This is a genomic window from Parasedimentitalea huanghaiensis (assembly GCF_009753675.1).
Taxonomy (GTDB): Bacteria; Pseudomonadota; Alphaproteobacteria; order Rhodobacterales; family Rhodobacteraceae; genus Parasedimentitalea; species Parasedimentitalea huanghaiensis.
This window is the reverse complement of sequence record NZ_WQLV01000013.1, coordinates 54,353-108,423: the sequence shown is the minus strand read 5'-3', so window position 1 is coordinate 108,423 and position 54,071 is coordinate 54,353. Positions and strand designations below refer to the sequence as shown.

Annotated in this window: 67 protein-coding genes (2 of these 67 running past the window's edge); 31 read left to right on the top strand and 36 right to left on the bottom strand. The window is 55.2% G+C overall.

Features of this window, described 5'->3' with window-relative positions:
* A protein-coding gene (locus tag GO984_RS18295; protein ID WP_157024033.1) for an arylsulfatase crosses the window boundary here: on the top strand, positions 1-446 show its 3' end. The gene continues 1,294 nt to the left of window position 1, outside the view; the window shows 446 of its 1,740 coding nt (coding positions 1,295-1,740); its start codon lies off the left edge, out of view; the stop codon is at positions 444-446.
* A gap of 134 nt (positions 447-580) precedes the next feature.
* Here the strand turns inward: GO984_RS18295 and GO984_RS18290 are convergent, their stop codons facing one another.
* A complete protein-coding gene (locus tag GO984_RS18290; protein WP_157024032.1) occupies positions 581-1,033 on the bottom strand; it encodes an Lrp/AsnC family transcriptional regulator in 453 nt (150 codons plus the stop codon).
* A gap of 102 nt (positions 1,034-1,135) precedes the next feature.
* Here GO984_RS18290 and GO984_RS18285 point away from each other — a divergent pair, with 102 nt between their 5' ends.
* The 8 genes from GO984_RS18285 (at position 1,136) to GO984_RS18250 (ending at position 8,502) form a co-directional block, all read left to right on the top strand.
* The gene (locus tag GO984_RS18285; RefSeq protein WP_157024031.1) at positions 1,136-1,816 is read left to right on the top strand and encodes an AzlC family ABC transporter permease; all 681 of its coding nucleotides are present in this window, start codon (positions 1,136-1,138) and stop codon (positions 1,814-1,816) included.
* Positions 1,813-2,109 carry an AzlD domain-containing protein gene (locus GO984_RS18280; protein ID WP_157024030.1) on the top strand — a complete coding sequence of 99 codons (297 nt, stop codon included), beginning with the start codon at positions 1,813-1,815 and terminating at the stop codon, positions 2,107-2,109. Before GO984_RS18285 ends, GO984_RS18280 begins: the two co-directional genes overlap by 4 nt.
* A 261-nt stretch (positions 2,110-2,370) precedes the next feature.
* Positions 2,371-2,619 (top strand): helix-turn-helix domain-containing protein, encoded by a 249-nt coding sequence (locus GO984_RS18275; RefSeq protein WP_157024029.1) that lies wholly within the window; start codon positions 2,371-2,373, stop codon positions 2,617-2,619.
* An 85-nt stretch (positions 2,620-2,704) separates the two neighbouring features.
* A complete protein-coding gene (gene mtoX / locus GO984_RS18270) occupies positions 2,705-4,015 on the top strand; it encodes a methanethiol oxidase (protein ID WP_157024028.1) in 1,311 nt (436 codons plus the stop codon).
* A gap of 66 nt (positions 4,016-4,081) precedes the next feature.
* A complete protein-coding gene (locus GO984_RS18265; protein ID WP_157024027.1) occupies positions 4,082-4,786 on the top strand; it encodes an SCO family protein in 705 nt (234 codons plus the stop codon).
* A 3-nt stretch (positions 4,787-4,789) separates the two neighbouring features.
* On the top strand, positions 4,790-6,004 hold the full coding sequence (locus GO984_RS18260; protein ID WP_157024026.1) for a cytochrome-c peroxidase: 1,215 nt from the start codon (positions 4,790-4,792) through the stop codon (positions 6,002-6,004).
* Between the two features lie 109 nt (positions 6,005-6,113).
* Entirely contained in the window at positions 6,114-7,226 is a 1,113-nt protein-coding gene (locus GO984_RS18255; RefSeq protein ID WP_157024025.1) for an S-(hydroxymethyl)glutathione dehydrogenase/class III alcohol dehydrogenase, read from the top strand.
* Positions 7,227-7,293: 67 nt separating this feature from the next.
* On the top strand, positions 7,294-8,502 hold the full coding sequence (locus GO984_RS18250) for an FAD-dependent oxidoreductase (protein ID WP_157024024.1): 1,209 nt from the start codon (positions 7,294-7,296) through the stop codon (positions 8,500-8,502).
* Between the two features lie 41 nt (positions 8,503-8,543).
* On the opposite strand, the gene GO984_RS18245 is transcribed toward GO984_RS18250, so the two are convergent.
* The gene (locus tag GO984_RS18245; protein WP_157024023.1) at positions 8,544-9,440 is read right to left on the bottom strand and encodes a LysR family transcriptional regulator; all 897 of its coding nucleotides are present in this window, start codon (positions 9,438-9,440) and stop codon (positions 8,544-8,546) included.
* 132 nt (positions 9,441-9,572) lie between these two features.
* On the opposite strand from GO984_RS18245, the gene GO984_RS18240 reads away from it, so the two are divergent.
* The 4 genes from GO984_RS18240 to egtD all read left to right on the top strand — a co-directional run bounded on the left by GO984_RS18240 (position 9,573) and on the right by egtD (position 14,025).
* On the top strand, positions 9,573-10,610 hold the full coding sequence (locus GO984_RS18240) for a zinc-binding dehydrogenase (RefSeq protein ID WP_157024022.1): 1,038 nt from the start codon (positions 9,573-9,575) through the stop codon (positions 10,608-10,610).
* Positions 10,611-10,645: 35 nt separating this feature from the next.
* Positions 10,646-11,674 carry a haloalkane dehalogenase gene (locus GO984_RS18235; RefSeq protein ID WP_245231167.1) on the top strand — a complete coding sequence of 343 codons (1,029 nt, stop codon included), beginning with the start codon at positions 10,646-10,648 and terminating at the stop codon, positions 11,672-11,674.
* 92 nt (positions 11,675-11,766) lie between these two features.
* On the top strand, positions 11,767-13,050 hold the full coding sequence (gene egtB / locus GO984_RS18230) for an ergothioneine biosynthesis protein EgtB (protein WP_342448108.1): 1,284 nt from the start codon (positions 11,767-11,769) through the stop codon (positions 13,048-13,050).
* Between the two features lie 15 nt (positions 13,051-13,065).
* Positions 13,066-14,025, top strand: coding sequence for an L-histidine N(alpha)-methyltransferase (egtD, locus tag GO984_RS18225; RefSeq protein ID WP_157024021.1), 960 nt, complete (start codon positions 13,066-13,068; stop codon positions 14,023-14,025).
* Between the two features lie 51 nt (positions 14,026-14,076).
* Here egtD and maiA read toward each other — a convergent pair whose 3' ends face one another.
* The 8 genes from maiA to hmgA all read right to left on the bottom strand — a co-directional run bounded on the left by maiA (position 14,077) and on the right by hmgA (position 21,331).
* A complete protein-coding gene (maiA, locus tag GO984_RS18220) occupies positions 14,077-14,712 on the bottom strand; it encodes a maleylacetoacetate isomerase (protein ID WP_157024020.1) in 636 nt (211 codons plus the stop codon).
* Positions 14,713-14,802: 90 nt separating this feature from the next.
* Positions 14,803-15,345 (bottom strand): VOC family protein, encoded by a 543-nt coding sequence (locus GO984_RS18215; RefSeq protein ID WP_157024019.1) that lies wholly within the window; start codon positions 15,343-15,345, stop codon positions 14,803-14,805.
* 4 nt (positions 15,346-15,349) lie between these two features.
* Positions 15,350-15,553 (bottom strand): DUF2783 domain-containing protein, encoded by a 204-nt coding sequence (locus GO984_RS18210; RefSeq protein WP_157024018.1) that lies wholly within the window; start codon positions 15,551-15,553, stop codon positions 15,350-15,352.
* 4 nt (positions 15,554-15,557) lie between these two features.
* Positions 15,558-17,168, bottom strand: coding sequence for an FAD-dependent oxidoreductase (locus tag GO984_RS18205; protein WP_157024017.1), 1,611 nt, complete (start codon positions 17,166-17,168; stop codon positions 15,558-15,560).
* A gap of 140 nt (positions 17,169-17,308) precedes the next feature.
* A complete protein-coding gene (locus tag GO984_RS18200; RefSeq protein WP_157024016.1) occupies positions 17,309-18,259 on the bottom strand; it encodes an MBL fold metallo-hydrolase in 951 nt (316 codons plus the stop codon).
* Positions 18,260-18,263: 4 nt separating this feature from the next.
* Positions 18,264-18,623 carry a VOC family protein gene (locus tag GO984_RS18195; RefSeq protein WP_157024015.1) on the bottom strand — a complete coding sequence of 120 codons (360 nt, stop codon included), beginning with the start codon at positions 18,621-18,623 and terminating at the stop codon, positions 18,264-18,266.
* 4 nt (positions 18,624-18,627) lie between these two features.
* A complete protein-coding gene (fahA, locus tag GO984_RS18190) occupies positions 18,628-19,881 on the bottom strand; it encodes a fumarylacetoacetase (protein ID WP_138163796.1) in 1,254 nt (417 codons plus the stop codon).
* Between the two features lie 88 nt (positions 19,882-19,969).
* Positions 19,970-21,331 (bottom strand): homogentisate 1,2-dioxygenase, encoded by a 1,362-nt coding sequence (hmgA, locus tag GO984_RS18185; protein ID WP_157024014.1) that lies wholly within the window; start codon positions 21,329-21,331, stop codon positions 19,970-19,972.
* A 72-nt stretch (positions 21,332-21,403) separates the two neighbouring features.
* Between hmgA and GO984_RS18180 the strand changes: the two genes are divergently transcribed.
* Positions 21,404-21,844: a MarR family winged helix-turn-helix transcriptional regulator gene (locus GO984_RS18180; RefSeq protein ID WP_157024013.1), complete on the top strand. Its 441-nt coding sequence runs from the start codon at positions 21,404-21,406 to the stop codon at positions 21,842-21,844.
* A gap of 50 nt (positions 21,845-21,894) precedes the next feature.
* The gene (locus GO984_RS18175; protein WP_157024012.1) at positions 21,895-23,115 is read left to right on the top strand and encodes an adenylate/guanylate cyclase domain-containing protein; all 1,221 of its coding nucleotides are present in this window, start codon (positions 21,895-21,897) and stop codon (positions 23,113-23,115) included.
* 25 nt (positions 23,116-23,140) lie between these two features.
* On the opposite strand, the gene GO984_RS18170 is transcribed toward GO984_RS18175, so the two are convergent.
* From GO984_RS18170 to rplS, 3 genes are all read right to left on the bottom strand, one after another.
* A complete protein-coding gene (locus GO984_RS18170) occupies positions 23,141-23,950 on the bottom strand; it encodes a division plane positioning ATPase MipZ (RefSeq protein WP_138163800.1) in 810 nt (269 codons plus the stop codon).
* 192 nt (positions 23,951-24,142) lie between these two features.
* Complete coding sequence (rpmE, locus tag GO984_RS18165) at positions 24,143-24,364, bottom strand: 50S ribosomal protein L31 (RefSeq protein WP_138163801.1); 222 nt, start codon at positions 24,362-24,364, stop codon at positions 24,143-24,145.
* Positions 24,365-24,375: 11 nt separating this feature from the next.
* Positions 24,376-24,750: a 50S ribosomal protein L19 gene (gene rplS / locus GO984_RS18160; protein WP_138163802.1), complete on the bottom strand. Its 375-nt coding sequence runs from the start codon at positions 24,748-24,750 to the stop codon at positions 24,376-24,378.
* 364 nt (positions 24,751-25,114) lie between these two features.
* On the opposite strand from rplS, the gene GO984_RS18155 reads away from it, so the two are divergent.
* On the top strand, positions 25,115-25,444 hold the full coding sequence (locus GO984_RS18155; protein ID WP_157024011.1) for a hypothetical protein: 330 nt from the start codon (positions 25,115-25,117) through the stop codon (positions 25,442-25,444).
* A gap of 86 nt (positions 25,445-25,530) precedes the next feature.
* Here the strand turns inward: GO984_RS18155 and GO984_RS18150 are convergent, their stop codons facing one another.
* Entirely contained in the window at positions 25,531-25,944 is a 414-nt protein-coding gene (locus tag GO984_RS18150) for a RidA family protein (protein ID WP_157024010.1), read from the bottom strand.
* A gap of 105 nt (positions 25,945-26,049) precedes the next feature.
* Between GO984_RS18150 and GO984_RS18145 the strand changes: the two genes are divergently transcribed.
* Positions 26,050-26,478, top strand: coding sequence for a nuclear transport factor 2 family protein (locus GO984_RS18145; RefSeq protein ID WP_138163804.1), 429 nt, complete (start codon positions 26,050-26,052; stop codon positions 26,476-26,478).
* Here GO984_RS18145 and trmD read toward each other — a convergent pair.
* From trmD to GO984_RS18085, 13 genes are all read right to left on the bottom strand, one after another.
* On the bottom strand, positions 26,475-27,284 hold the full coding sequence (trmD, locus tag GO984_RS18140) for a tRNA (guanosine(37)-N1)-methyltransferase TrmD (RefSeq protein ID WP_157024009.1): 810 nt from the start codon (positions 27,282-27,284) through the stop codon (positions 26,475-26,477). The genes GO984_RS18145 and trmD overlap by 4 nt on opposite strands.
* A 109-nt stretch (positions 27,285-27,393) precedes the next feature.
* Positions 27,394-27,933, bottom strand: a complete 540-nt coding sequence (locus GO984_RS18135) for a hypothetical protein (protein ID WP_157024008.1) — start codon at positions 27,931-27,933, stop codon at positions 27,394-27,396.
* Between the two features lie 46 nt (positions 27,934-27,979).
* Complete coding sequence (rimM, locus tag GO984_RS18130; RefSeq protein WP_157024007.1) at positions 27,980-28,483, bottom strand: ribosome maturation factor RimM; 504 nt, start codon at positions 28,481-28,483, stop codon at positions 27,980-27,982.
* Positions 28,476-28,631: a hypothetical protein gene (locus GO984_RS23415; protein WP_158980155.1), complete on the bottom strand. Its 156-nt coding sequence runs from the start codon at positions 28,629-28,631 to the stop codon at positions 28,476-28,478. Before GO984_RS23415 ends, rimM begins: the two co-directional genes overlap by 8 nt.
* Complete coding sequence (gene bluB, locus GO984_RS18125; protein ID WP_157024006.1) at positions 28,628-29,269, bottom strand: 5,6-dimethylbenzimidazole synthase; 642 nt, start codon at positions 29,267-29,269, stop codon at positions 28,628-28,630. Before bluB ends, GO984_RS23415 begins: the two co-directional genes overlap by 4 nt.
* A 4-nt stretch (positions 29,270-29,273) precedes the next feature.
* On the bottom strand, positions 29,274-29,630 hold the full coding sequence (gene rpsP, locus GO984_RS18120) for a 30S ribosomal protein S16 (RefSeq protein WP_157024005.1): 357 nt from the start codon (positions 29,628-29,630) through the stop codon (positions 29,274-29,276).
* 95 nt (positions 29,631-29,725) lie between these two features.
* Complete coding sequence (locus GO984_RS18115; RefSeq protein ID WP_138163811.1) at positions 29,726-30,022, bottom strand: chorismate mutase; 297 nt, start codon at positions 30,020-30,022, stop codon at positions 29,726-29,728.
* The gene (locus GO984_RS18110) at positions 30,015-30,620 is read right to left on the bottom strand and encodes a GNAT family N-acetyltransferase (RefSeq protein ID WP_157024004.1); all 606 of its coding nucleotides are present in this window, start codon (positions 30,618-30,620) and stop codon (positions 30,015-30,017) included. Before GO984_RS18110 ends, GO984_RS18115 begins: the two co-directional genes overlap by 8 nt.
* Positions 30,620-31,156, bottom strand: coding sequence for a GNAT family N-acetyltransferase (locus GO984_RS18105; protein WP_157024003.1), 537 nt, complete (start codon positions 31,154-31,156; stop codon positions 30,620-30,622). The genes GO984_RS18110 and GO984_RS18105 overlap by 1 nt, the downstream gene beginning before the upstream one ends.
* Positions 31,153-31,692 (bottom strand): GNAT family N-acetyltransferase, encoded by a 540-nt coding sequence (locus tag GO984_RS18100; protein ID WP_167740409.1) that lies wholly within the window; start codon positions 31,690-31,692, stop codon positions 31,153-31,155. Before GO984_RS18100 ends, GO984_RS18105 begins: the two co-directional genes overlap by 4 nt.
* Positions 31,692-32,030 carry an NIPSNAP family protein gene (locus GO984_RS18095; protein WP_157024001.1) on the bottom strand — a complete coding sequence of 113 codons (339 nt, stop codon included), beginning with the start codon at positions 32,028-32,030 and terminating at the stop codon, positions 31,692-31,694. Before GO984_RS18095 ends, GO984_RS18100 begins: the two co-directional genes overlap by 1 nt.
* Positions 32,027-33,526 (bottom strand): signal recognition particle protein, encoded by a 1,500-nt coding sequence (gene ffh, locus GO984_RS18090; RefSeq protein WP_157024000.1) that lies wholly within the window; start codon positions 33,524-33,526, stop codon positions 32,027-32,029. The genes GO984_RS18095 and ffh overlap by 4 nt, the downstream gene beginning before the upstream one ends.
* Positions 33,527-33,690: 164 nt before the next feature.
* The gene (locus tag GO984_RS18085; RefSeq protein ID WP_157023999.1) at positions 33,691-34,191 is read right to left on the bottom strand and encodes a hypothetical protein; all 501 of its coding nucleotides are present in this window, start codon (positions 34,189-34,191) and stop codon (positions 33,691-33,693) included.
* 1,000 nt (positions 34,192-35,191) lie between these two features.
* On the opposite strand from GO984_RS18085, the gene GO984_RS18080 reads away from it, so the two are divergent.
* Positions 35,192-35,452 (top strand): hypothetical protein, encoded by a 261-nt coding sequence (locus tag GO984_RS18080; RefSeq protein ID WP_157023998.1) that lies wholly within the window; start codon positions 35,192-35,194, stop codon positions 35,450-35,452.
* Positions 35,453-35,594: 142 nt separating this feature from the next.
* On the opposite strand, the gene GO984_RS18075 is transcribed toward GO984_RS18080, so the two are convergent.
* The 4 genes from GO984_RS18075 to GO984_RS18060 all read right to left on the bottom strand — a co-directional run bounded on the left by GO984_RS18075 (position 35,595) and on the right by GO984_RS18060 (position 38,996).
* On the bottom strand, positions 35,595-36,638 hold the full coding sequence (locus tag GO984_RS18075; RefSeq protein WP_157023997.1) for a hypothetical protein: 1,044 nt from the start codon (positions 36,636-36,638) through the stop codon (positions 35,595-35,597).
* A 199-nt stretch (positions 36,639-36,837) separates the two neighbouring features.
* Positions 36,838-37,677 (bottom strand): DUF2189 domain-containing protein, encoded by an 840-nt coding sequence (locus GO984_RS18070; RefSeq protein ID WP_157023996.1) that lies wholly within the window; start codon positions 37,675-37,677, stop codon positions 36,838-36,840.
* Positions 37,678-38,145: 468 nt separating this feature from the next.
* Positions 38,146-38,709, bottom strand: a complete 564-nt coding sequence (locus GO984_RS18065; protein ID WP_157023995.1) for a hypothetical protein — start codon at positions 38,707-38,709, stop codon at positions 38,146-38,148.
* A 5-nt stretch (positions 38,710-38,714) separates the two neighbouring features.
* Positions 38,715-38,996, bottom strand: a complete 282-nt coding sequence (locus GO984_RS18060; RefSeq protein ID WP_157023994.1) for a hypothetical protein — start codon at positions 38,994-38,996, stop codon at positions 38,715-38,717.
* A 614-nt stretch (positions 38,997-39,610) separates the two neighbouring features.
* On the opposite strand from GO984_RS18060, the gene GO984_RS18055 reads away from it, so the two are divergent.
* From GO984_RS18055 to GO984_RS18045, 3 genes are all read left to right on the top strand, one after another.
* Positions 39,611-41,533, top strand: coding sequence for an elongation factor G (locus GO984_RS18055; RefSeq protein ID WP_157023993.1), 1,923 nt, complete (start codon positions 39,611-39,613; stop codon positions 41,531-41,533).
* Positions 41,534-41,882: 349 nt separating this feature from the next.
* Positions 41,883-42,410: a prolyl-tRNA synthetase associated domain-containing protein gene (locus GO984_RS18050; RefSeq protein WP_157023992.1), complete on the top strand. Its 528-nt coding sequence runs from the start codon at positions 41,883-41,885 to the stop codon at positions 42,408-42,410.
* Between the two features lie 114 nt (positions 42,411-42,524).
* On the top strand, positions 42,525-43,085 hold the full coding sequence (locus tag GO984_RS18045; RefSeq protein WP_157023991.1) for a hypothetical protein: 561 nt from the start codon (positions 42,525-42,527) through the stop codon (positions 43,083-43,085).
* Positions 43,086-44,089: 1,004 nt separating this feature from the next.
* Here GO984_RS18045 and GO984_RS18040 read toward each other — a convergent pair.
* Positions 44,090-44,875, bottom strand: coding sequence for an aspartate/glutamate racemase family protein (locus GO984_RS18040; protein WP_157023990.1), 786 nt, complete (start codon positions 44,873-44,875; stop codon positions 44,090-44,092).
* A gap of 107 nt (positions 44,876-44,982) precedes the next feature.
* Positions 44,983-45,564, bottom strand: coding sequence for an FMN-dependent NADH-azoreductase (locus GO984_RS18035; protein WP_157023989.1), 582 nt, complete (start codon positions 45,562-45,564; stop codon positions 44,983-44,985).
* Between the two features lie 125 nt (positions 45,565-45,689).
* Here GO984_RS18035 and GO984_RS18030 point away from each other — a divergent pair, with 125 nt between their 5' ends.
* Together GO984_RS18030 and GO984_RS18025 are read left to right on the top strand one after the other, a co-directional pair.
* The gene (locus tag GO984_RS18030; protein WP_157023988.1) at positions 45,690-46,568 is read left to right on the top strand and encodes a LysR family transcriptional regulator; all 879 of its coding nucleotides are present in this window, start codon (positions 45,690-45,692) and stop codon (positions 46,566-46,568) included.
* Positions 46,565-47,467 (top strand): DMT family transporter, encoded by a 903-nt coding sequence (locus GO984_RS18025; RefSeq protein WP_138163828.1) that lies wholly within the window; start codon positions 46,565-46,567, stop codon positions 47,465-47,467. Before GO984_RS18030 ends, GO984_RS18025 begins: the two co-directional genes overlap by 4 nt.
* Before the next feature lie 2 nt (positions 47,468-47,469).
* Here GO984_RS18025 and GO984_RS18020 read toward each other — a convergent pair whose 3' ends face one another.
* Positions 47,470-47,805 (bottom strand): ArsR/SmtB family transcription factor, encoded by a 336-nt coding sequence (locus GO984_RS18020; protein WP_157023987.1) that lies wholly within the window; start codon positions 47,803-47,805, stop codon positions 47,470-47,472.
* 85 nt (positions 47,806-47,890) lie between these two features.
* Between GO984_RS18020 and GO984_RS18015 the strand changes: the two genes are divergently transcribed.
* From GO984_RS18015 to GO984_RS17980, 8 genes are all read left to right on the top strand, one after another.
* On the top strand, positions 47,891-48,805 hold the full coding sequence (locus GO984_RS18015) for a DMT family transporter (protein ID WP_157023986.1): 915 nt from the start codon (positions 47,891-47,893) through the stop codon (positions 48,803-48,805).
* A 184-nt stretch (positions 48,806-48,989) separates the two neighbouring features.
* Complete coding sequence (locus GO984_RS18010; protein WP_167740408.1) at positions 48,990-49,352, top strand: AtpZ/AtpI family protein; 363 nt, start codon at positions 48,990-48,992, stop codon at positions 49,350-49,352.
* Positions 49,352-50,155, top strand: a complete 804-nt coding sequence (locus tag GO984_RS18005) for a F0F1 ATP synthase subunit A (protein ID WP_157023985.1) — start codon at positions 49,352-49,354, stop codon at positions 50,153-50,155. The genes GO984_RS18010 and GO984_RS18005 overlap by 1 nt, the downstream gene beginning before the upstream one ends.
* Positions 50,156-50,237: 82 nt before the next feature.
* Positions 50,238-50,474 carry a F0F1 ATP synthase subunit C gene (locus tag GO984_RS18000; protein WP_138163833.1) on the top strand — a complete coding sequence of 79 codons (237 nt, stop codon included), beginning with the start codon at positions 50,238-50,240 and terminating at the stop codon, positions 50,472-50,474.
* 85 nt (positions 50,475-50,559) lie between these two features.
* Entirely contained in the window at positions 50,560-51,108 is a 549-nt protein-coding gene (locus tag GO984_RS17995; RefSeq protein ID WP_157023984.1) for a F0F1 ATP synthase subunit B', read from the top strand.
* Positions 51,109-51,112: 4 nt separating this feature from the next.
* Positions 51,113-51,673 (top strand): F0F1 ATP synthase subunit B, encoded by a 561-nt coding sequence (locus tag GO984_RS17990; RefSeq protein ID WP_157023983.1) that lies wholly within the window; start codon positions 51,113-51,115, stop codon positions 51,671-51,673.
* A 132-nt stretch (positions 51,674-51,805) separates the two neighbouring features.
* Positions 51,806-52,219, top strand: coding sequence for an ACT domain-containing protein (locus GO984_RS17985; protein WP_157023982.1), 414 nt, complete (start codon positions 51,806-51,808; stop codon positions 52,217-52,219).
* 58 nt (positions 52,220-52,277) lie between these two features.
* The gene (locus tag GO984_RS17980) at positions 52,278-52,823 is read left to right on the top strand and encodes a hypothetical protein (protein WP_167740407.1); all 546 of its coding nucleotides are present in this window, start codon (positions 52,278-52,280) and stop codon (positions 52,821-52,823) included.
* A 46-nt stretch (positions 52,824-52,869) separates the two neighbouring features.
* On the opposite strand, the gene GO984_RS17975 is transcribed toward GO984_RS17980, so the two are convergent.
* Together GO984_RS17975 and GO984_RS17970 are read right to left on the bottom strand one after the other, a co-directional pair.
* On the bottom strand, positions 52,870-53,775 hold the full coding sequence (locus GO984_RS17975) for an alpha/beta fold hydrolase (RefSeq protein ID WP_157023980.1): 906 nt from the start codon (positions 53,773-53,775) through the stop codon (positions 52,870-52,872).
* Positions 53,776-53,905: 130 nt separating this feature from the next.
* A protein-coding gene (locus tag GO984_RS17970) for a FadR/GntR family transcriptional regulator (RefSeq protein WP_157023979.1) crosses the window boundary here: on the bottom strand, positions 53,906-54,071 show its 3' end. The gene runs 605 nt beyond the window's last position; only the last 166 of its 771 coding nucleotides appear in the window; the start codon falls outside the window, past its right edge; it ends in the stop codon at positions 53,906-53,908.

Sequence of the window (54,071 nt, the reverse complement as noted above, 5' to 3'; positions counted from 1 at the left end):
ACAGCTTTTCCTATGTACGAGATATCATGCCAACTCTGCTCGAACTTGCCGGGGTCGATATGCCGGGGCCCGTTTACGATGGCCGTGACATCAATGTGCCCGACGGGATCAGCATGCTGCCTGTCTTGAAAAGCGAAACAGATACTGTTCGCGGCGATGATAATCCGGTCGGATATGAACTTGCTGGGTCAAGCGCAGTGTTTCAAGGGCGTTACAAGTTGATGCAGAACCTTGAGCCAAAGGGCACAGGTGACTGGGAACTCTATGACATCGAGGCAGATCCGTCCGAGCTTACCAATATCGCGGATCAAATGCCGGACCTCGTAGAGGAGCTTATAGCCTTCTATGCCTCCTATTCCGAACGGGTGAACCTTGTGCCCGTTCCAGAAGGGTACAACCCGCTTGAACAGACCGTGATTAACGCCAAACGCGGTAGCACTCATTGACATCGCAAGGACTTGCACCATCCCATGCTGGGGTGGTGCACAAGGCGTTGTGGCCAACCCCCTGCTGTCAAATGTAACCAGCCGCCATTCATGACCGCTGGGCAAGTTGAACCGGCCTACGCCACTGATAATTATCAAATAGGAAGCTCAAGTGTTGCTTTCTCGGTTGAGATGACAATCGACGTTCGGAACTTTCGGACATTTTTGTCAGCAAAGAAGAAGCGGTGCGTGAATGCCTCGTAGTCCGCAATATCCTTGGCGACAACAACCATCATGAAATCCGCATCTCCCGCTATACAATAGAAGTTCGTGACGTGCCGGTCATGCCGGGCCTTCCGCTTAAACGCATCAATCTGGTCCAGGCGATCGCGTTCCAGCTCTACCGCCACAACCGCTGTTATTCCAAATCCAAGCTTTTGTTGATCCAGGACCGCAATCTCTTTTTGGATCACCCCTGATTCACGCAGCGCTTTCAAGCGTCTTTGAACGGAAGCTGTCGAGGCGCCAATTTGTTCAGCCATGTCTTGGATGGTTGTTTTGGAGTTTCGTTGCAAAATGGCGAGAAGTTTGTGGTCGTTGGCGTCCATGATGTGATCCCCTCAACTACTTGATGATTCTGACATGATGCGGTCAGGATATGGCGATATCAACAATGTAATTGATCAATGGTTCTCGATACCTTGTCCTCTATGAAACATGGTATTATCGCAATTCTTCCGCTCGCCGCTGGTGCAGCCGTTTACGGCTTTGCATTTGGTCTCTTGGCAGCTCAGGTCGGCTTCCCTTGGTGGGGCGTCGCCCTTATGAGCAGTTTTGTTCACGCGGGGTCGTCCCAGATAGTTGCAGTTGAACAATTTGCCGGCAGCTCTGCGGTGATCGGCGCAGCCTTGGCCGGAGCCGCATTGAATCTCCGCTATATCGGTATCGTTGCTTCCCTTTCTGATGTGTTGAGCGGCCTGTCTTTGCGGGCAAAGCTTATCGTGATCCATATCACTGGCGACGAAAACTGGGCGCTGACCATGTCAGAAAGAGCAAAGAACCCAGAAGTTGGAGCCGCGTTTCTGATTGGTTCCGGGCTGGTCATGATTTCCGTCTGGACAGCCTCAACCACGTTTGGAGCCGTGGTGGGGGCGGCGCTTCCAAACCTTGAGAAATTTGGCCTTGGCTTCGCATTCACAGCAGCCTTCATTGCCATGGCAAGGGGGCTCTGGCGTGGGCCTTCGAATTCAGGTCCCTGGCTTGTCAGCTTTGTCGTTACGGTCGCAATTGTTCTGCTGGGAATGCCAAAAGCCTACGCAATTGTTGCGGGATCAGTCTGCGGCCTCGCAGCATCTTACCTTATGAAAACCCAAAGAAAGCTACCCGCATGACCTTCCCATTCTGGATGCTGATCGCTGTTCTTGCTGTTGCTGCCTTTTCGATCCGGGTACTTGGTCTCCTTGCAGGGGAGAGCATCAAGTCATCGCGCCATTCCTGGATGCTCGACGATTTGCCGGGACTTATTGTCGTATCTTTGGTGGCATCTTCACTTGCTGGTCAGCCCGTCGGAACTTGGCTGGCCGCCGGTGTTGCGTTCTTTATCGCCTATGTAACCAACCATGTTATCTGGACCATGTGTGCCGGCGTCGCCGCATATGCGGGGCTGGTCTGGTTTGGATTCTAAGTTTCTCAAATTTAGATATTTCGGAATGTTCGCAGTGCGTGACCTGACGTTCTTCTGAATTTCCAATTGCAGGTTTGCGAGGCTCTCTCGCTGTTCGGCACCCTTCAGTAGGAAAATAATTCCAAGTAAAATCAAACTGATGGCTCCGTTTTCGAGCCATCTAATTTACTTTCGCGAGTTCAGAAATGGCGTAGTTAGAATTTTGTTGCAAAATTGGATTGTCTCATAATACGGTAAAGAGGTCCAATTTTTGAGAAGACAATGCAAGAGCGGCCTATACATCTTTTGGAAGCAATAGCTGGCGCGCCGTCGCCAATAGGAATTGCTGCGCTGTTGGATGCAACCCGGATGCCCAAAGCGACGATTTATCAAAACGTCGCCGCCTTTCTGGCGCGCTACCGCGGTGGGCGCTTTGAACTGATCCATGTCGAACCCCCAAGCGACCCCAAGGTTTCCAATAGCTATCCGGGCCTCGGCAGCGATCCAGCATTGTTCCGTCATAGAAGCTGAAACAACAAACGCCAGCGCGATGACAACGGCCCAGGAGGAACCGTTGCAGACGCACTAAAAACAAAAAATTTCCAGGGAGGAAAATATGAAGAGAAGACAATTTGGAGCGCTCGCCACCGCCGCGCTTGTTATGGGTGGACCACTGCGTGCACTGGCGGATGAAACCTGCCAATCCCCCTATATGCCTAAGATTACCGGGCATGAAGAGTATGTTTATATCTGGACGCTGGGCGTCGAAGGTATGGGCGACGGTCAGGATAAGATGGTCACGGTTGACCTGCGTCCGGGATCCGAAACCCGCGGTCAGGTGATCAACAGCCTTTCGATTGGCGGCCGCAACGAGGCGCACCACGCTGGTTTCTCCGCCGACCGCCGATATCTTTGGGCTGGTGGTCTCGATACCAACCGCATCTTTATTTTTGACGTCCATTCCGATCCTGCAAACCCAGTTCTGCACAAGACAATTGATACTTTTGTCAAAGATGCCGATGGCCCGGTTGGCCCGCATACATTCTTTGCCTTGCCGGGGCGGATGATGATTACGGCTCTGTCTAATGACGATGACCACGGTGGTCGCACGGCGTTGGTCGAATATACAGACGAGGGCGACTTCGTTGAGACCCACTGGATGCCGACCGCTGAAAATATGCGCGGCGCCGAGGCCGTGGACGGCGCGGTTGCGGATGGTTTTGGCTATGATGTGCGGGCGCTGATCCGCAAGAATGTCATGCTGACATCGTCCTTTACCGGGTGGTCGAATTACATGATGGACTTTGGTCAGATGCTGGGTGACAGCGAAGCCATGAAGCGGTTTGGCAGCACCATTGTTCAGTGGGACCTGCACACACGCCAACCCAAGAAAGTGTTCAACGTACCCGGTGCCCCATTGGAAATCCGGTTCCCATGGGGCCCCAATGCAAACTACGCGTTCTCGACCACGGCGCTGACCTCACAATTGTGGCTGATCCACGAAGACGACGCAGGCGAATGGCAGGCCAAGGCTGTAGCCGACATTGGTGATCCTACCAAGATCCCTCTGCCGGTTGATATTTCGCTGGCTGCGGATGATCAGACATTGTGGATCAACACCTTCCTTGATGGCATGACCCGCCTGTTTGACGTGTCCGACCCGCACCACCCAAAGCAGATCTATGAAAAGAAAATTGCCAGCCAAGTGAACATGGTGTCGCAAAGCTGGGATGGCAATCGGATCTACTTCACCAGCTCACTGCTGGCCAACTGGGACAAAAAGGGTGCCGACGATCAGCAGTATCTCAAGGCCTTTACCTGGAACGGGTCCGAACTGGTGCCAGATTTTGAACTCGATTTCTATGAGTTGCAGTTGGGCCGCGCACATTTGATGCGGTTCGGCAGTTCAGAGCTTTACAGCGCTTAAAAGCAGAGTGTTGGGCAGGCCCAGAGCCTGCCCAATGTGCGATCGCCAACCGGACAGGAAAGCAATATGAAACAACGCATTGTCACGACTTTAGGTGCTATTCTTCTGGCCTCTGGAGGCTTCGCTGGGCAGAACTCAACCCCAACCACGCCGGATGGCTCCATTGCCGCCTTGTTTCCGATGGGGGAAGAATTTGAGTTCACGCCTCCCATCCCGGGCAGCTACAGGCTCTCAAACATTAAACCAGCTCCAGATGGCGCTGTACTGACGCCGACGGGGACCAAACGGGACTTGTCGGATTTGCTGGACGGCAAAGTGTCATTGGTCAGCTTTGTCTACTTGATGTGTGGCGATGTGAATGGCTGCCCCTTGGCGGTTTCCACCCTGTTTGACATCTATGACAGCAGTCAATCGGCCCCGGATCTCGCTGACAACGTGCAACTTGTCACCATCAGTTTTGATCCTGACCGTGACACGGTTGAAGCCATCGACTCCTTTGCCTATCCGATCACCAATGATGCTACGGCGGATAAGAAAATTGGTTGGCACATCCTGACAACCGAAGATCAGGCGGCACTGAAACCAATTCTGGACGGCTTTGGGCAAGTGGTTGATCGCTCAGACGATCCGGACAAACTGAACCATCTGCTACGTATGTTTCTCGTCGACCGGGACGGTAAAATCCGCAACATCTATGGGCTTGGTCTGATTGATCCGCGTCTGATGATGACCGATGTGGAAACCTTATTGATCGAAGACGGAACTTTGTAATTGATGTCCGTGTTTTCCAGACTGAAAACCCCAACACTGGCCCTGATCATGGTCACCGTGTGGTCGCCCGGCCTTCTCGCAGAACAAAGTGATCCCTCGGTTTGTCCAACATCGGATGGCAGTTGGTCCGAACGCGCATTGGAACGAAGCCTTTCTACACAGTTGGGCCTGCCAACGGTTCCTCACCCGGTGGACAACCCGCCAACTGCTGAAAAAATTACGCTAGGGCGAAAGCTGTTCTTTGACCGGCGTATGTCAATAAACGGCACCATGTCCTGCGCCATGTGTCACGTCCCCGAGCAGGGGTTTGCCAATTGGGAATTGCAGACCTCGGTTGGGGTAGAAGGGCGCAGCGTCAAACGCAACGCTCCAACGATCATCAACACTGGCTTTCTGGATGTGCTGTTTCATGACGGGCGCGACATGTCGTTGGAAACGCAGTTCATCATGCCGCTGATTTCACGCAATGAAATGGCCAACCCCTCGGTCGGGCGAGTGGTGGCGTACCTTCAGGGCCAACCCGAATACCAACCGCTGTTCGACGCCGCTTTTGGGGCACCTCCGTCCCTGGATCGCATGGGCAAAGCACTGGGGGCGTATCAACGCACGCTCACGACCGGCGGTTCGGCTTTTGACCGCTGGTATTATGGCGGGGACAAAACCGCGTTGAGCGACAGCCAGACACGCGGTTTTGAACTGTTTCAAGTCAAGGCTGACTGCGCTTCGTGTCACGTTATTAGCGATCAATCAGCCCTGTTTACTGATCAAGAGTTTCACAACACTGGGTATGGGTGGCAGCGCGAACAGATCCGTCAAAACCCATCACCAACAACCCGCGTTCAGGTTGCCCCCAATGTCTTCCACGAAATAGATCGCGCTGTTGTGGCTTCGGTTAGCGCCCCGCCTCAGGCCGATCTGGGCCGGTATGAGGTCACCGAAGACCCAGATGATCGTTGGATGTTCCGCACACCAGCGCTGCGGAATGTGGCGATGACGCCGCCCTATATGCATGATGGGGCCTTGCCTGATCTGCGTTCCGTTATTGAGTTCTATAATCAGGGCGGCCCGGACCACGTCTTCAAAGACCCGCGCATTCGACCTCTGGACCTCAAAGGTCAGGAAATCGACGATCTGGAGGCCTTCCTGCAGGCCCTGACCTCTCCCGGACTTGATTGCCTCGCTGCCGAGGCGCGTATCAACGCACCTGACAATTTCTAGCATTGTAAAAAGCTGGACAAGATGACAATAGTCCCGAAATTCGAGACGTAGTCTCGTTTAATGATAATGTCTCGATAGTGAGATCAGACCAAGACCGAAGGGAATTCAGATGCGTACCAGAGCGGCCGTTGCGATTGAGGCAGGTAAACCACTCGAAATCATGGAGGTGAACCTCGAAGGCCCAAAGGCTGGCGAAGTTCTGGTCGAGATCAAGGCCACCGGGCTTTGCCATACCGACGCGTTTACCCTGTCTGGTGCAGATCCCGAGGGGATGTTCCCAGCCATCTTGGGGCATGAAGGCGCCGGTGTGGTGCTAGAGGTCGGTGCAGGCGTCACCAGCCTGAAACCGGGCGATCATGTGATCCCGCTCTATACTCCTGAATGCCGGACCTGCGATTACTGCCTGAACCCAAAAACCAATCTGTGTCAGTCGATCCGCGAGACCCAGGGCGCAGGTGTGATGCCTGATGGGACCAGCCGGTTTTCCATGCTCGATGGCACACCAATTCTGCACTACATGGGCTGTTCAACCTTTGCCAACCACACGGTTCTGCCGGAAATTGCCTTGGCAAAAGTCCGCAAGGACGCCCCATTCGACAAGATCTGTTACATCGGTTGTGGTGTGACCACGGGCATCGGCGCGGTGATCAACACCGCCAAAGTCGAGATCGGCAGCAAGGCGATTGTCTTTGGGTTAGGTGGCATTGGTCTGAACGTCCTGCAGGGATTGCGGATGGCAGGCGCGGATCAGATCATTGGCGTGGACTTGAACGACAGTAAAGTCGAAATGGCCAACCGTTTTGGCATGACCGACTTTGTGAACCCCGCCAACGTGACAGGCGATCTGGTCGCGCATCTTGTCGAACTCACCGGTGGCGGTGCGGACTATACCTTTGACGCTACAGGAAATGTTGGTGTCATGCGCACCGCGCTGGAGGCCTCGCACAAAGGGTGGGGAGAGTCGATCATCATCGGTGTGGCCCCTGCAGGCGCCGAAATATCCACGCGTCCGTTCCAATTGGTCACTGGGCGCAGCTGGCGTGGGACAGCCTTCGGTGGCGCACGCGGACGTACCGATGTTCCCAAGATTGTTGATTGGTACATGGACGGAAAAATCGAGATTGACCCGATGATTACCCATGTCCTGTCGCTCGACGACATCAACAAGGGCTTTGACCTCATGCATGCCGGAGAAAGCATTCGGGCCGTTGTAGAATTCTAACGGCCCACCAGCCGCAAAGATAAAGATACCAGCCGCCAACCATCGCGCGACATTTAGGGAGTAGAACATGGCCGTAGTGCATCAAATTCTGATTGTTGGCGGCGGTGCGGCCGGTATTGCAACAGCGAGTAGTCTGTTGAAACGAAACAGCGCGCTGGACATTGCGATCATCGAACCATCTGACACGCATTACTATCAGCCCGGCTGGACAATGGTTGGCGGCGGGGTTTTCAAGAAAGAGGAAACCGCGCGGCCCATGACCGCGGTTTGGCCAAAGGCGGTCAAACGTATCAAAGCAGCGGTTGCAAGCTTTGCTCCAGACAGAGATCAGGTGATCCTGGCTGACGGGTCACCTGTCGGCTACAAAATGCTGATCGTCGCGCCCGGTCTGAAACTGGACTGGGACGCGGTTGAAGGCCTGACCGATGCGCTCGGTCGCAACGGTGTCACCTCGAACTATCGCTATGATCTTGCTCCATATACTTGGGAGTTGGTTCAGGATATGCGTGGCAAGAAAGTCATTTTCACCCAGCCGGGAATGCCGATCAAATGCGCAGGTGCCCCGCAAAAGGCGATGTATCTGTCCTGTGACCACTGGATGCAGTCCGGGCAGTTGAAGGACATGGAGGTTTCGTTCTGCAACGCTGGTCCGGTTCTGTTTGGTTGCGCCCCCTATGTGCCTCCTCTGATGGAATACATCGGTAAATACGGGATCAATCTGGACTTCGGTCACAACCTGATCAAGATCGATGGGGATGCAAAAAAGGCCTGGTTCAAAGTCACCAAGGAAGGGGCAGAACCTGAAATTGTCGAACGTGGGTTTGATATGATCCACGTATGCCCGCCCCAATCTCCGCCAGATTTCATCAAGGAAAGCCCGCTCGCCGGGGCAGGTGGCTGGGTTGATGTGGATCAGGAAACACTACGCCACAGCCGGTTCGACAATATCTTCAGTTTGGGGGATGTGACCTCAACGCCAAATGCCAAAACCGTCGCGGCGGCCCGCAAACAGGCCCCGATTGTCGCCAATAATGTGATTGCGTCGCTGAACGGACAAGACCCTAAACCACTGTATGATGGCTACGGTTCCTGTCCGCTCACGGTGGAAAAGGGAAAGATCATTCTGGCTGAATTTGGCTATGGTGGAAAAGTCATGCCAACCTTCCCTTGGGATTCAACCAAACCTCGACGCGCAGCATGGTTCTTGAAAAAGTCAGTGTTGCCGACAGTTTACTGGAAACTCATGCTCAAAGGCAGGGAGTGGCTTGCGCAATAACTGCCCGGTGCAATGCAAAGAAATATTGCGACGCCTACACCCTAACCTGGTGCAAAAGGGCACTTCCCTTCCAGCAGGTCTTTTTGGCCAAGGATCTCTTTTACTATGTAATCCGTAAAGTGGCGGACACGGGCTGTATGGCGCAGGTCTTCGTGGGTCAGGACCCAGACATCGCGACTGGGATTGACCGTGGCATGTGGCACCCGGCGTAGGGTCGGTTCCGTATCCGCCATAAAGCAAGGCAGCATGGCCAGCCCCATGCCCGCCTTGACAGCGGCCAATTGGGTCAGCGGATGGCAGATGCTGTTGCGTGCCAATACATCAGGGTACTGACTGTCGCGAATCCACTGCGGATCGGGCACCGGGTCGTACCAGCCGATCCAGCTCAGGGCTTTGCGGTCTTCCAGATTACCTGTCCGCTCCAGATAGTCTAACGAGGCATAGGTCGACGTTGCGTAGCGAACCACACGCCGCCCTACCAGGTTGTCAGGTGGGTCGTTAGAGATCCGAATGGCAACATCTGCCTCACGTTTGCTGAGATTGGCCATCGAATGGGTGATGTCAAAGGCCAGCTCGATCTCCGGATAGTCGCGCTGAAAGGCGACAAACATTGGCATCAGCAGCTTATCTGCCAGTGAATTGTGCAGCGTAACCTTCAGAACGCCATCCAGCTGGGTATCCCGGCCAACAACCTGTCGCCCGATGGAATTGACCTCGGCTTCGATCTTGGCCGCGGACTGGCTCATGTCTTCACCTGCCTGGGTCATAAAATACCCTGATGGCAGACGCTCAAACAGGCGTGTCCCAAGTTTCTTCTCAAAGGCATCGATGCGGCGTGACACGGTTGAATGGTTCACACCCAACACAGCCGCCGCCCCCCTTATGGATCCCTTACGAGACACAGCAAGAAAATAGCGAAGATCATCCCAATCATTCATTGGTGCAAAATAGCACCGAAGATTTGCAAAACTCAACAGTTATATCGCGAAATTGCACCCATAGATAGCAGTCCACAACTTCACAAGCCGATGGGCCTAGCAAATCGGCGGTAACAGGAATGGACGATCCGGATGACAACTCATGCAGATCCATCGGAATTTTCAACGCAAACCGACGTCGAGAACACGGTTGTCACCTTCGACAAATACGGAGGCCCGGAGGTTCTGAGCACCGGCACAGAGGCTATTAATGATCTCGCAAGCGGCCAGGTTCGCGTGCGCATGAAAGCCCTGGCACTAAACCGGGCCAACGCCCTGTTTCGCGAAGGCACCTACCTGTACGAAGCTTCGTTCCCTGCGCGTATCGGGACCGAAGGCGTGGGTGTCATTGATGCAATTGCCCCGGATGTCACCGGGTTAAAACTTGGCCAGCGGGTCAACCTTTTGCCGCCAGATGATGAAAGCACCAGCGGCTATGCTGCAGAGTTCAACACTGTTCCCGCATCCAAGGTTCTACCCGCGCCAGAGGGGTTGAGCGATCGTGACGCTGCCACCGCATGGGTTCCGTTTCTGACCCTGTACCATCATTTTGTTGAGCAACAACAGGCAGCCCCGGGGCGCTGGATTGTTCTGCCTGCCGCCAGCAGCAGCGTATCATTGGCCGCCAATAGCCTAGCCCATCATCTTGGGGCCAAAACAATTGGCATTACCCGCACCGCGCAAAAGAAGGCCGCGCTGGAAGTACAGGGGTTTGATGCTGTGATTGTGGCGCAGGACGAAGATATCACAGCGCGTATTATTGAGGTCAGTGATGGCGGTGCAGATTTTGTGTTTGACCCAGTTGGTGGCGCACAGCTGGAGAAACTTGTTTCGGCAGTAAAGTCCGGCTCTGAAATCAACGTTTACGGTGGGCTTGATGTGGCCAACACCGCCTTGCCTGTCTTTGCAATGATGGGTAGCGGCGCCCGGATCAGTTGCTACGTGCTTTATGAACTGTTTGGCGACCCCACGCGTCTGAAGGCTGCGGTGGACTACTATCTGCCGCTGTTTGAAAGCGGCGCGATTGCCCCGGTCGCGGACGGCCAGACCTTTGATCTGGCCAATATCACAGCCGCTTTTCAGCACATGGAATCCAACACCCAGCTTGGCAAGGTCGTTGTGACTTGCTGATCCCCCAACCAAATTTCCAAAGATTGGAGAACCCAATGTTCAAGAAGAACTCGCACAAGAAACCCGCAGGCCTAAGTCGTCGATCATTGATGAAATCTGCAGCAGCCTTGCCAACACTGGCGGTCGCAGGTGCCGCCGGAACCGCTGCCATGGCTGAAGAAACCACACCTTATGGCTTAGCAATTTCGTCCGAATTTCCCTTTACCAAAAAGTCCGTCACCGTTGAGGGTTCAGAGATGGTCTATGTTGACGAAGGCGAAGGTCAGCCGGTGTTGTTTTTGCACGGCAATCCAACATCCTCCTATCTGTGGCGGAATGTTATTCCCTATGTCACCGAAGGATATCGGGCAATTGCTCCGGACCTGATTGGCATGGGCGACAGTGCCAAGCCCAACATCGGCTACACCTTTGATGAGCATGCGAAGTATCTTGATGGGTTCATTAAGGCGCTGGATCTGAAAGATATTATTCTGGTGATCCACGATTGGGGATCTGCGCTGGGGATGCGCTATGCGCGACTTAACTCTGACAATGTCACCGCAATGGCCTTTATGGAGGCAATTGTTCCACCCGGATTGCCAGCCCCCAGCTACGAGGCAATGGGGCCGCTTGCGGGAGAGCTGTTCAAAACCCTGCGCACGCCGGGTGTGGGCGAGGAGATGGTGCTGAAAGGCAATTTCTTTGTCGAGAAAGTTCTGGCTGAAATGGGCGTTGTTCGTGGCCTCAGCGAGGCAGAGATGGAGGCCTATCGCGCCCCATACGCAACTGAGCAAAGCCGCCTGCCAACATTGCAGTGGCCGCGTGAAATTCCAATTGCTGGCAAGCCAGAGGCCGCAACAGATGCAGTAACCAAAAACGGCGCTTGGTTGATGTCGAGCGAGATCCCAAAACTGCTGTTCTACGCCGAGCCGGGCGCGCTGATGCCGCAGCCGGTGGTCGACTATCTGACAGCCCACCTGACAAACCTCGAAACCCGGTTTGTCGGCCCCGGCACCCATTTCCTGCAGGAAGATCACCCGCATTTGATCGGCCGTGGGTTGGCGGATTGGCTGCGACGTATTTGATCTAAGCCAGACGCCGTCACAATTCTGGTATCCCGGTTGGCTAGATCTAGGCCAGCCGGGAGACCCAATTTATAGCCGAAGGAACAGTTTTTGTGCAGACACAAGATGTTTTGATACACCCAATAGATGCCGCCAAACCGGGATCAGAAACTGCGGCAATGTATTTGGCCGTTCGTGCGCGCTCACTTTCCCTTGTCGAAGGTCTAACTCCCGAAGATATGGGCCTGCAATCGATGGAGGACGCCAGCCCTGCAAAGTGGCATCTGGCCCATACCAGTTGGTTTTTTGAGCAGTTCATCTTGAAAGAGCATGTCACGGATTATGCAAGTCCAGATGATCGTTTCGCCTTTTTGTTCAATTCCTACTACGTGCAGATGGGGCCGCGCCATACCCGATCAAACCGGGGGCTGATATCGCGACCGGATGTTGACGCGGTGCTGGCTTACCGGTCGCATGTGGATGCGGCGATGTTGAAACTGTTGGCCGAGGGTGGACCAGAGGCGCAGATCATTCAGGAACTGGCGACCCTGGGCTGCCATCATGAAATGCAACATCAGGAATTGCTGGTGACTGATCTGCTCCATGCCTTGTCCTACAATCCGCTACTGCCTGCCTACCGTGAACCAAGCCCTAGGAATGTGACTGAAGCTGCGCCGCTGGGTTGGATCGATCACGACGGCGGGCTGGTCGAAATTGGTTACGATGGAGATGGCTTTGCCTACGACTGCGAAGGCCCCCGACATAAAACTTATCTACGCCCGTTCCGGCTGGCGTCCCGACTGGTAACCAACGGCGATTGGATCCACTTTATGGAAGCAGGCGGCTACGAGACAGCCGAACACTGGCTGTCGGATGGCTGGGCCCGGCGCGAGCGGGAAGGCTGGGATGCGCCGCTGTATTGGTGGCAACAGGATGGCCAATGGTGGAGCTATACGCTGCGTGGTCCACGGCCGGTTGACCTGAACGCCCCTGTCGTCCACGTCAGCTATTACGAGGCAGAGGCCTTTGCCCGCTGGTCTGGTAAACGCCTGCCAACTGAGGCTGAGTGGGAAGTGGTCGCCCGCGATTATCCGATCAAAGGCAACTTCCTGAACTCAGGAAACTATCACCCAACCACGCCGCAAGATCCCGATGATACGCAGCTCTGGGGTGATGTTTGGGAATGGACCCAAAGCCCGTTCACCCCCTATCCGGGGTTCCGCGCGCCCAAAGGTGCAGTGGGCGAATACAACGGCAAATTCATGTGTAATCAATTTGTCCTGCGCGGCGGTTCTTGTGCGACGCCAAGTGACCAGATGCGCCCGACCTATCGCACCTTCTTTTATCCGCACCAGCGTTGGCAAATGCTTGGCCTTCGGCTTGCAGATGATGTTTGAGACAAAGGACCTCCCATGACCATTTTCCCTGTTCCAACCTCCTTTCTGACCGAAGCGGAGTCTGCCTTTGCACAGTCCATACTGCAGGGCCTGCGCGCGCCGAAAAAAACCATCGAGAGCAAGTGGCTCTACGATGAGCGCGGATCGCAACTGTTTGATACCATTACTGAACTACATGAGTATTATCCCACCAGAACCGAACTGAGCATCCTGCGTCGCCATGCGCCGGAACTGGCGGGGTTTGTCACGGATGACACTGCGCTGATTGAACTGGGCAGTGGCTCCAGCACCAAAACACGGGCGCTCTTGAATGCGCTTCCCGGGCTGCGTAGCTATGTGCCAATCGATATCTCCGAGGTGCATCTTATCGCAGCGGCTGACCATGTGGCTGATGAATACAGCACTTTGGATGTGATCCCGGTTGTTGGTGATTTCACAACCGATATTTCGTTGCCTCCAGGTCTGGACGGCACCTCTAAGATCTTGTTCTTTCCCGGATCAACGATTGGGAACTTTGAAATCGAGGACGCAGGCGCACTGTTGGGGCGTATGGGTGATATCCCCGGGGTGGTGGCTTTTGTGGTTGGCGTCGATCTGGTCAAAGACACGGACACTTTGATCCGGGCCTATGATGACGCAAGCGGTGTGACAGCGGCGTTCAACATGAACCTTCTGACCCGGATCAATCGTGAACTTGGCGCTGACTTTGATCTGACAGGGTTCAAGCACGAGGCGCGGTGGAACACGGACAAAAGTCGGATCGAAATGCATCTTGTGAGTTTACGGGCGCAAAGTGTCGAAATTCTGGGGGAGACAGTTGGCTTCGAAAATGGGGAGAGCATTCACACTGAAAACTCACATAAGTATTCTCCGGGACAATTGGCAAAACTCGCGGCGCAACAGGGCTGGCAGGCCGACCAAATTTGGTCAGATACTGCCGGGTTATTTGGGGTCGTGGTGCTGACCCCCAAATAAGCTCCCTTGAAATTGGCCATATTTCACTTCCAGTCGATCAAAGTGGGGCGATCAGGGTTTGACTTGATCAGGATGCGCCGCGCTAAAGGCCGGGTGCTCTGCGCAGGCGGCCTCAACCTGCAAAATGCGCGGGAGATCAGCAATTTCCACACCCCAACGACGCGCGTTGTAAATCTGCGGGATCAGGCAGATATCAGCCAATCCTGGGGTGCTTCCGGTGCAAAATGGAACCTGCTGGTAGGCGCCAAGCAGCTCTTCGAAGGCTTGCAGTCCAGGGCGGATAAACCGGCGCATCCAATCTTCACGGGCGCTATCCGGGGTGGCGGCAATTTTGGCAGCGTAGCCCACAACCTGAAGGTTGCACACTGGGTGGATGTCGACAGCAATGGAATGGGCCAGCGCCTGTTCTTGTACGCGGGCAGCAGGCTCCTGAGACAACAGGCCCAAATTGCGGGTCTGATCCAGATACTCAAGAATGGCCAGCGATTGGGTCATCTGCAATCCGTCGATCTGCAGGACCGGCACAAGACCCTGCGGATTGCGGGCCAGATGGGCGGGGGACTTCTGCTCTCCGGTGACCAGATCAACCGAAACTGCGCGATATGGGATCGCTGCAAGGTTCAGTGCAATGCGCAGCCGGTAACTGGCTGAAGACCGCCAATAGTCAAAAAGAACAGTTTCGCTCATCTCAATTCCTTTGGTTTGGCCAGCCGGGGTGTGACCGGTTGATCCGTGATGTTGGGGTAGGGTGCGTGCTTGCACGCACCGCTGTCCAGCTTAAACGTCGCTGAGTTCCTTGGAGTGCATCCACTCCGCGTGTTTTGGGGCCTTTTTGGTCTTCGACCACTCTTCCAGCATGTCCCATTTGACAGCATCCAGCTTGGCCAGCATCGCCTCTTCCTTAGGGTCTGGGCAAGCCAGTTCAACACGGTGGCCATTGGGATCAAAGAAATAGATCGAGTGGAAGATCGAGTGATCGGTAACACCCAGAACTTCGACACCATTGGCTTCCAGATGGTCGCGGAATTCGATCAGCGTGTCGCGGTCTTTCACCTTAAAGGCGATGTGCTGCACCCAGATCGGCGTGTTGCGGTCGCGGTCCATTTCCGGCTTTGTTGGCAGCTCAAAAAACGCCAATACGTTGCCATTGCCCGCATCCATGAAGATATGCATGTAGGGATCCGGCTCATGCGTCGATGGAACATGGTCCTCAGCAATCGCCAGAACAAAGTCCATCTTCAGCATTGTGTTGTACCACTCCACGGTCTGCTTGGCGTCCTTGCAGCGATAAGCAACGTGGTGGATCTGTTCGATTTTCATACGGTTAAACCTCCGGTTTCAGCGCGGCTGCCGCCAGCGCCTGTGTCAGGATCGCGCGGTTTCCTATTTGGTTGGCCAGCACCAGGATCAGCCGCGCATTCAACGCGTCGCTGTCTTCCTTGCTGAGGCCTTCGTGGACGGCCAGCAATTCCGCGTAGAAATCGTCGGCTCCATCGATATTCGGGGAGAGAGTCAATTGGTCTGACATAAGGTTACTCCTGACCAGTTGCGCGACGGACGGCAGCGCGGAACTGATTTTCATCAAAATTGGGACGGCGGGCAGCGACGTGCTGATCCGGGCGGATCAGATAGACACCGCTGGGTGCATCACCCAGGTAGCGTTCTTTCAGCGCCAGTGTCTTGTCGTCGGTGACCGATAGGGCCAGTCTCTCAACCGTGATGCCGCTTTCCTCAAGTACATCGGGGGCGTCTGCATCAATGGTCAACAGAGTGAATTTGTCGGCCAGTTTAGGCAGCAAAAACCCATCGCCCAGTGGGGCATCGGGACAGGCTGAACCGGGACGGCTGCGGGCCGGGCCATTCAGTGCATCGGCTGAGTTCAGAGGCGAGCCATCATAGGTGCAGGGCACAGACAAACGACCCGAATTCACCAATGGACGGGCAAACTCATAATGCTCGGACAGATCCAGCACCGCATCTCTCAAAGTGCGCGAAATTTCGGACTTTGGCGTGATGAAGTCGGTGGACCGGCTGGAATTCAGAATGTTTTCATCCGCGCCATGGATGCGTTCCACGTCATAGCTGTCCAGCAGGCTTTCCGGGGCTTTGCCCTCCATCACCAGCTTCAGTTTCCAACACAGGTTGTCAGTGTCCTGCAGGCCCGAGTTGGCCCCACGGGCCCCAAACGGCGACACCTGATGCGCGGCATCACCGGCAAACAACACCCGACCATGACGGAACTGCTCCATCCGGCGGCACTGGAAGGTATAGATCGACACCCACTCCAGTTCGAACTCAACATCATCACCCAGCATCGCTTTTAGGCGGGGGATCACATTTTCAGGACGCTTCTCGCGTTCCTTGTCGATGTCCCAGCCCAGTTGCAGGTCAATACGCCAAACGCCGTCTGGCTGTTTGTGCAGCAGGGCGGACTGGCCTTTGTTGAACGGTGGATCGAACCAGAACCAACGTTCGGTTGGGAAATCAGCTTCCATGATAACATCGGCAATCAGGAAGTTATCCTCGAACACCCGGCCGACAAAGTCCTTGCCCAGCATCGACCGCATCGGCGATCCGGCGCCATCACAGGCAATGATCCAGTCCGCTTCCAGATTGTAGGACCCTTCAGGGGTATCCACCTCGATGGTCACATGATCAGGGTGGGTGCCCACAGCCGAAACCTTGTTGCGACCACGGATCTCAATTGGTGCACCCTGGGCCTGCAGTTCAAAGACCCGGTTCACCATGTACTCTTCGAAATAGTACTGCTGAAGATTGATAAAGGCAGGGCGCTTGTGACCGTCCTCGGGCAGCAGGTCAAAGTTATAGACCTCGCGATCGTCAAAGAACACCTTACCAACGTTCCACTGGACGCCTTTGTCGACCATGGGCTGACCACATCCCAACCGGTCCAATATTTCCAGCGGACGCTTGGCAAAGCAGATGGCGCGTGAGCCAAAGCTGACTTTGTCATTGTCATCCAGCACCACAACTTCGATGCCCTGCTGGGCCAGGTCAATGGCGGCGCCCAACCCGATCGGGCCAGCGCCCACAACAATTACCCTATGGCGCACCGGGCTTGGTGCATCCTGATCCGCATGGCGTTCATACGGGTACATGGGAACTTCAAAGATCTTATTCATCTGGTGTCCTCCCAGGTTGGGTGTGCCATAGGCACAGTTCGATTGGTCCCCGGCGACAGGCCGCCGGGACTATTGGTTTTATCGTCTCATTGTTTTGGCTGGGGCGATACGATCTGGATCAAATCGCCCCGGGGCGCAAGTTAGCCCTGCAAGGCGGCCCACATGTCCAGATCGCGCTGGGCGGTCCAGATACGTGGATTGTCGATGCCACGTGCCTCGTCAAAGGCGCGAGCAACGTTGAAGGGTAGGCAATGCTCGTAGATCGCGTAGTCCTTGAACTTCGGGTCACACTCGGCCCGCACGGCGTCCCAGGCTTCTTTCAGCGTGCCGTTGCGCGCTGCAACTTTGGCCGCTGGGCGATAGGTGGACTCAACAAAATCACGGGTGCTTTCAATAGCGCGCTCTACGGCTTCTTTGCCGATCAATGCGCCGCCACGACCGGGGGCAATTGCGTCCACGTCAAAGGCTGCAATGTTGTCCAGTGTGCTGCCCCAGTCGCTGAAGTGACCATCACCACAATAACAGGCCGAGTGATCTTCGACGATGTCACCGGTGAACATGACGTTCTGGTCTGGGACGTGAATGACGATATCACCCGCGGTGTGGGCCCGGCCCAAATGCATCAGATCAACGCGGCGGTTGCCCAGATAGACAGTCATGTCTTCGCTGAACGTGGTGGTTGGCCATGTCAGACCGGGAATGCTCTCGTGACCTTCGAACAGGCGTGGGAAGCGTTGGAATTCGCTGTCCCAGTCCTCTTGCCCGCGTTCAACAACCATCGAACGGGCGGTATCACCCATGATGATTTGCTCTGCACCAAAGGCCGAGGCACCCAGAACACGCACGGCGTGATAGTGGGTTAGCACAACATGGCTGATCGGCTTGTCGGTGACCGAGCGCACACATTCGATCACTTTGTTGGCCAGACGTGGTGTCGCCTGTGCTTCAACGATCATTACAGAGTCGTCGCCGATAATAACGCCCGAGTTAGGGTCGCCTTCGGCGGTAAAGGCATAGAGCCCTTCACCGATTTCGTCGAAGGTGATTTTCTTTTCGGTCATGTCCCCTTGGGACGCAAAAGCCTTGGCCATAGTCTTAATCCTCTTGCAGGAATTCGAGACGGTTTCCAAACGGGTCTGTTGTAAAAAACCGTTTGCGTCCCTCAATTGCAGTGTCCCAGACCATGTTATGGCCTGCTGTTTCAAACCGCGCTGCCAGCGCGGTGATATCGGTGGCGCGAAAGCCCGGATGGGCTTTCTGCGCGGGTGAAAATGGGTCTTCCACTCCCAGATGTAATTCGCTGCCCATCAGGGCAAACCAAAGCCCACCGCGTGTTTGCAGCGCTGCGGGCTTGGTGATCTCGCGCAGGCCGATCAAATCTCCCCAAAAGGCGCGGCACTGGGCCTCACCCGCTTTGGGGATTGCAATCTGAATATGGTCCAGCGCGAGGGTCATGGGGTCAGCCCCAGGTCTTGGCGGGCAGAATTTTGCCAGTGCAGTCGCCAAAGCCGATGGTGAAGCCATCACCACGAGCGTTGCCGCGCAGGGTCAGGGTATCGCCGTCCTCGATGAACCCACGGGTCTCGCCGGTGTCCAGTGTGAAGGGTTCACGACCAGCCCAGCTCAGCTCCATCAAAGAGCCGAATTCAGACCGCTCTGCGCCGGAAATGGTACCAGAGCCCAACAGGTCACCCGGGCTCATCTCGCAGCCACCGCTGGCGTGGTGACACAGCTGTTCCGCAGCTGAATAATACATCCGGTTATAGTTGGTCTTCGCAATCGAGCTGGCTTTCTCGGCGCCTTCAGGCTGCATCAGAACTTCTAGCTCGATGTCATACAGCCCGTCTTTGCTGCCGTTCAGATAGGGCAGCAGCTCTTTTTCGCGTGGCGGTGTGGGCGCGCGGAAGCTTTCCAGTGCAGCAGCGGTCACAATCCACGGAGAGATCGAGGTGCCAAAGGCTTTGCCTTGGAATGGGCCAAGCGGCTGGTATTCCCAGCCCTGAATGTCGCGGGCTGACCAGTCGTTCAGCAGGACGTAGCCAAAGATCATCGCGTCGGCTTCGTCCACGGTGATTGGCTGACCCAGCTCGCTGCCGGTACCAACGATGGCGCCCATTTCCAGTTCGATATCCAGCCGCTTGCTGGGGCCAAAGCTGGGCATATCGGCGTCCGGTGCTTTGGTCTGGCCATTGGGGCGGTGGATCTCAGTCCCCGACACCACAACGGATGATGCGCGACCGTTATAGCCGATCGGGATGTGCAGCCAGTTGGCAGGCAGATCAGGGGAGCCGCGCAGGATTGCACCCATGTTTTTGGCATGCTGCATACCGGCATAGAAATCGGTGTATTCGCTGACCCCAAACGGCATGTGCAAGTCGGCATCCGCCGCAGCCACCAGCAAAGGCTCGACCTTTGCCTGCTCTGCGGATCCTTGCGCCAGCAGCGCTGTCAGGCGGTCGCGCAGGGCGGCCCAGACGGCAGGGCCCTGATCCATCACTTCGTTCCAGAACGGCACGTCGAACAGCGGGTAATCCGCCAGTGCGATCAGGCCGGTGCTTTCGGCAGCTTCCATGTCGAGGATCATGTCGCCAATCGCGACGCCACAACGCGGGTCGCCATCAGCGGTGGAAAAGACGCCATAAGGCAGGTTGTTCAGCGGGAAGGGGTGGTCGGCAGAGTTTGCCGAAGTGACCCAGCTTTTTTTCAAAGACATGCGCGGTTCCTTTTTCGGGTGGTGCGTGCAAGCACACACCCTACGTAGACTGTGAGTGTAGGGTGCGTGTTTACACGCACCTCTGGTTCTATTTCTTGCCGGGGGTGCCGTCGAACTTCTTTTCGATGTCCGACCAGCAGTCGATGTAATCATCCTGCAACGGCGCGTCCTTGGCTGCAAACGCTGTTAGATGCTGCGGGAAGCGGGTCTCGAACATAAAGGACATGGTGTTGTCCAGCTTCTCAGGCCCGAGGTTGGAGTTCGAGGCGCCTTCAAAGGCGTTCTTGTCCGGCCCGTGCGGGATCATCATGTTATGCAGGCTCATACCGCCGGGGATGAAACCCTTGGGCTTAGCATCATACTGGCCATAGATATTACCCATCAGCTCGGACATGATGTTCTTATGGTACCATGGCGGGCGGAAGGTGTTTTCGGCCACCATCCAGCGTTCGCGGAACAGCACAAAATCGATGTTGGCGGTGCCGGGCTGGCCTGATGGCGCTGTGAGCACGGTAAAGATCGACGGATCAGGGTGATCGAACAGGATCGCTCCAACCGGACAATAGGTGCGCAGGTCGTATTTCACCGGCGCATAGTTGCCGTGCCAGGCCACCACATCCAGCGGCGACTGGCCGATCTTAGTTTCATGGAACTGCCCGCACCACTTGATGGTGACGGTCGATTCAACTTCGCGGTCCTCGAACGCAGCAACGGGCGCTTTGAAGTCGCGCGGGTTGGCCATGCAGTTGGCACCAATGGGGCCACGTCCCGGCAGCTCAAATTTTTGCCCATAGTTCTCGCAAACAAAACCACGGCATGGGCCTTCCAGCACCTCAACCCGATACAGCAACCCGCGCGGAATAATGGCGATTTCCTGAGGCTCGACGTCGATGATGCCCAGCTCGGTGCAGAACCGCAGACGGCCCTCTTGTGGCACCACCAGCATTTCGGAATCAGCCGAGAAAAAATAGCTGTCGACCATGCTCTCGGTGACCAGATAGATATGTGTCGCCATACCGACCTGCGTGTTCACGTCACCTGCCGTGGTCATGGTATGCATGCCGGTCAGCCAGGTCAGGCCTGTGTCGCTGTGCGGCAGCGGATCCCAGCGGTACTGACCCAAGGAAACCACATCCGGGTCCACATTGGGGGCAGATTTCCACTGGGGCAGGTCAATCTTTTCATAGCGATGGCTGTGCTTCACGCTTGGGCGGATGCGGTAACACCAGGTGCGCTCGTTCTGATGGCTGGGCGCCGTGAAGGCAGTGCCTGACAGCTGCTCACCGTACAACCCGTACTCACACTTCTGCGGGGAGTTCATACCCTGGGGCAAGGCACCTGGTAGAGCCTCGGTTTCATAATCATTGCCAAACCCAGGCATATAGCCCGCATTTGGCCCATCCAACGAGGGAGCCTGGATCATCTCATGGGGATCAACAGGTTGGGTCATCGCGCGTTCCTCCTAATTATTGCTGTCTCGATAATAGTTGATTTTGTAACTAACAAGAGATAGGACACAAAGATGAGTGAAAAAGATGATTTTGTCCTGCAGGACTTCCTGCCCTTCCTTCTGAACCGTGCGGCAGAAGAAAGCTCGCTTGAGTTTCAGACTCAGTACAAGAACCGATATGGAATGCTGCGCACCGAATGGCGGGTTTTGTTCCACCTTGGGATCTATGGCAGCTTGACCGCGAAAGAGATCAGCGAACGTGCAAAGATCCATAAGACAAAAATCAGTCGAGCGGTTGCAAAACTGGCGGAACGCCGGTTTATCACGCGTGATCGCGACGAAAATGACCGGCGTGCTGAACATCTCAGCCTGACATCTGCTGGTGAAACCGCCTATCGTGACCTACGTTCTGTGGCTAAAACCTATGACGAAAAACTAGCCTCACGTATCAGTAAGGAAGAGGCCGTAGTGTTGCGACGACTGCTCCGAAAATTGTCCGGTATCGAGGAGTAGTAATTGCGTGTAGGCATGCCCACATCGGGGCAAACCGAATTGAGGCCTGAATGACTGAGATTGATAAGATTGCGACCCCCCTGATCGCCTGGATAACCGAGCAGGGGCTCATGGGCATCAGTCGCGAGGGAATTCTAAAGGGGTACTGCGAGCGTTTGGTTCAGGCGGGTGTCCCTTTGCTGCGGTTCCATCTGGCGCAGCGCGCCTATCACCCAAAATTTGGAGGCATCGGCTTTAGCTGGACGCGTGCCGAAGGTCTGAGCCATCAGCATTTTCAACGTCAAGAAGCCCCAATCGCAGCTTGGCTGAGAAGCCCATTCTACCGGATGCTACAGCTGGACAACGAAGAGTTCCGATCGTCGTTCGAAGCCGAAGACATGGCTGATTTCCCTTTGCTTGGTGAGCTGCACGCGACCGGTGCGACGGATTACTTTGCAACTCGACAGTTGTTTGGCGAGCCGGACGATGAACCCATGAATCCTGACCAACCCTCAGAGGGCATGATGGTGTCCTGGACATCGGACCAGAACGGGGGATTCTCGGAAGAGAATCTGGCCCTGTTCCGAAGGCTGCTGCCGCATCTGGGGCTGGCTTTGAAATCTTCGTCACACCGTCAGATGGCCAGCGATCTGCTACAGGTCTATCTGGGGCGGGATGCCGGGCGACGGGTGTTGTCCGGCGAGATCCAGCGTGGATCTTCGCAACAGATCGACGCGGTGATCTGTTACTTTGACCTCAAAGGGTTCACCCGTTTGGCCGAGCAGCTGTCCGGCCCTGAACTGATCGACATGTTGAACGACTATTTTGCCCTGGCGGTTGCGACCATCCAGTGTCATGGGGGCAATATCCTCAAGTTCATGGGGGATGGTATCCTCACCATGTTTGATCTTGGCAGTATCGAGGAAGACGCAACTGCGGCGCTGAATGCGGCCAGCGAATTGCGTGTGAAAATTGCCGAACGTAATATCGAGCGCGCAGACCAAGAGCTGCCCGTGGCAGAGTTCACTCTGGCGCTACACGCCGGCGAAATTCTCTATGGCAATATTGGTGCTGAAAACCGGCTGGATTTCACAGTGATCGGCCCTGCAGTAAACTTGACCTCGCGGATTTCCGGTCTGCACCGCGAGGTTGGGCAAAGCATCATTGTGTCCGAAGTGGTGCAACGTGCCGCCCAGCCGTCGCCACATGATTTGGTGTCATTGGGGCGCTACATGCTGCGCGGCGTGGCTCAGCCGATCGAGCTTTATACGATCTATGGGTGCGCGACATAAGGCGCACCCAAATACCTGCTTGGGTTTAGATTTCGACCTCGACGCCGGGCAGGTTGACCGCCTTCATCATGTCGCGCAGCTCTTGACGGGCGGCGATGTTTGAAATGTTCAACTGCTTCACACCAATATCCTTGAGGTCCAGCAGCGTCAGCCCGCGAGGGAACAGCTCGCGGAAAATCACCCGCTCGGAAAACCCTGGGGCAACACGGAACCCGATGCGCTTGGACAGCATCTGCAGCGCACGTTCCATCTTTTCCTTGTTGACCATGCGCTGGGTGCCAACGCGGTTGCGGATCACCACCCAGTCAATCGGTTTTAGCCCGGCCTGTGCCCGCAACTGACGGGCATTCCACACCATTTCCGAATAGACCGATGGGCCAAGGATTTTCTCGCCCTTCTGGTCGATATGGGCCAGAAGATCAAAATCAACAAAGCTGTCGTTCAATGGTGTGACCAATGTGTCCGCCAGCGAATGTGCAACCTGGCTCAACCGAGTGTGTGATCCCGGACAGTCGATTAGAATATAATCGTTATCTGGCTCCAGCGCGGCCACAGCAGCTGACAGGCGGTGGTCATAGATGTTTTCACCGGGCTGCAGGCTTTCAGGGTCGATTTCGGGCAGATCATGGCAACCAACGGTTGGCAGTTCCAGCCCTGACTTTTTCATGAACTCCAGCCGGTTTTCCAAATAGCGCCCCATGGAGCGCTGACGCAGATCCAGATCCAGAGCCGCCACTTTGTGGCCAAGCCGGGCCAGCGCGGTTGCCAGATGCATCGAGACGGTGGATTTGCCTGCGCCGCCCTTTTCGTTTCCGACAACAATGATATGCGCCATTTATAGTCCCTTCTTGGCTGCGCCACTCGGCGCGCGTGTTGGCGCGACTATAGTTATGCTGGGAATCGATGAAAAGACGTCAAATCCCCTTATTAGGGCCGAATTTGTGTCGGATTGGCGAAAATGACCGCCCAACAAAAAACGCCGCTCCAAAGGAAGCGGCGTTTCGGTGTCTTGCAAAAGGCGGGATGCTTAGAAGCCCAGACCTTCGTATTTTTTCTTGAACTTGGAAACACGGCCACCAGCGTCCATCAGACGGGTGTTGCCACCAGTCCAGGCAGGGTGAACCGACGGGTCGATGTCCAGCGCCATTTGGTCGCCTTCTTTGCCCCAGGTCGAGCGCATTTCCAGGATGGTGCCATCGGTCATTTTGACGTTGATGGTGTGGTATTCGGGATGGATGTCTTTTTTCATGATACCACTCCTTACGCTTTTTTGGCTTTGTAGGTCGTATCTTCAGCGATACGGGCCGATTTACCGCGACGGGTACGCAGGTAGTACAGCTTGGCGCGACGAACGCGGCCACGGCGTACAACTGTGATTGCGTCGATGTTGGTCGAGTGCAAAGGGAATACGCGCTCAACGCCTTCACCGAAGGAAATCTTACGAACGGTGAACGAACCGGCGATGCCGTGGCCGTTGTTCCGAGCGATACAGACACCTTCATAGTTCTGAACACGGGTGCGCGACCCTTCGGTCACTTTAAAGCCAACACGGATGGTGTCACCGGCTTTGAAATCGGGAATGTCATGTCCCAGGGCGGCAATTTGTTCCGCCTCCAGCTCTGCGATCAGGTTCATCGCAAACTCCTATTTTTAGATCGTGGGTAGCCCACGAAGATTTATGCAGTCCGAGAGCTCTTGGTCTTCACCGGGTCCGCAACTTGCGCCCGCCAGAGTTCGATCTGTCCATTCCTGTATCTTGGTTCGCGACCCGCTGCTGTGACCGAAGAAGATCGGGCAGTATATGGGCTTCCAAAACCAAACGGCCCGGAGCCACCAAAGTGATTCCAGACAGCGCCTTTTAGGCCTGCGGGCCACGTGTGGCAAGGGGCAATTGCGAGGGCGGCAATTCCTGATATCCCCGCCCGCTTCAATCTTGCGAAACCCGCTTTATGCCTAGTTCCACCTTGACGTATACTCACCTAGTCGCTTCTTTGGGCGCATGAACGTATCTGCAATTTTTCAAAAGCACTATGAGGGCGAACTTTCTGGGGCTGTTTGGATCATAGACTCCGCGTCAAATAGAGCGCGCTTTGAAGGCAGCACTGAAATCGATCAGAACAGTGCCCTGTTTTCCATGGACAACTACAAAACGCTTCAGTCAGCACCCCCTGAAATCATTTGGAACATTCACGATCACTATCCAGACTTGGAGTCTGTTTTTGTGGTCGGTGTCGATTTTGAAATGTCGTTAGTTAAGAACCTTCAAGATGACTACGATATTGAACTCACCAATGAAGGGTTCATTTGCAAACCTATGAAACGTTCCTAAGTTCGCACTTACCTTTGCCAGCTCTGTCTCTCGCGCTCAAACAAGACGAGCAGGTGGGGCTAAATGCAAATTCTGCGAGGCAAGGCTTACTCGTCAGCTTCGCCAAATCCTGCAATTACGGCATCTGCTTCGATCTCGATTAGCCACTCGGGGTTCACAAAGCGGTCTACCGCCATGATTGTGTCAACAGGACGTACATCGGCAAAATACTCTTTGCGCACATCAATGGCGGCTTTCCAGTCGTCGATATTGGTTAAAATAATACGGGTGCGCACCACATCGTGCAGGCCAGACCCTGCCTGTTCCAGAGCAGTCTTAATGACCTCCAGACATTGCCGTGTTTGCGCCGCGACATTCCCGACGCCAACCGTTTTTCCATCAGCACCAACAGGCGCGGTGCCGCCAACTGTGATAAAGGGCCCAACCCGCACGGCGCGGCTAAAGCCGACGATTTTTTCCATTGGATTGCCATTGGAGATCAATTCACGATCATACGTCATTCGCTGCCCTCGCTTCTGTAAAACCTTGCAAATTGAGCAAATGGGGTGAAACCTGTTTAGTCAATGCTGCACCCAAGCGATCAGAGATAGAAAAGTGAGAACTGGATGACCGAAACAGACAAGATTTTTGCAACGCTTGATGAATACGCCGATGCCTATTGCGCCAAAGATTTGGATCGCCTGATGGCAATTTTTGTCGAGGGTGAAGGGATCTCGTTGATTGGCACCGGTGCGGATGAGCTGTGTTCAGGACGGCAGCAAGTGGCAAGTGTGTTCGAACGCAACTTTCGGGATGCCACCGCCAAGAAATTTGCATGGCAATGGAAGGACATCGCTGTTCATGGCACCGCCGCAACCGTTGCGGTGACTTTGGTTATCCATCTGGAGCTTGATGGTGAGAACCTAACGGTTCCGATCCGGTGGACTGTGTCTCTGGTCAAGGTTGGCGAAAACTGGAAATGGGTCCACCGCCATGCCTCGGCTGCGGCGGGGTCTCAGGATGAAGGCAGCGCTTATCCAACTGGTGAAAACTAAGAACTCTTAGTCTCCTTTGACTTCAGGTAAGCCTCCCACAAATCTGGGCGACGTTCCTGCGTGATCTCTTCCGCCAGCTGGTGCCGCCATTTGGCGACATTGCCGTGATGGCCGGACATCAAAACATCCGGGATCTTGCGGCCTTTCCACTCGGCGGGGCGGGTGTATTGCGGATGCTCCAGCAGGCCCGAGGCAAAGCTCTCCTCTTCAGTTGAGGCCTGATTGCCCAGCACGCCGGGGATCAGCCGGACGGTGGCGTCGATTAAAGCCTGCGCGGCCAGCTCTCCGCCGGTCATCACAAAATCACCGAGCGAGACTTCCTGAATGTTGTAATGCTCCAGCACCCGTTCATCGACACCTTCAAAACGACCACAGAGCAGGGTGACACCATCAGCGCGGGCCAGGTTCTGCATCATCGCCTGATCCATCGGTTTTCCGCGCGGAGTGAGGTAGATCAGTGGGTGATTGCCCTGCACGCCCTCCATGGCGTGTTCGATGGCGTTGCCCAACACGTCAGGGCGCAACACCATACCAGCGCCACCCCCGGCCGGGGTGTCATCGACATTGCGGTGCTTGGTTAGCCCGAACTGGCGCAGATCCACGGTTTCCAACTGCCACAACCCTTCTTGCAGCGCCTTGCCGGTCAGGCTTTCGCCCAACACACCGGGAAAGGCGGTGGGGAACAGCGTCAGGATTTTGGCTTTCCACACCCCAACCAGATCCGGCGTCGGCGTCATCAGCTCTCGTGGTTTCAGCGATGGGCGGATGGCCTTGCGACCGTGGGACTTTGATGGGGTGTCGCTCATCAGTTTGCTGCCGGTTTTTGAAGGGCTGGACTGTCGGGACAATCACAACCGTGTTGGGGTTCAGGTGATCCAGAGGATTCCAAGTGGCCTGCGGCATAGCCTGAATTGATCATTCATGCCAGCCTGCAATCAGGGACTGCTTTTGTTGGTGGCGTTCTTTGTACGGCAAGGGCGAACCGTTTATTTCAAGCAGTTTTTGCTGAAGTGCCTTTGACAACCGCGTGTTGGTGGGGGGCACCGGGGTTAACTTATGTCGCAGGGATTGCGGGACTCCCAATAGGTCCAGGATGGGCCCCAGTGGGCCATTTTCACCTTGTTGGGACGATTCCAGCGAAACGCTGGTAACCGAATGTGGGGCTGCCATGGCCTGAACTCTGTCCAAAATGGGCGCAAACTCAGCAGAGGTTTGGTGGGTTTTCACGTAGTCACCTTCATCCGTCGTCAGGTCCGACGCGCGCAGGTGTTGGGCATAGCTGCTGCGCAACCAAGCCTCTTTTGGTCGAGTAGAAAAATAGAAAGACATGTCGATATCTGGGTGAACCTGAGTTGCGGCCTGCTTCATCAGGACCCGGACAAAAGGGTCCAGCAAGGCTTTGTTTTGTGAAAGCGCGTTGGACCGAACTGGTTCCGGTTTTGTGAAACCCCGCATAGAGGATCAGTCGCATGTACTGGCATCCTGTGGTGCGGGTGCCATGTTAGAAGAGCCCGTCAGGCGGATCCGCGATGATGCGTCCCTGTTCCAGATCTACCGTTGGCACTGCGGCCAGTGTAAAGGGCAGCAGGACAGTATCCTTCAATCCCGGTCCGTGAATTTCAAGCAGGTCGCCGGCGCCATGATTTTCCACTGATTTTACCTGCCCCAGCCGAGTGCCGCCGGTGTCAAAGACCTCCAGGCCGGTCAGGTCAGTATAGTAATACTCGTCATCGGGCAGGAGGGGCAGGGCGTCGCGCGGTGCAAACAGGCGCAGCCCCTTGATGGCATCAGCCTGTTCTTTGGTGTCGATGCCGCCCAGAATGGCAACAAACCCGTTGTTGGTGACACGGGTCAGCGAGACAGAGAAGCTCTGGCTGCCGTCTTCCGATTTAAGCGGGGAATAGCTCTCGATGTCTTCGGGCACAGCACAAAAACTTTTCAGGCGGACCTCGCCGCGCACCCCAAATGAGCCGGCCACAGCGCCAATACAGATCAGGTCAGTCATTGTCTTCTCCTGTGCAGAGTCCTGCCAATACACTACCGCCTGCAATTTGGCAGCGTTCTGAATGTTTGATGCGGTCAAACCCGATCCCGGCAGCAAATGCAAAGGCTAACATCATCAAGGTGCGAAGGGGACGAAATAGCAGGCTCATCGATGTTCAATCTTTAGATTGTCTTGACGGGTTTCCCAGCCCTTTTGCTCCAACTCCGGGGTCTCGGAAGTTTCTTCTGGGTGGCCCAGGCAGAAGTAGCCGATCAATTGCCAGTCATCAGGCACATTCAGGTCACGGTTCAGCTGTTCAGGATCCAGGATCGACACCCAGCCCAGCCCCAATCCTTCGGCGCGTAGGGATAGCCAAAACAGGGTGATGGCGGTGACGACAGAATAGCGGCGCATTTCTGGCATGGTGCCTGCGCCTAAACCGCGACCTTTGGTGGTCGAGTCGTCACAGTAGATCGCCAGCTGGACGGGGGCGTCCTGCATGCCGGTTAGTTTCAGCTGCGAATAGATTTTGGCGTTTTCGCCCGAGTAGCCTGCCAAGGCGTCGGCATTGGCGGCCTCAAAATTCTTCAAAGCGGCGGCGCGGGCCGTCTCGCTGTTGATGCGCAAGATGCGCCAGGGTTCGCTGAGCCCCACAGAGGGGGCGAGGCGGATGGCGTCGAGACAGCGCGTGAGCACTGTCTCATCCACCGGTGTGCTGCGGAACTGGCGCACATCGCGCCGGAGCCGCATCAGCAGATCAAGCTGGCTGCGGAAATCCTCGGAAAACTCAGATCCCCGCAATGCCATGTTCTTATTCCGCGTCGGCTGCTTCAGCAGACTTGGCAGCTTTTTCTTCAGCGCGCTCAACGGCTTTCTTGCCAGGAGTACCCTTTTTAGGGTTGTTGCGCTCGGCCTTCTCGCGAACGCCAGCTGCTTCCAGCATGCGTGCGATACGGTCAGTTGGCTGTGCTCCTTTGGAGATCCAGTACTGAACGCGCTCGATGTCCATTTTTACACGCTCTTCGCTGTCTTTCGGCAGCAGCGGGTTGTAGGTGCCCAGCTTTTCGATGAAGCGACCATCGCGAGGCATACGGCTGTCAGCCGCAACGATGCGATAGAAAGGACGCTTTTTGGAACCGCCACGGGCGAGACGAATTTTCATAGCCATGAGAGTATCTCCTTTAAAGGCTTTTGTCGGTGGTATTTCCACCGGCATTCTTGGTTGTCGTGGTGCGGTGCGTGCAAGCACACACCCTACGTTGGTTATTCCTGGTGCTTCTTGTGGTGATGGATCACCTCGGTGATGATGAAGTTCAGGAAATTCTTGGCGAATTCGGGGTCGAGATCGGCGCGGTTGGCCAGATCTTCGAGACGGGCAATCTGCGTCGCCTCGCGGGATGGGTCTGAGGGCGGCAGGTCGTGTTCTGCTTTCAGCTTGCCCACTGCCTGAGTGTGCTTGAACCGCTCGCCCAGAGTGTAGACGAGGATCGCATCCAGACGGTCGATGCTTTCGCGGTGACCTTTCAGGATCTCCGCAGCGCGTGTCACGTTGTCAGTCAAGGGCCCATCCTTTTGGTTTGAACAGCGGGTCGGCGTAGTGGCTGATTTCCATCTCGATGCCATGTGCGATCTGGCTGTCCTTCAGCACGTCAGCTGAAGGGTGGCGGTAGACCGCGTCGTTGCCGTCAATGGTATTGGCGTCTTTGTCCTTGGTCGCGCCCAGACGTTCCGCAAGGCGGATCGAGTCCAGGTTTTTGGGGTCGATATAGCTAACCGCGCCATCCCAGCCTTGCTGGTTGTAGAAGTAGTTGCGCGCGGCATGAGTTGCCTCTAGCGCGTAGCCCCGACCAGCCGCATCGGGCCAGATGATCCAGGCGATTTCACGCTCCGGCCAACCAGCGGGCATCCAGCCGCCTGCCATGCCGTAGGTCTCATCCGTGGCCTTATCATGGATCATCCACATACCAAATCCGTGGATCTGCCAGTGGCCGATTTCAGCGGCATAGAGCATCCAGGCTTCATAGGTGTTCAACGGGCCGCCCATGAAACGCGCACGATACGAGCTGAACGTGGCCTTGAAGTCCGGGTAATCCTCGGCCTCGGGGCCGCGCAGGATCAGGCGGTTGGTTTCGATGGTGGGGATGTTCTGTGCTGGCATTACGATGTCCCCGCTTGGATCAGGGAGCTTGGGTGACGCCAGACTTGGCAGGCGGTACCCAACACAACGGCGTCTTTTTCGTAGGTGGCACCCATGCGCTTAGCCAGCGCCAACGATCGGTTGTTGGCCGGGGCAATCAGGCTGGCGGGTGCATCAATGTCAAAATTATGTGCCGCGTAATCGCGGGCAGCTGTCGCAGCCTCAATGGCAAAACCTTTGCCCTCAAAGCCCTCGAACAGGGCATAGGCCAGCTCGGCTTCTGGCCAGTCGATGTGGTGCAGAATTCCTGCCCAGCCAGCCGCCTTGCCAGTTGCCTTTTCTTCGATGTGCCATAGCCCATAGCCGCGCATGGCCCAGTGGCCCATGCCGCGCAGCATAGCGCGCCAGCAATCCGAACGGTCCATCTTGCCACCGACATAGGTGTTGCGATCCCCGGCGAAGAATTCAACCATCGCGTCCAGATCTTCCATGCGATGGCCGCGCAGGATCAGACGTTCAGTTTCCACAACAGGGATGTTCAGCGTCACAGAGGTCATGCGTAGGCCTCCATTCCACCATCGGTCAGGTCATCAGACGACGGATGACGCCAGATTTCCAGTGTGCCATGACGCTCGTGTTCGAACATGCCCTCGAATGTCGCGCCCATGCGCTTGGCGACAGCACGGGAGCCATCGTTGGCCGGTGCAACAAGGCTGATGGTGGTGGTCCAACCCAGAGTGCCATAGGCATATTCGCGCGCGGCCAAGGCGGCCTCGGTTGCATAGCCTTTGCCCTCAAATCCGTTCATCAGGTCCCAGCCCAATTCGGGCTCGGGCCAGCCATTGGGGTTCCACAACCCAATGATGCCCGCCAGTTTTCCGGTCGCGGTTTCTTCAACAGCCCAACGGCCATAACCACGCAGGGGCCAGTGGCCCAACTCGGTTGCCAGCATGCGCCAGCTTTGCTCTTCGGTTGCCGGACCACCCACAAACTTCGCCCGATCAGACGCATAAAAGGCGGCGAAGTCCGGGAAATCACCGGCTTCGGGCGCGCGCAGCGTCAGACGTGGGGTTGATATTGTGGGGATTTGCATCAGGCCAGATCCTCGAGCGCTTCGATAGGCAGGGCGTCCAGTACCGGACGGGTGAAGCTGCGATCGTAGCGGCGAATACAGCCGGTGCGCTGAGCAAAGGCAAACGCCTTTTGGCAGTCGGCATCATCCATTGAAGCTATGCGATAGGCCTCGTAGGCTGTCAGAGACGGGAACGAGAACTTGGCATAGGCGATATCGTTGGCGCCCTCATGGGGTAGCCAATACCCGTGATGAGTGCCGCCGAAACGATTGACCAGCCCAATCCATACCCGGCCGTACGCTTCAAAAGCGTCGACCTGATTGGGGTCAATTTCGTATGTCAGCGTACAGGTGATCATTTCTTTTTACCAAACCCGCTTAGACCCGGAGGCAGCCCCATGCCGCCACCCAGACCGGGCAGTTTGCCACCCATCTGTTTGGCAGCAGCCTCCAGTGCGGCCTGATCCATGCCGCCCATGTCGCCAGCGCCGGGCATGCCGCCGCCTTTGCCCATCATACCCTTCATGGCTTGTTTGAGCATGCCGCCTTTGCCCATCTTGCCCATCTTCTTCATCATGTCGCCCATCTGGCGGTGCATTTTCAGAAGCTTGTTCAGGTCGGACACTTCCATGCCAGCACCGCGCGCAATCCGCTTTTTGCGGTTGGCCTGCAGCAGCTTGGGGTTGGCGCGTTCTTTCTTGGTCATCGACTGGATCAGCGCGATCTGGCGTTTCAGCACTTTGTCGTCAAACCCGGACTCTTCGACCTGCTTGGCCATTTTGCCCATGCCGGGCATCATCGACATCATGCCTTCCATGCCGCCCATTTGCTGCATTTGTTCCAGCTGAGTGCGCAGGTCGTTCATGTTGAACTGACCCTTCATCATGCGCTTCATCATCTTTTCAGCCTGTTCGGCCTCGATGGTTTCTTGGGCCTTTTCAACCAGCGCGACGATGTCACCCATGCCAAGGATACGGCCGGCGATACGGTCAGGCTCAAACGTTTCGAGCGCGTCCATCTTTTCGCCCATACCGACAAAGCGGATAGGCTTGCCGGTGACAGCGCGCATCGACAGGGCCGCACCGCCGCGTCCGTCCCCGTCCATCCGGGTCAGCACAACGCCCGACACGCCGATTTTGTCGTCGAATTCCTGTGCAACCTCGACCGCGACCTGACCAGTCAGGCCATCGACCACCAGCAGCGTCTCGCGAGGCTCGACCACATTGCGGACGTCCTCGACCTCTTGCATCAGCAGCTCGTCGATGTGCAGACGACCCGCGGTATCCAGCATATAGACGTCGTAGCCCCCCAAAGAGGCCTGTTGCTTGGCGCGCTTGGCGATGTCGACGGGTTTTTGTCCGGCTACAATCGGTAGCGTGTCAACACCCAGCTGTTTGCCCAGAACCGCCAGCTGTTCCATAGCCGCCGGGCGATAGACATCAAGCGAGGCCATCAGCACCCGTTTGCCGTCTCGTTCCTTCAGGCGCTTGGCCAGCTTACCGGTGGTGGTGGTCTTACCCGACCCCTGCAAGCCAACCATCAGGATGGGGGCAGGTGGGTTGTCGATCTTCAGCTGGCCGGGATCGCCATCACCTTGCAGGGTGGCAATCAGCGCATCGTGCACGATTTTCACAACCTGCTGGCCGGGGGTCACCGATTTGGTGACCGCCTGACCGGTGGCTTCACTCTGCACTTTCTTGATGAAGTCACGCGCAACGGGCAGCGAGACATCGGCCTCTAGCAGGGCAACACGGACTTCGCGCAGGGCGGTTTTGACGTCTTCTTCGTTTAGGGCGCCCTGTTTGGTCAGCCGGTCAAAGACACCGGATAGGCGTTCGGATAGATTTTCAAACATGCCTCTTGGGCTCCTTTGCCGGTTTCAGTCGTGGCGCCCCTATAGATAGGGAGCAAATGGTCCATACACAATTGCCCCCACGGGCGTAACACGCTGGTGGGGGGCGATCCCTGGTACAAGCAGGGACCGGAAGATTAGAGCTCTCCCGGATGTTGGAGGAGGCGTTACGCCTGTTCGGTCCCAGAGTCAAGCGGGGCCGCCTTGAGCCACTTGTTTACGGCGTTGACCAGCCGGGCGGGGCCACGGGTGTTGGTATAGCTGGTGACCATCGGATGTAGGGTGCCGCCGATATCGAGCGAAGGGCGGTACATGGTGCTGGCATTGCCGTTGTTCATCGACGAGACCGTGGTTTCCAACACCGCCTTGTTCAACTGTGACAGGGGGTGGGTTTCTTCGCTATAGGCATAAAGTGATTGCTTGCGGATGGTGATGAGATTGCTGGAGCAGTCAAAGATCACCTGCACCCGACGCACAAAGGCGACAAAACAGACCGCACCGATGCCGCCGCCAAACAATCCAAAAGGAATGCCAAACAGAGGTTCCTCAGTTGCAACCAGCAGTCCGGCGCCGACAAAGGCCAGAATAAACATGATCAAGGCAATGCCAATCAGCCAGGGCTTGTTGGCGATGATCAGTTGCTGAGGTGTGTTGCGGACGATTTTCATGATGTGGGGTAGGGTAGGTGGTTTTTTGGTGGATACAAGCTAGTCATTGGATGTGATCAGTCTCTAGTAGGATTAGGCAAGCCCTTACGGGAGTTCTTCTGCTAAAATGTATCCAACGATGTCCTTAGCCAAACCAACAACTACCTCATCCTCATTGTCAAAAAGCAAACTAAAATAGGACTGATCCTGTGTCATATCTCGACGCAGTTGTGTTCGCCATTCCAACTCTCGGGAAGATTGGGTCGGAAATTTGGGATGCGAGCATAGTGCGAAATCACAAAGAATATCTAGAATCTCGATTGATAATTCGACATCGGCTGTTTTGTGAATTTCCAGCAAAAAAACGGGTAGCTAGGGAGCGCTGCTGAAGAAACATAAGCGTGTTGGTGGCATAGGCCACACCACAACGCGTGCGCCGCTGACATAGACGTATTTTTGTCGTCGGACGCCAAGGCAATAATTAGGTCGGGTACAGAATCAGCAACGCCATATGCCGTTTCATAATTTGCCCAGTTAATCTGACCAACACGTTTTGAATGGGTAATTGCTTGTCTTGCATTAGCTTAACCTACGACTTGGCCTAGGCTATATCAACGGCAAGAAAGTCCACACAGACTTATAGTCTTTGCTTGGATGGGAAAGCTAAAACGGGTCGAGGCTTTGGCATTTTCACAATGCGCGGAACAAGGCCGTAGGCCGCCGCGCGATCGCCTGCCCGTACCGGCGGGCTGGCGATTTGGTGGGCTTGCCGCGTCAGACCAATCTCGTACGGATGTTGCAGGCATAAAGTGGCCTTCAAGCGCGTTGGATCGCCACCCCACGGGCAGGCGGTCGCTCGGCTTGGTGATGAGGATCAGTTGCTGGGATGTGTTGCGGACGGCTTTTACAATGTGTGGTTCGGATAGCCGTTTTCGTTGTTAGGTGCCGGACAGATGCCGCGATCAATCATTAGTAGCTTTGAGCCCATTGCAACGGAACTTGCGTCTGATAGAAATGTGCAATGATGAAGCTTGATTGGCAGACCGTCGGAGATATTCGCAAGAACACGAAGTCCCTTGAGCTTTGGGATGGAGACCAGCAACATATCGCAGATGTTACGCGGTATGACGACACGAACCACCTGAAGATAAACACTTACGGCAATGAACTCGATGTCGCCGCACTTGAGAAAGTGATAGCATTGGCTCTAACCCATCTGGGCGACTTTGAAGATGGTACGCCGCTATCAGAAGCTAGAATGACTCAAGAGGTCTTGCCTTGAGTGACGACAGTTTTGTCCGCACAGCTGGTAAATTTGAAAAATCCGCAGGCTGAAAGTCGCACCTAAATTCCAAAGTGTTGTCCGTGTTGGCGAACCTCTGCAAACCCCAGCTGAAAAAATGGCAGGTAACCGCAAGAGGCACTCAAACCCCGCACTGGGTGCAAAATCCTATCGGGGGTGCCTTGGTAAGTTGCGCCAGCGTCATGCGCATGTTGAGAACAGCCTGCAAAGTGGGAATGAAAGACAGCTCCGGAATCGCGACACCGCTTGTTTTAGCGGAGATAAATCCCTGTTTGGCCATCTTCATTCCGATCTTTACGTCCTCCAAAGCCGGAAGACCAAGTGGGGGCGGGGGCGGAGGTGCCAGTGTCACACTCAGATTTGCAGAGGCCATCATGCGCATCATTGCTGCTGATTTCTGGCGGGCTTCGGGGCTACCCATCTGAAGGTTTTCTGAGATGTTTTCGACCATCGACATGGTCATTGAGGCCTTGATCATGAGTTGGATTGGCAGGGATGGCATCATCACCACGGGCAACAGCGGTTTTAGCATCGACGACAACTTTTGCGCCGCCTCGGCTCCGGGAGCGATGTCCAGCTCTTCGGTAATCTCTGCCAGTGGCGGCAGGCTGGCCAGGAACTGCAGTTTTGGCAAAAGGCCCAATGGCAGGGTCGGAGACCAGCTTGGGCGGGGGGCGCTACCGATTTTTTCTGTTACGCTCTCTGCGAAATCGACTTCAAACGGATCCAGACCAGCGGCTTTGAGTTCCGCAACAACAGATGCCATCGCAGAAAACTTTACCATTACACTGGTGTTGACGCTGGCCATCGCCTTGAGCGAAGCAGCCTGTGGCGCGATACTTTTGGCCATGGCGTCGAGTTCTGCCTGCAGTTTGATGGGGTCAAACAGGGCCATTTTGTTTGGCAGGAGCTTTAGGACGGCTGCAATTTTGACTAAGGGTCCCAATCCAAAGCCGACCTCTGGCATCGTGAACTTGCTCAGCGGAAGCGCCGAAGCTGCCATGTCCGCAAACGGATCAATCGCGGCGGTTGCACTTGCGGCTGCTTGCAGGTTGACCATTGCGGCGGGCATCATCGGCGGCACGACCAGGCTCGCACACATTTTCGCCATCGCTGCGGCCTTGGCTGATGACTCGGGCGGGATCGCGCAAAAACAAGCGGTCATAGCACCCCGTCAAATTTCAAGCCGTTCACCATGTCGTTCTCCTCGTTGATGACAAACGGCGTTCAGTGAATAGCGCCTGTTCACTGGCTCGATCCCCCTCGGAAATCTAACCAGGCTAATTCAAGGTAAAAATGGTTTGGCCATGCTAGGTGCAAATTGCCCTTTTGCACAAGGTCTGCGCCGACAATAACCCAACATTTCAAGATGACGGTTCAACTGGGCTTTTGTCGACTGGAGGTAGAGCTCGTTGATACAGATGCCATGTGGTGTGGCCAAGGATCGGCAGGGTGAAGATCAGGCCGAGAAAGGCCGGAACCAGGGACAACAGCATGGTGACCGAGATGATCGCCGCCCAGGAGAGCATGATCACTGGGTTTTCCGTGACAACGCGAATGGACGTGAGCATGGCGGAAACGAAATTGGTTTCTCGGTCGAGCAGCATAGGCATAGCGATGACGGTTACCGAGAACAGTGCAGCCGACAGAATTGCACCTGTGCAGGTTCCAACTGCCAGGAAGGTCCAGCCCTGCGGGGTGAAGAATACTGTGCTCAAAAAACCGTCAAAATCCGCGAAGGATGCATTTTTGAGGATGATCGCCAGCAATAGCCGGATCTGGTAAATCCACACCCAGAATATGAACAGCGTGACAAAGGCCATCCAGCCCATTTCGCGTTTGCGTTGATTGGCCATGACGCCAAGGATGTCTGACCACCCGAAGCTCTCTCCCTTTTGCAACCGGCGGGACATTTCATAAAGCCCAGCGGCGGCGAAAGGTGCGACCAGTGGGAAGCCGATGATGGCGGGAATGATCATCCAGATTTTGCCGAGCCAGACCAGACACCACACAAACAGGATGCCAAAAACAGCATAGAACAGACCAAAAAAGCTGCTCATGACAGGGCGCGCCAGAAAGTCCGAAAACCCGGCTTTAAGCGAGGCAGTGATATCGCTCGCAGTCATCTTGTTGACCTTGGGAATGAACGACGGTCGCGGCGCCAGCTTGTCCGGTGGTGTGGATTCTGAGGTCTTGGATGTCATGACATTCTCCTCCAGAAGAGGGGTGCTGCGCTGGTCCTTTTGCGAACAAGCCCAACGATAGAATGGCATCCCTCGTTTGCATATAACTTTGCCTCAGTTGAGGTATGCGAGCAAGAGCGGAGCAACGAAGCTGGCCGTTGTCGGAGCAATTGCAGCGTGCAGCCGGAAGCGGTTTTGGAACTGTTAGCGGGCCATGCAAAGATGTCTAACCACCGCCAAGGTCAATAACGCCTTTATGTAATCCGAGAATTCTTTGCCTTTTCCCTCTGTTGATGACCTTGCCCGCCAAATAAAACGCAAAAAGACCTGCCACCAGTTATGGTGGCGGGTCATCAATTCTCGGGACTAGCTCGCTTTGGTGGTCGCCAATTGGCGAGAAGTCTTAAGAAATTGAAAAGTAGCTATGCTCAATTTGGCGTACAGGTTTCTGACACCTATCGGTCGAGCTACTCTGATGTTGTCAGGCAATTACACTCCTTTTACGTCAACTTTGAAATTGGTATAAAATTCAACCTCAATGGTTTCGGAGTAGACAATTCTTGGTGCCATTCCATTGGCCTGAATTGCTTGTGACGCGTCTATGCCCCAGTAATGGCTGCCGCCCACGCGAGGGTTGAAATTGCACGCAATGGCACCTTCAACCGTGGCCTCGATATCTAGATCGACAAGCATTTTCATTCGATGCGCGTAAACTGTTCCTACGGCTTTTTGCCCGGGCTCCAGTTTGAAATCCTGTCCTGCGGATATGCTGGCTCTAACTTCTTTTTGTTCAGCGAACCCCTCACCAACAGTTGAACTGATATTAAAGGACGTTGTGCCTTCCCCACCTGTGCCAAGAACGCTAATCCCGTACTTGATTTCTTGCCCTATCCCAATGGTTACAGACCTGTTTGTCGTCTTTGTGACGCGCTCAACAAAGGTCGCATCGACCGCAATATGACTGTTTGAAACAGATCCTTTCACATCGAAACCAAATTCGGCATGCCCAACGGCTAACACCTCCGGTTCTGCGAACCGTACGTTGTGCTTCATTGCTCTCAACCGAACATTAACTGGTTTCCACTTGTATTTCCATAGAGGGTCGTTTCATTACTGCTCAAATATGCATCGTTTGGATAACAATCGCTGTCGCTGTCAGAAGCGCCATTCTTGTTTTTGAGATGCGAGAGAGCGTAACTCTTGACTACATCTTTAATGCGGTTATCCAGATGAAACGCGGGTTTGTCAGCGTCCCTAATTGGGTAAACTTCGTCGCCATTGATATTCACTTCAGCCGAGCCTTCGATGTCAGCGGCAACGATACTTATTTTAATAGTCATGTATTAATCCCTGTTTTTATTGATGAACTAGTCAACTAAGGGATATTTGGAAGTAAATTTCTACCCATTTGTTCTGGTTTCCTAGCTGGAATCTTTCAAATTCAGGGCGGGTAATCGGGGAACTATGGGTGTTGTGAAGGATGTGTACACTTTATGGTATAGGCACATCTGTCGTAGTGCGTTGATATGCACCTTTGGTTGCCGTTTGCCCCAACAAGGTTTTTAAATTTGTGCCGCATTTCGTTGATTGCCATAAAGTAGTGGAATGATGTTTTCTCGGTTGTGGTGTATCTGAAACTTTGGGATCGCTTGATTTGCCGATCTGCATGGCGTCCAATGGAGTTTGGGCAAGGATTGGATCCGCAATTGAAAAGAAACAGCTCGCGCTGTTTTTCCAAGACCGCATTTTCAGTTTGTGCGACATTCGGCCCTTGACCCCAGCCGCCCCTTGGCAAACACTCGGAACCATACCGCCATGGCCCGACTCCCGAACCGGGGGGTCACCAAGCGACCAGACGGGGCGAGGCAGAGCTCATATTCAGACAGTCAACGCGGCTGAGACATCCGCGCTTCCCTTTCGTGCAGCCATTTGGACGCCGAGGAGGAAATTGAGTATGAGGGTATTTACGATTTTGGGGCCGTCGCAGTCGGGTAAGTCGACACTTGCGGCAGCTTTGGCCGCGCTGGAGGGCACGGCTGGCAAGCGTCAGGACGTGGCGCAGGTGGCGGCGTTGCAGCCGTTCCAATTTATGAAAGAAGACTGGGCTGCGATTGATGTTGCCGGTGGCCCGGAAAACCTGTCACAGGCGGGGCCTGCTCTGGCGGCCAGTGATGCGGCGGTGCTGGTGGTCCCGGCAGATGCTGAGGCGGCGGTGCTCAGCGCACCGTATCTCAGGTTGATCGAAGAGGCGGGCATCCCCGCCTTTCTTTTTATCAACCGCATGGATGTAGCACCACACCGGGTGGCGCGAATTGTCGAATCCTTGCAGACCTATTGCCGTCATAATCTGGTGCTGCGGCAGGTGCCAATGCGCGAGCATGGTGAGGTCGTCGGCGCAGTTGATTTGATCTCGGAACGGGCCTGGAAATACAACGAAGGCAGACCTTCGGCGCTGATCAAGCTGCCCCGCGACATGATCAGCCGCGAGCAAGAAGCCCGTGGTGAGATGCTGGAGACATTGGCTGATTTTGATGATCACCTGATGGAAGAACTGATCGAAGATCATAAGATCCTGACGGATGAAGTTTATGATGTTGCCACCAAGGTGCTACAACACAATGACTTGTTGCCGGTGCTGCTGGGCGCGGCCAGTCATTGCAACGGTGTCATGCGGTTGATGAAATCACTGCGGCACGAGGCCCCGGATGTGGGCGCAACATTAAAACGTCTGTCTGGCAAATCAAAACTGGGTGGCGAGGTGGTTGGCATTGGTTGTCTGGCGGATCTGGTTAAACATCTGGGCAAGACAATTACAGTGCGGGCGATGGATGGCGCGATGGGCAGCGACGTGCCTGTGGCCGGTGCAACGTTAGGATCGTTAACCGGGCTGGCCAAAGGGTCGAACGGTGGCGGGCTGGCCTCTGGTGACCTGGGGCAGGCGGTGAAGTCTGACCATCTGAACATGGGCTACGCCTATATGCGCGATGGCAGTGCTGCGCTGCCGGGTTGGGCGCAACCACATCCTTCAACCTTTCGCCGTGTGGTGACACCGGTGCGGGATCGCGATGATGCGAGACTGTCTGTGGCCCTGGAACGGCTGGGTGAAATTGACCCGGCATTGGTGGTTGAGCAACATCCACAGACTGGTCACGCAGTGCTGAATGCACAGGGTCCGCTGCATATGCGGCGGTTGCTTGGGATGCTGAAAAAGGGATTTGGTATCGAGGTCGAAGAGGCCGTCGTGCCACCCGCCCTGCGTGAAACCATTACCCGCGCCGTTGAAATCCAGCACCGTCACCGCAAGCAATCTGGTGGGGCCGGGCAATTTGCGGATATCAAGATTGAAATACGCCCGGAACCGCGCGGCAGTGGCTTTCACTTTGAGGAACATATCAAAGGCGGTGCTGTGCCCAAGAACTATATCCCGTCGGTTGAGGCGGGCGCCCGCGAGGCATTGGAAGAGGGGCTGAACGGACATCCGGTTGATGATCTATGTGTGATCCTGAAAGACGGAAAACACCATTCGGTGGACAGCTCAGACTTTGCCTTTCGTATGGCTGGGAAAAACGCGGTGCGTGAGGCGCTGAAAGAGGCGGGCGCGGTGCTGTTACAGCCTATCATGCGGGTGCATATCCATGTGCCTTCGGTGTTTACTGGCGGCTTGGTGCCGGTGGTCAGCGGTATGAAGGGGCAGATCCTGGGGTTTGAGAACAATCCCGATGCTGCCGGTTGGGATGTGTTTGAAACCCTGCTGCCGATGGCGGTTCAGGATGAGCTGTGCAGTTCATTGGCCAGTGTCACCCGCGGCACCGGTTGGTTCAGTACCGATTTTGACCACTACCAAGAAGCCAAGCGCGCGGACTTTGCCGAGGCATAAGGCTGCCAAGCTATCCAAAACTTTTGGTGCCCGGCTGTAATTGGTCGGGCACTGGCTCTTTCTGCTCCTTGCAATTCAACTCGATGTTGGCGATCCTTGGTCTTATGAAATTGTCTGCTTCAATTCGATTGATGTTAGGTATTACCGTTTGCATCACTTCGGCCTTTTCGATTTTCGGCCTTCCCTTCGTGCTGAAGGGAATAGTTGACCCCGCAATTGTTATTGCGGCGTGTTTTGCCGTGCTCTTTGTGTCGATCCTAGTGTTACCAAGAATTTTTCAGGAGTGGTTAGACACGAAAGACAGGATGAAGTAGCCCGTTTGACATCTACTCAAATTTGGACGGATGTTATGAACGCTTCACCTCAAAAACTGGATCAGATGCCGCTATCGTCAGACGCGCTGTTGGCGCAGTTGGATGAATGGGGGTTGGGGTATGTGCTGCATGAACACCCTCCGCTACATTCGGTTGGCGAGGCCAAAGAAGTTGAGGCGGCAATGGTGGTGCCGGGTGAGAACGCGTTGCGGGTGAAAAATCTGTACCTGCGGGATCGCAAAAAGCGCAATTATCTGGTGACGCTAGAGCAGGACCGCAAGATCGACTTGAAGGAACTGGGTGCAGAACTGGGGGTTGGTAAACTGTCGTTTGGATCACCCGAGCGGCTGATGCAGCATCTGGGTCTGTTTCCCGGCGCGGTGACGCCGCTGTCGATGATCACCGGGGTGCAGAACGAGGTACAGTTCTATATGGACGCTGCCGCACAACAGGCTGATGTGATCTATATGCATCCGCTGGTGAACACCCGGACCGTGGCGATAAGGCGCGCGGATCTGACGGCGTTTTTTGAGCGTATCGGCTGTGAGGTGAATTGGGTGTGAGGGCCAGGATTAATGCCCTAGTTTTTGGATGAGCTGGATTGTCTAGGTGGCAATGCGGTCTTTTAATTTGGTGCCGGAAGGTGGCGATTTGAAGTTATTTAAAAGGAAGTATTAATGAATAAATCAGCTCTTCGGATGGTTCAATCTCTTCTTTTAGTCATAAGCTTGGGGGCCGGGTTGTTTGTTACTGCTGCTCTTGCTAACGAAGCTCGAAGTGTAAGCCTTCACGCGGCGCCGCCAAATTTTTTCAATTTCTTGTATAAGCATGATAGCAGTGGTTCAATCTTTGCAACAAATGGTGGCTGGATTTCTGGTGGTGAGGCAGATGTCATTGTTTCCTTCTCAAAAGACGAAAACGATAAAGCTTTTGTTCCTGCTATTCTGCTCTCTACTTTTGAGAGGGTTATCCCAATGGATGAAGCTCATATATATTCCATTCCGCAAAAGGTGTTTGGGGAAAGCCTGAATTCCGATGTAATTTTTATTTTGGAAACAAATGTTTACAAGAGGTTGGAAGGGTACGGTGTCGACGTGCCTAGTGAGTCGGGTCAGGGCCCTTTTTACTCTTGTTTCACGGCTGGAATAGTCGAGAGGGTGTATTTGGGTTTGGCGGAGAAGAGAAATGACAAGGAAATTGCGGAACTGTGCCTGCAGTGGATCAATGATGTTGGATAATAAATTTTGTGTCTGTTTGTGGTGAACTGTCTAGCTAAGAAACTATCCGGCAGACTTCCTGCACGTGTCCCTCCAAATTTAAGTCATTTAGCGCAGCAGCTTTTGCCAACCAAGCGGGGGCTCGGTCGGTAGCTGACTGTTTGTGATACTGTCTTGCCGTAAATCGTAGCAGCAAAGTTATGAATGGCGACGTCGCCAATGCGGATGCGGGCGGGAGATCAGTCCCACAGGCTAAACGTTGTCTCTGCGTGCCCCTTGGTGCGGGGCCCAATTCCAAATGCCGGGGTGTCAGGCCCAGCGGTAATCGCGATTGAGGAGAGTTTGCTGCACGAGGGACAAATTTCCGGTGAACATAGCGTACGCTGTCTGTGCAACACTCCAGTGGGGCGCACGGCCATTGTTGATCTGTTGTGTTATGAGTATTTTTGGCAAAAAGAAGCGTAGGGGTAATGTGCCTTTGGGGTTTCTTTTTGCTGAAAATACTCAATGCGACGTCCATGGAACGAGACATGCTGCCGAGGCGTTGGGGATGGTCTAAACAGAGGCGCGGGCGGTTTGCTGATAATGGTGAACGTCGGAATTTCTTACGCCGTTTCGCCAGCTTGAACTGGCCTAGGTTGTCGTGGCGGTAAATTCTGCAGCCGCCACTCTAAATTTGCTGCCGTCGGCGAACTCCACTTGCAGCAAGAGCGACTGTCTTTTGTTGCGTGCGATCGAGCCTGAATCAGCACATTTCTTCCCAAGTCGATTTGCTATGTTGACCCTACAGCGCTCTAAAAATTCATGTTCATGGAATATCTTAGCTTCTGAAATAATTATTTCATCCCAAAACCCAACCATCTAATGACCAGTGTAGCCGCTACAAATAACACATTTCGAAGCTCCAGAGGTTTCTGTCAAACAAATTGAAACCTGTTCGTAATCGATTTCAATCTTCTGCAACTCGGCATCTGCCCATAGAACGCCCCGATAAGTTTCAATCGAATTGTCGGATCTGCTATTCATTAGGGGCTTTCTCCAGTTGTCCGCCCTGAGGCGCTAGCCGCTTTTTCGTCACTCAGAGCCAAGTTCAACGCGGCAGCGACGTGGGCGGCGGATGGGTTGACGAATAGAAAGCCCTCGGCCCGGAAGCTGACGTCATCAATGTGATCAGGAAAGGCGAGTGGCAGTTCGGTGCAGGCCAGCAGAATGGCTGTGTCGGGTGTGGCGTGGCGTTTGCAGAAGGCTAGTAACCGGTCGCGCGCTTTGTCAGAGCCACCTGAATAGAAGTCTTCGTCGATCATCGCCTGCATTTCGGCGATTTCAGGGTCCGCCAGCATGTCGTTGCTGGTGATGTCGTGGGAGGCCAGAGACTCGGCATAGTTGGTGGCCTGCATGGTGACAGCTGTGCCGAGGACCAAGGCACTGGTCGCGCCAGCGGCGGCGGTGGCCTTGGCGGCCTCTTCGAGGATGCTGACAATTGGGATGTTTACGCCCCGGCGGATCGCATGCAGGCGGGTATGCGGCGTGTTGCTGGCCATCAGTGCAAAATCACAGCCCGCGTTTTCCAGCGTTAACATTGCCGCGCGGAATACGGCGTCGAACGCAGCCCAGCTGGCCTCGTCCCCCGGTGTGCCGCGCAGGCTGCGGGTGTGGGCCTGAGTGACGGATTCGATTGTGATTGGGGGAACGGGTAAGGGGGATGTGGCGCCCTGGGCTTCGAAAAAGGTGCCGGAACCTTTGGCGATTGCGCGGTAGTAATCTACGGTTGAGGCCCAGCCAACGCCGCCAAGAATGCCAATCTTCTTCATCAAAATACCCGCCTGTTACTGCAATTTCGGGCAGCGTGGCCGATGGCGGGGCTGGGTGCAAGAGTAGCCCGCCGCCGACCGTTGGTTGGTCGACGGCAGATGTCGGTTTAGGCGGCCAGCGCATCGATCGCGGTGTTGGCCCGCGCCATCGCGGCGTCTGCATCGGCCATCAGGGCGTCAGCGGCGACAAAGTGCACGTCGGTGATGCCGACAAAGCCCATGATGTGGCGCAGGTATCCGCTGAAGAAGTCGATGTCCGAGCCAAACTGAGTTCCACCGGAGGCGACAGCGATGATGGCACGTTTGCCTTCAAGCAATCCTTTGGGGCCGGCTTCAGAGTATGAAAAGGTCAGGCCCACACGGGCAATCAGGTCGATCCAGGCCTTAAGGCTGGCGGGAACTGCGAAATTGTAGACCGGAGTGCCGATTACAATGGTGTCAGCCGCCTTTAGCTCTTCGACCAGTTGGTCAGACAGGGCCAGCAAATCACGTTGCACGGCATCGCGGTCATCGGCAGGTGTAAAGTTGGCGTTGATCCAGTTTTCGGTCAGCTGGGGCAGCGGAGAGGCGAGATCACGGCGGATCACCTCATCGGCACCTAGACGCTCGACGATTTGTGCGCTTAAGCTGCGCGAGGTGGAACCTTGATAGCGGGCGGAGGAATCGATGTGCAATACGGTCTGTGTCATGTCGGCTGTCCTGTGTTTGTTTGCTGACAACAGAAATGGGTCATTGCAATTTTGAACGCAACGCCTGACAACTCACATAAGATGTGCGAATATGCGCAGATTGTGCGTGATTAAGGAGCAGCAAAATGGACAATTGGGACGAAGTTCGGACCGCCTATCAGGTTGCGCGGATGGGTACAGTCAGCGGTGCGGCCGAGGTGCTGGGTGTGCACCACGCCACCGTGATCCGTCATATTGATGCCATTGAAGCCAGACTGGGCGTGAAACTGTTCCAACGCCATGCCCGAGGGTATACCGCGACAGAATCCGGAGCGGACCTGTTGCGTGTGGCGCAGGCGACGGATGATCAGTTCAATCAGTTGGTTGGGCGGCTTAAGGGGCAGGGTGATGATGTTTCGGGAGAGCTGGTGGTGACCTCACTGGCGTCTTTTGCCCATATGCTGGTGCCGGTGCTCAAGAAATTTCAGGATATGCATCCTGGCCTGATCATTCGTTATCTAACAGGTGATCGTCTGTTCCGGCTGGAGTATGGCGAGGCGCATGTAGCGATCAGAGCGGGGTCCGCACCGGATCAGCCTGACAACGTTGTACAACCTTTCATGCCGCAACAGGTCGGTCTTTATGCCACACAGTCCTATGTCGATCAGTACGGGCCGCTGAAAGGGTTGGAGGATTTCGGCAATCACAAGTTCATCGGAAGCGATGATGAAACCCCTCGCGCGCCGTTTTCCCGCTGGCTGAAAGAGCATGCACCCGACGAGGCAATCTCGTTTCGCTGTACCAATACCGTAACCATGCAAGAGGCAGTCCTGGCGGGAATTGGAATTGGCTTTATGTCCGTCTGGGAGGCCGAGCGTTATCCAAACCTTGTTCAGATGATGGATCATTTGACGGAATGGGAAGGGCGGCTGTGGTTGGTCACTCATGTTGATTTGCACCGCACCACCAAGGTGCAGAGCTTTCTGTCGTTTTTGAAGGATAACGCCAAGGATTGGTGTAAATGAGCAATGCAATGCGCGGCCATTTGGCGATGCTGATGTTTTCTGCACTGGTGGCCGGGTCCTTCTCTCTGGGTTCAATGATCGCCAACGACATTGCCCCAGCGGCACTAAATGCCGCGCGTTTTATCGTTGCGGCGATGGTGATCGGCGCGGTGGCTATGGCGACGCATGGGTTGCGGGTCGAGCAATTCCGTGCGCCCTGGCGATTTGTCCTGCTGGGCGGGATGTTTGCGATCTATTTTGTGCTGATGTTCTACGGATTAAAAACAGCCGCGCCGGTCAGTGCTGCGGCCGTTTTTACCCTGACCCCGGTGATCAGTGCGATTGCTGGATGGTTTCTGCTACGCCAGATTACCACGCCTCGTATGGCGCTGGCCCTGGCAATTGGCGGCGCCGGGGCTCTGTGGGTGATTTTTCGGGCGGATTGGGCGACCTTTCGCGCCTTTCAGATTGGCCAGGGGGAGATGATCTATTTTTGGGGCTGCGTGGCGCATGCCGTTTATACGCCATTGGTGCGCAAGTTTAATCGCGGTGAACCTGCTGTGGTGTTCACTTTTGGTATGCTGGTGGCGGGCTCAGCAATCTTGTTGGTGTTTGGTTGGAGCGACATCCGGGCCACCAATTGGCTGCAATTGCCGACGATGGTCTGGATCGGGCTTGGCTATCTGGCGATCTGCGCCAGTTCAGCCACGTTTGTTCTGCTTCAGTTTGCAGCGCTGAATCTGCCTTCGGCCAAGGTGATGGCCTATACCTACCTGACGCCAAGTTGGGTAATCGTTTGGGAGCTCGCCTTGGGTCGCTCTGCGCCAACGGGTCTGATTCTGGTGGGAATCTTGATGACGGTGATTGCGTTGCTGATGTTGTTAAAAGACGAGTCTAAGCCAAAGCCAGCAATGGCCTGAAGCTATTTGTCGGGCCTGTCGGGTAGTTCAGCCGCCAGGAACCGCTCAAACGCCTCTAGATGAACCGGTTCGAACTGGCCAAACCCTTGCATCCAGATGCTGGCCCCACGCATGGCGTCTGGTTGCAATTTGCACCATTTCACCCGGCCGCGTTTTTCCTGCGCGATCAGCCCGGCACGGGTGAGGATCATCAGATGTTTGGAAATGGCCGCCAGAGAAATTGAAAACGGCTCGGCCACATCCGTGACGGCCATGTCGTCTTCTAGCAACATAGTCAGAATCGCCCTGCGGGTGGGGTCGGCCAAGGCAGCAAAGACAGTATCTAACGGATCACTCATATCGTCCTACCTAAACCGCAACTTCTGGATCGACAATCCCGACAACCTGCGGTCATAAGTCGGGACACATCAAAGGGCGCGCGCAATGGCACTCAAATACTGGGCAGTGATTTTTGTTCTTGGCATTGGCTGGGGCATGTCGTTCATGTTCAACGCCATCCTTCTGCGCGAGCTGGGGCCACTGTCCGTGGCGATGGGCCGGGTTGGTTTGGGCGCGTTGGGCTGCTGGATCTATGTGCTGGCGACACGCAGACCGATAAAGATAACCCTGCGCCGCGCAGTGGCGTTGCTGGGATTTGGTGTGTTGAGCTATGCCGCACCCTTTGCCTTCTACGCGCTGGGCCAGCAGCATATCGCCAGTGGCGTGGCCGGCATTATCAATGCCATCACCCCTGCCTTTGCCGTTATCGTCTCGCATTTCTGGCCGGGGGGTGAACGCGCCACCGTGCTCAAGTCATTCGGCGTTCTTTGTGGCATTGGCGGCATTGTGGTTCTGTCGCTTCCCGTGCTGCAATCTGGTCAGACTTCAGCGCTTTGGGCCGTGTTGCTGACACTTTGCGCTCCGCTCTGCTATGCGTTTTCGGTGAATCTGGCGCGGGCCTTTCGCGATATGGAGGCGGTTGTGCTGGTTGCGCTGGCCCTGACAGGTGCGACGATTGCGATTGTCCCGCTGGCACTGTGGAGCGAAGGGGTGCCAGCGATCACGCGGATGGAAACCTGGGCTGCTTTGGCAGTGATTGGGTTCATTCTGACCTCGGCGGCTTTCATTGTGTTCTACTGGGTGCTCCCCAAAATAGGACCGACTAATATCACTATGGTCACATTTATTGCTCCGATTTCCGCGCTTATCCTTGGGTCCTGGATTTTGGGTGAAACTCTGCTGTCCGCGCACCTGATTGGAATGGGGGCGATCCTATTGGGCCTACTGTTGATCGATGGGCGCATTGTGCACGCATTGCGCCCCGCCCCTGTAGAAAAGCAAAATCAACCCAACGGTTGAATAACGGATTCACCTCCATTTCGGCCCGAGCGCAGCTGCTTGCTGCGGTCACCCTTGCTTCTTTTTGCTAAAAATACTCAATATTACAAAGGCTTGTCAAAATTTCTGCGTTAGGAATTGAATAATTGACTCTGCGCCCCCAGCCCCTTAGCACCACAGTCAGAATTCGCGTGAGGATGGCGCCGTGACAGATGACGACCAAAAGCAGCGTATGGCGCAGCTGGAGGACAAGCTGGCAGCGGCACGTAAGGCCCAAGAGCCCAAGCCGCGCGCGGATGAACACTACTCGATGGCCAATATGGCCTGGCGGATGGTGATTGAATTGGTAGCCGGTCTTGGGATTGGCTTTGGCATCGGATACGGGCTGGATAGCCTGTTCGGGACACTCCCGATCTTCATGGTGCTGTTTATAATGCTGGGTCTTGCGGCCGGGGTGAAGACAATGCTTCGCAGCGCGCAAGAGATCCAGGAAAAGACAATGGCTGACGAGGCCGAAAAAAATGCGAAAGACCGGGGTGCGCCCCCGGCGACAGGAGAAGCGGACTGATGGGTAAGATTTTCTTTTACGTGGCCTTGGCTTTGGCCGTTGTTTCTGGCCTGATTTTCGCGCCACAGGAAGCTGGCCTGCAAATTCACCCGATGGAACAGTTCGTTGTCCAGCCGTTGTTCGGCCACGGTGAGATTTCCTGGTACACCCCAACAAACGCTACCCTGTGGTTGCTGTTGGCAGTAGCAGCAGTCTTCGCGCTGATGGTGATGGGTTCGTCACGCCGCGCAATCGTACCGTCTCGGGGTCAGTCGATTGCAGAACTAGCATACGGTTTTGTCTACAAAATGGTTGAAGACGTTGCTGGCAAGGACGCCATCAAGTTCTTCCCATACATCATGACCCTGTTCATGTTCATCGTTATGTCCAACGCGCTGGGTCTGCTGCCGCAGAGCTTTGCAACCACGTCGCACATCGCCGTCACCGCTGTTCTGGCGATGCTGGTGTTCCTGACCGTAACCATCGTTGGTTTTGTCAAAAACGGCGCCGGTTTCTTGGGTCTGTTCTGGGTCTCCAGCGCACCGCTGGCGCTGCGTCCGATCCTCGCTGTGATCGAGCTGATCTCGTACTTTGTGCGCCCCGTGAGCCACTCCATTCGTTTGGGCGGCAACATCATGGCGGGCCACGCAGTTCTGAAAGTGTTCGCAGGCTTTGCTGGCGCTCTGGGTCTGTTCAGCTTCCTGCCGATCTTTGCGATCACCGCAGTTTACGCCCTGGAGGTCCTGGTGGCCTTTATCCAGGCATATGTCTTCACCATCCTGACTTGTGTGTATCTGAAGGATGCATTGCACCCGAGCCACTAAGGCAGGATCTGAAAGTTTACCGGCTGGGTCGTCAGACCCATCCAATCCTAATCAAAACATTCCATCGTAAGGAGAAATACACATGGAAGGTAATATCGCAGAAATGGGTCAGTTCATCGGCGCAGGCCTGGCAGCAATCGGTTCCGGCGCAGCCGCTATCGGTGTGGGCCACGTAGCTGGTAACTTCCTGGCAGGCGCACTGCGCAACCCTTCGGCCGCTGCTGGCCAAACTGCTACTCTGTTCATCGGCATCGCCTTTGCAGAAGCCCTGGGCATCTTCTCGTTCCTGGTTGCTCTGCTGCTGATGTTCGCAGTCTAAGACTCTTCGGAACCTAAATCCTTACGGTCGGGCAGTGTGGTCATCATACTGCCCGATGTAACGGCAAGTTCCTTTGGAGGACGACATGGCATCAACTACGCAAGAGGCTAGTCACGGTGCAGCCGAGGCCGCCCACGGTGGCGGATCTTCGATGCCGCAACTGGACTTCGCTACTTTCGGGAACCAGATTTTCTGGCTCGCGGTCGCGCTCGTCGTGATCTACCTAATCCTGTCGCGCGTTGCGCTGCCCCGTATTGCGGCAGTTCTGGCCGAGCGTCAGGGAACCATCACCAATGACATCGCAGCGGCTGAGGATCTCAAAGCCAAAGCGGTCGAGGCTGAAAACGTATATAACAAGGCGCTGGCGGATGCCCGTGCCGAAGCTCAGCGTATCGCTGCTGAAACCCGCGCCGAAATTCAGGCCGGTCTGGACGAAGCGATTGCTCAGGCTGACGTAGACATTGCTGCCAAGGCAGCTGAGTCTGAGAAAGCCATTGCTGAGATCAAAGCAGGCGCGCTGGACAGCATCACTGCTGTTGCCAACGACACTGCTGCCGAAGTTGTAGCTGCTCTGGGCGGCAAGGCCGACGCCAAAGCAATTGCTGCGGCTGTTTCTGACCGGATGAAAGGATAAGACGATGCGTACTATTATTGCTCTTGCCCTGACATTTGGCGCTGCAAGCCCTGCGCTGGCAGCATCGGGACCTTTCTTCTCGATGGCAAACACCAACTTCGTTGTGTGGCTGGCATTCCTGCTGTTCGTAGGCATCCTGCTGCTGGTCAAAGTACCTGGCATGCTGGGTGGTCAGTTGGACAACCGTGCTGCTGGCATTCAGTCCGAGCTGGACGAAGCCCGTGCGCTGCGTGAAGAGGCCCAGACAGTTCTGGCCTCTTATGAGCGTAAGCACAAAGAGGTTCAAGAACAGGCCGACCGCATCGTTGCGGCCGCCCGTGACGACGCCTCTGCTGCGGCGGTACAGGCCAAAGCCGATCTGGAAGTTTCGATTGCGCGCCGTTTGGCCGCCGCCGAAGACCAGATCACCTCGGCCAAAGATGCCGCGGTCAAAGACGTGCGCGATCAGGCAATCACCATTGCCATTGCGGCAGCGGATCAGGTCATCGCCAAGCAGATGACTGCAACCGAAGCCAACAAGCTGATCGACGCGGCTATCACAGACGTGGACGCCAAGCTGCACTAAGCTGCGTGCCACACTGATGAGATCAAAGAGACCCGGGCCATTGGCCCGGGTCTTTTGCTTTTTACGGTGGTGCGTGCAAGCACACACCCTACACTGGTTGAGATGTCGGGTTTTCTATTTGAAGGGGCTAGCATGAGCAACATTTCAGAAACCAAGTCTGACATGATTTCCAACTTGACCCCGGAACTGCAATCAGGGTGCTTTGTGTTTGCGACATTCGCTGACGACCGGGACGCGAGTAAGTTTTTCCACCGGGCTCTCTCTGTCTTTAAAGAGTCGGAAGGGGTATCGCTGATCCTTCCTGTTGATGTGGCTAAGGGGGCTGGCATCTGTGTTGAAGATGAAATGCGCTGTATCACCCTGAACGTCTATTCGTCATTGCTGGGCGTTGGTTTGACGGCGGCGGTTTCCACTGCGCTGGGGGAGGTCGGCATTCCTTGCAATATGGTGGCAGCCTATCACCATGATCATGTGTTTGTGCCCGCTGAGATGAGCGAGCAGGCAATGCAGGTATTGGCTAGTTTGCAGAACGAGGAGGCGCGGTAGAGGGCTTTATACCATCTGAAATTTGGATGCGGGTTTCATGTGCGGAGCGGGAAGACGGGTGAAGGTAATAGATGTGCCCGACCTCATCAAAGACTGTGAACTGATCTGGGACGGTGGCGAGCCACTGCGAAGATGGCCTTCCTTGGTCTTCACTACCGAAAAACACATGGTTCGGTATTGGTATCGCAGCTTCGTCTCGGAGGCGGGTCGAGGACACGCAGAACAGGGCGGCGAAAGAGCATCCTGCTGCGGCAGCGCGCCAGAGGGCTGTGCCGCCGGCGCTGTAGCCCAAACCGACATCGCCAGCGCTCAAGATCTGTTTCAGAGCTTTTACAACGTCGTCCATGCCATCGTGACGAAACAGATGCTGATGCAAAGCTTCTCCGGTCAGTTCCGGCCGAGCACACAGGTCATTCAACACCAGCCTGATCACTTGGGCGGAGCCATTTATACCAGTGGAAAAGCACTGGTCCTGAGTGGGTTTGTTGTGAATATCTGTTACGACATAGAGCTTCATGCGCCGGTAGTATTGTGCTGCAACGCGATCTGCAATCCAAGCGTTGGCCTAGATCACTTGGTTGGTGAGTATGGTCAGCAGGTTTGAAATGAAGCTAGAGTGTGCAATTCCACGGTTTCAACCGATGGCCGCCTTACGATCCTTTGGCCTTGCTACCGTCACTGCTTTTGAAGAAACCAATCAATGCATTGGCTGTTTGTTCGGGCGCTTCTTCTGGTAGAAAATGTCCGCATGGCATAGCCTCACCTACCACATTCTCAGCATAGACTTGCCAGACCTCAGGCACGTTGTAGAGCTTTGCAACCAGTCCTTTTTGGCCCCACAATGCCTGCACTGGCATCTTCAACAAAGTGTCTTGATCATGCGCATCATGCTCTAAATCAATGGATGCGGCGGCCCGGTAATCTTCGCAGGTTGCGTGGATGGATGCGGCATCAAAGCAGCGGATGTACTCGGCAACGGCATTGCCTTCAAATGCGCTGTCGTTGCCCTTGCTCCAGTTGCTGAGCTTGGAAGTAAGGTAGAAACCGGGCTCGTTACCGATTAACCGCTCCGGCAAAGGCGCGGGCTGAATTAAAAAGAACCAGTGGTAATAGCCGGTCGCGAAGGTTTGTTCCGTATGGGCGTACATATGCTCGGTTGGCACGATGTCCAGAAACGAAACCGCCGAAACCGCATCGGGGAAGTCACGGGCAAGTCGATGGGCAACACGCGCCCCGCGATCATGCCCTGCGACAAAGTAAGTTTCATGCCCCAAATGCTGCATCAGTTCAGCCTGATCTGCTGCCATAGCCCGCTTGGAATAGGGGGAATGGTTGTCATCCGAAGGCGGCTTATCTGAATCTCCGTAGCCGCGCAGATCGCTGAGCACGACCGAAAACCCTGCATCAATAAGAAGCGGTGCAACCTTGTGCCAGCACACATGAGTTTGAGGGTATCCGTGCAAAAGTAGGATAGCAGGTCCATTGCCTGCGCATCTTACACGTAGGTTTATGCCGGAAGGCAGTTCGATGATGTCATCGCTAAAATTATCCAGCATCGTCTTTCCCGTAGGTCAATGGATACACTTCCCCGTACATAGGAAAAAACAGACATTCGCGAAAGAGCGCTAAGTGCCACAATGGCCGCGTAAGGGGCTTAACTTGAGACCGGTGGCTAGCCCCCGCTCCTCACCTCTTCTGAGCCTCATGTTCAAGCCGCTGTCGCGCTACTGCGGCGTTGGCTTCGGACTTTTGATGATCTGCCAATGCCTGCTTTACATAATCGAGATGGGTTTCAACCGCGGCACGTGCAGCGGTGGGGTCGCGGGCTTGTAGCGCGGTGTTGATATCGCGG

Coding starts and splice junctions, on each gene's coding strand:
- GO984_RS18290 (WP_157024032.1), bottom strand. CDS start 1,033: ATGGACGCCAACGACCACAAACTTCTCGCCATTTTGCAACGAAACTCC.
- GO984_RS18285 (WP_157024031.1), top strand. CDS start 1,136: ATGAAACATGGTATTATCGCAATTCTTCCGCTCGCCGCTGGTGCAGCC.
- GO984_RS18280 (WP_157024030.1), top strand. CDS start 1,813: ATGACCTTCCCATTCTGGATGCTGATCGCTGTTCTTGCTGTTGCTGCC.
- GO984_RS18275 (WP_157024029.1), top strand. CDS start 2,371: ATGCAAGAGCGGCCTATACATCTTTTGGAAGCAATAGCTGGCGCGCCG.
- mtoX (WP_157024028.1), top strand. CDS start 2,705: ATGAAGAGAAGACAATTTGGAGCGCTCGCCACCGCCGCGCTTGTTATG.
- GO984_RS18265 (WP_157024027.1), top strand. CDS start 4,082: ATGAAACAACGCATTGTCACGACTTTAGGTGCTATTCTTCTGGCCTCT.
- GO984_RS18260 (WP_157024026.1), top strand. CDS start 4,790: ATGTCCGTGTTTTCCAGACTGAAAACCCCAACACTGGCCCTGATCATG.
- GO984_RS18255 (WP_157024025.1), top strand. CDS start 6,114: ATGCGTACCAGAGCGGCCGTTGCGATTGAGGCAGGTAAACCACTCGAA.
- GO984_RS18250 (WP_157024024.1), top strand. CDS start 7,294: ATGGCCGTAGTGCATCAAATTCTGATTGTTGGCGGCGGTGCGGCCGGT.
- GO984_RS18245 (WP_157024023.1), bottom strand. CDS start 9,440: ATGAATGATTGGGATGATCTTCGCTATTTTCTTGCTGTGTCTCGTAAG.
- GO984_RS18240 (WP_157024022.1), top strand. CDS start 9,573: ATGACAACTCATGCAGATCCATCGGAATTTTCAACGCAAACCGACGTC.
- GO984_RS18235 (WP_245231167.1), top strand. CDS start 10,646: ATGTTCAAGAAGAACTCGCACAAGAAACCCGCAGGCCTAAGTCGTCGA.
- egtD (WP_157024021.1), top strand. CDS start 13,066: ATGACCATTTTCCCTGTTCCAACCTCCTTTCTGACCGAAGCGGAGTCT.
- maiA (WP_157024020.1), bottom strand. CDS start 14,712: ATGAGCGAAACTGTTCTTTTTGACTATTGGCGGTCTTCAGCCAGTTAC.
- GO984_RS18215 (WP_157024019.1), bottom strand. CDS start 15,345: ATGAAAATCGAACAGATCCACCACGTTGCTTATCGCTGCAAGGACGCC.
- GO984_RS18210 (WP_157024018.1), bottom strand. CDS start 15,553: ATGTCAGACCAATTGACTCTCTCCCCGAATATCGATGGAGCCGACGAT.
- GO984_RS18205 (WP_157024017.1), bottom strand. CDS start 17,168: ATGAATAAGATCTTTGAAGTTCCCATGTACCCGTATGAACGCCATGCG.
- GO984_RS18200 (WP_157024016.1), bottom strand. CDS start 18,259: ATGGCCAAGGCTTTTGCGTCCCAAGGGGACATGACCGAAAAGAAAATC.
- GO984_RS18195 (WP_157024015.1), bottom strand. CDS start 18,623: ATGACCCTCGCGCTGGACCATATTCAGATTGCAATCCCCAAAGCGGGT.
- fahA (WP_138163796.1), bottom strand. CDS start 19,881: ATGTCTTTGAAAAAAAGCTGGGTCACTTCGGCAAACTCTGCCGACCAC.
- hmgA (WP_157024014.1), bottom strand. CDS start 21,331: ATGACCCAACCTGTTGATCCCCATGAGATGATCCAGGCTCCCTCGTTG.
- GO984_RS18180 (WP_157024013.1), top strand. CDS start 21,404: ATGAGTGAAAAAGATGATTTTGTCCTGCAGGACTTCCTGCCCTTCCTT.
- GO984_RS18175 (WP_157024012.1), top strand. CDS start 21,895: ATGACTGAGATTGATAAGATTGCGACCCCCCTGATCGCCTGGATAACC.
- GO984_RS18170 (WP_138163800.1), bottom strand. CDS start 23,950: ATGGCGCATATCATTGTTGTCGGAAACGAAAAGGGCGGCGCAGGCAAA.
- rpmE (WP_138163801.1), bottom strand. CDS start 24,364: ATGAAAAAAGACATCCATCCCGAATACCACACCATCAACGTCAAAATG.
- rplS (WP_138163802.1), bottom strand. CDS start 24,750: ATGAACCTGATCGCAGAGCTGGAGGCGGAACAAATTGCCGCCCTGGGA.
- GO984_RS18155 (WP_157024011.1), top strand. CDS start 25,115: ATGAACGTATCTGCAATTTTTCAAAAGCACTATGAGGGCGAACTTTCT.
- GO984_RS18150 (WP_157024010.1), bottom strand. CDS start 25,944: ATGACGTATGATCGTGAATTGATCTCCAATGGCAATCCAATGGAAAAA.
- GO984_RS18145 (WP_138163804.1), top strand. CDS start 26,050: ATGACCGAAACAGACAAGATTTTTGCAACGCTTGATGAATACGCCGAT.
- trmD (WP_157024009.1), bottom strand. CDS start 27,284: ATGAGCGACACCCCATCAAAGTCCCACGGTCGCAAGGCCATCCGCCCA.
- GO984_RS18135 (WP_157024008.1), bottom strand. CDS start 27,933: ATGCGGGGTTTCACAAAACCGGAACCAGTTCGGTCCAACGCGCTTTCA.
- rimM (WP_157024007.1), bottom strand. CDS start 28,483: ATGACTGACCTGATCTGTATTGGCGCTGTGGCCGGCTCATTTGGGGTG.
- GO984_RS23415 (WP_158980155.1), bottom strand. CDS start 28,631: ATGAGCCTGCTATTTCGTCCCCTTCGCACCTTGATGATGTTAGCCTTT.
- bluB (WP_157024006.1), bottom strand. CDS start 29,269: ATGGCATTGCGGGGATCTGAGTTTTCCGAGGATTTCCGCAGCCAGCTT.
- rpsP (WP_157024005.1), bottom strand. CDS start 29,630: ATGGCTATGAAAATTCGTCTCGCCCGTGGCGGTTCCAAAAAGCGTCCT.
- GO984_RS18110 (WP_157024004.1), bottom strand. CDS start 30,620: ATGCCAGCACAGAACATCCCCACCATCGAAACCAACCGCCTGATCCTG.
- GO984_RS18105 (WP_157024003.1), bottom strand. CDS start 31,156: ATGACCTCTGTGACGCTGAACATCCCTGTTGTGGAAACTGAACGTCTG.
- GO984_RS18100 (WP_167740409.1), bottom strand. CDS start 31,692: ATGCAAATCCCCACAATATCAACCCCACGTCTGACGCTGCGCGCGCCC.
- GO984_RS18095 (WP_157024001.1), bottom strand. CDS start 32,030: ATGATCACCTGTACGCTGACATACGAAATTGACCCCAATCAGGTCGAC.
- ffh (WP_157024000.1), bottom strand. CDS start 33,526: ATGTTTGAAAATCTATCCGAACGCCTATCCGGTGTCTTTGACCGGCTG.
- GO984_RS18085 (WP_157023999.1), bottom strand. CDS start 34,191: ATGAAAATCGTCCGCAACACACCTCAGCAACTGATCATCGCCAACAAG.
- GO984_RS18080 (WP_157023998.1), top strand. CDS start 35,192: ATGATGAAGCTTGATTGGCAGACCGTCGGAGATATTCGCAAGAACACG.
- GO984_RS18075 (WP_157023997.1), bottom strand. CDS start 36,638: ATGACCGCTTGTTTTTGCGCGATCCCGCCCGAGTCATCAGCCAAGGCC.
- GO984_RS18070 (WP_157023996.1), bottom strand. CDS start 37,677: ATGACATCCAAGACCTCAGAATCCACACCACCGGACAAGCTGGCGCCG.
- GO984_RS18065 (WP_157023995.1), bottom strand. CDS start 38,709: ATGAAGCACAACGTACGGTTCGCAGAACCGGAGGTGTTAGCCGTTGGG.
- GO984_RS18060 (WP_157023994.1), bottom strand. CDS start 38,996: ATGACTATTAAAATAAGTATCGTTGCCGCTGACATCGAAGGCTCGGCT.
- GO984_RS18055 (WP_157023993.1), top strand. CDS start 39,611: ATGAGGGTATTTACGATTTTGGGGCCGTCGCAGTCGGGTAAGTCGACA.
- GO984_RS18050 (WP_157023992.1), top strand. CDS start 41,883: ATGAACGCTTCACCTCAAAAACTGGATCAGATGCCGCTATCGTCAGAC.
- GO984_RS18045 (WP_157023991.1), top strand. CDS start 42,525: ATGAATAAATCAGCTCTTCGGATGGTTCAATCTCTTCTTTTAGTCATA.
- GO984_RS18040 (WP_157023990.1), bottom strand. CDS start 44,875: ATGAAGAAGATTGGCATTCTTGGCGGCGTTGGCTGGGCCTCAACCGTA.
- GO984_RS18035 (WP_157023989.1), bottom strand. CDS start 45,564: ATGACACAGACCGTATTGCACATCGATTCCTCCGCCCGCTATCAAGGT.
- GO984_RS18030 (WP_157023988.1), top strand. CDS start 45,690: ATGGACAATTGGGACGAAGTTCGGACCGCCTATCAGGTTGCGCGGATG.
- GO984_RS18025 (WP_138163828.1), top strand. CDS start 46,565: ATGAGCAATGCAATGCGCGGCCATTTGGCGATGCTGATGTTTTCTGCA.
- GO984_RS18020 (WP_157023987.1), bottom strand. CDS start 47,805: ATGAGTGATCCGTTAGATACTGTCTTTGCTGCCTTGGCCGACCCCACC.
- GO984_RS18015 (WP_157023986.1), top strand. CDS start 47,891: ATGGCACTCAAATACTGGGCAGTGATTTTTGTTCTTGGCATTGGCTGG.
- GO984_RS18005 (WP_157023985.1), top strand. CDS start 49,352: ATGGGTAAGATTTTCTTTTACGTGGCCTTGGCTTTGGCCGTTGTTTCT.
- GO984_RS18000 (WP_138163833.1), top strand. CDS start 50,238: ATGGAAGGTAATATCGCAGAAATGGGTCAGTTCATCGGCGCAGGCCTG.
- GO984_RS17995 (WP_157023984.1), top strand. CDS start 50,560: ATGGCATCAACTACGCAAGAGGCTAGTCACGGTGCAGCCGAGGCCGCC.
- GO984_RS17990 (WP_157023983.1), top strand. CDS start 51,113: ATGCGTACTATTATTGCTCTTGCCCTGACATTTGGCGCTGCAAGCCCT.
- GO984_RS17985 (WP_157023982.1), top strand. CDS start 51,806: ATGAGCAACATTTCAGAAACCAAGTCTGACATGATTTCCAACTTGACC.
- GO984_RS17975 (WP_157023980.1), bottom strand. CDS start 53,775: ATGCTGGATAATTTTAGCGATGACATCATCGAACTGCCTTCCGGCATA.